We start from the raw sequence: 55,545 nt of genomic DNA on the forward strand, positions 1-55,545 counted from the left end.
CCCGGAGGTCCTGCGCCCCGAACCGGCCCGCCCGGAGCCCGCCCGGCCCGCCGCTCCGGAGGCCCCGCGCCCCGAGCCCGCCCGGGCGGAGGCCCCGCGCAAGAACGCCGACGGCTCGCAGTACGTCCGCCCCTCGCAGCGCGCCGCCGCGCAACCCGCCGCGCAACCGGAACGGACCACTCCGGACCGCCCGACCCCCGAACGGTCCGCACCGCAGCGCCCCACAGCACCTCAGCCCACCCCGGCCGGGTCCTCCCCAGCCCAGGCGCCCGCCCCCGGCGGCCTCGACGCCGCCGCCGTGCGCCGGGTGTGGTCGGAGCTGCTGGCCACCATCCGCAACACCAGCAAGCGCACGGCCGCACTCCTCGCCACCGCCACGGTCCAGACCGTGGAGGGCGACACCCTGGTCATCGCCCACGCCGCCGCGCCCCTGGCCCGCCTGCTGGCCGAGACCAGCAACACCGACGCCATCGCCCAGGCCCTGGTCACCCTGTTCGGCGGCACGTGGAAGGTCCGCTGCATCCACGCCGACCCCAGCTCCGCCCCCGACACCGGCACCGCCGCCCCGCCCAGGGCCCAGGCCAAAGCCACCCCCGAGCGCACCTTCGAACCCCCGCGCCGGGCGTCCCGCCCCGTCGAGCAACTCCCCCCGGAGCCCCCCGCCGAGGACATCCCCCCGCCCCCGGAGCCGGAGGACGAAGAGGAGATGCTGGCCCAGGCCGCGCACAAACCCGACCCGGACGCCCCCCGCCAGGACCCCGAGGCGGCGATGTTGAAACTGCTGGCCGAGAAGCTCGGCGCCCGCCCGGTGGAGGGCTAGGCCCACCCACGAGGTGTGTGGGTGTACCCGACTGGGTGGATGTGCTTGGCCGGGCCTGCGGTTTGCCGGGCGGTCAACCGGCTTGAAGACAGGCCCCAAAGCCGGCCAACCACCCCACCACCCGCGAGCCGGCCAACCAGCCACGCGTAACCCCACCCGCGCAGCCGCCGACCACCCAACAAACCGCCGGCCCGGCTACGAAAAGGCCCGGGTGGGTGGATCTGCTTGGGTGGGGGTAGCGATCATGTGCAAGCCTGCGTGGGCTGTGGGGCATCTCTTCAGCCCCACTCGGTCACACTGGGCGCATGATCGCTGTAGGGGCCCCGCCCGAGCAGATCCACCCACCCGGGCACCACCGACAAAATCCCGGCCCTTGAGCCGACAGCACACGACACAGCCCCGGCGAAGCGGACCCTAAGCGGCCTTGACCGCGCCGGACTCCGCCTCCACCCACGAGATCCCACCAGCCCCGGTGACCACCAACCGCAACGAGTCGGGCGTCCAGCGCACCTCAGTCGGCCCGGGCACGGCGGCGGAGCGCAGGTAGCGACCGGTCTCGGTCTCGTGCAACGAGATCCCGTCCGGCAGCGCCACCGCGAAGCGCCTGCCGTCCGGCGCGAGGTGCGCGGTGGCCGACAGCGGCAGGTCGGGGACCAGCGTGGACCACTCCGGTTCGGCGACGTTCCAGCGGGTCACCGCGGCCGATCCCGGGCCGTACTCGGTGGCGAGGAGGCGCTGGGAGTCGGGCAGCCAGGCCAGGGTGCGGTGGCCCGCGTCCACCGGTTCGGGGGAGATCAGCCGGACGTGGTCGTCCTCGGTGACCGGCATGGTGTCGACCAGGACGAGCTTGCGGGGCATCCGGATGGCGATGTGGCGGCTGTTCGCGCTGACCGCGGCCTCCAGGACCGAACCGCCCCGGTCGTAGACCGCCTGCTCCTCGCCGACCAGGACGTTCCTGATGACCACCGTGTAGAGCAGGCGGTGGCGCCGGTTGGCGCGGTAGACGATCCGGCCGGGGAGCACGCCCAGCAGCTCGGTGTCGTGGTCCGGTGAGCCCAGCAGGGGGGCCATCTTCCCGTTGGCGCGCAGGAGGGACAGGCGCGCGGGCGTTCCGTGCTGGACGACCACCGTGCGCTCTTCCGGGAGGTACCTGGCCAGGGTGAGGTCACCCACCACGGCGAGTTCGCGGCTGTTCCCCTTGGCGTCGGTCTCGACCAGCCGCGACTGGTCTCCTTCGGTTGCCGCGGTGAGCAACCGTCCCCGCTCGTCGACGTCGAGCACCCGCATCCCGGACATGATCCAAGCCTGTCACAGGGTGCTCAGCCGAGGAATCCGAGGATGCCGTTTGCTATCCCTTCGGCGTAGCGCTGCCGCCCGTCCGGGCTCGACAGGGTGGCCGCCTCGGCCGCGTCGCGCATGTTGCCGCACTCCACCAGGGCACTGGGGCGGGTGGCCAGGTTGAGCCCGGCCAGATCGTTCCGAGGGGACAGTCCGGCGGTGCCGGTGTAGGTGGAGGTGGGGAAGCCCGCGCCGACCAGCGCGTCCCGCAGGTCGCCCGCCAGTTCCAGCGACGGCCCGCCCTGCGCGGCGTTGAGCGGCGGGGACGAGTGGGCGATGTGGAAGCCGTGGGCGCCCGCGGCGGTCGAGCCGTCGGCGTGCAGGGACACGACCGCGGCGGCGTCGGCCTCGTTGCCGATGGCGGCGCGGCGGTCGACGCAGGGGCCGACCCCGGTGTCGTCGGGGCGGGTCAGGACGACCCGGACGCCCCGGGCGGTGAGCAGGGCGCGGACGCGCTGGGCGAGGTCCCAGGTGAAGGCGTGCTCCGGGTAGCCGGCGTTGGTGGCCGTCCCCGTGGTGTTGCACGCCTTGACCTGGCCGCGCCCGGCCGGGACCGGCTTGTTGATCTCCTTGGGGTGCGCCGCGTTGCCACCGTTGTGCCCGGGGTCCAGGACGACCACGCGACCGGCGGGCACGACCGGCTCGGTGGTGGTCGTCGGCGCGGCGGGCGGGGTGGTCGTCGTCGGTGTCGGGCTCGGCGGTGGGGTGGTCGTGGTGGGCGGGGTGGAGCCGACCGCGGTCGTCGTGGTCGGCGCCGCGCTGGTCGCCGCGGGGGCCGCGGGGGCGCCGCCGCAGGCCGCGGTGGCCAGGACGACGGAGCAGGTCAGGGCGACGCTTCGCAGCGGGGGTCGACGCAGCACGCCGCCCACCATGCCACGCGGGGGGTCCGCCTAGACTGGGGGCGACCACGATCCCCGACGAGAGGGGCCCCGGTGTTTCCCGGAGGCGGCGCACCCGACATGCAGGCCATGCTCGCGCAGCTCGGCAAGCTCCAGGAGCAGGCCGAGACCACCCAGCGCGAGATCGAGGAGGCCGAGTTCACCGGCACCTCCGGCGGCGGGGCCGTGGTGGCCACGGTCGCCGGGTCCGGCGAGCTGAAGGCCCTCGTGCTCAAGCCCGAGGTGGTCGACCCCGAGGAGGCCGAGCTGCTGGCCGACCTCATCGTCGCCGCGGTCCGCGACGCGTCCGGGCAGGTGCAGGAGCACGCCGACGCCAAGCGCGCCGAGCTGACCAGCGGTCTCGGACTGGGCGGCCTCGGCCTGCCCGGCATGTGAGGGCTGGGTGTACGAGGGCCCGGTACAGGACCTGATCGACGAGCTGGGCAGGTTGCCCGGTGTCGGGCCCAAGAGCGCCCAGCGGATCGCGTTCCACCTGCTCGGCGCCGAACCCGCCGACGTGACCCGGTTGCAGGAGGCCCTGCAGAAGGTCAAGGAGGGCGTGGTCTTCTGCGACGTCTGCGGCAACGTCTCCGAGGAGACCACCTGCCGCATCTGCCGGGACGCCCGGCGCGACCCGTCCGCGGTGTGCGTGGTCGAGGAACCCAAGGACGTCCTGGCCATCGAGCGCACCCGCGAGTTCAAGGGCCGCTATCACGTGCTCGGCGGCGCGCTCGACCCGTTGTCCGGCATCGGGCCCGAGCAGCTGCGCATCCGGCAATTGCTATCGCGGATCGGATCGCAGGAGATCACCGAGGTGATCCTGGCGATGGACCCGAACACCGAGGGCGAGGCCACCGCCACCTACCTGGTGCGGATGCTGCGCGACTTCCCCGGGCTCACCGTGACCCGGCTGGCCTCCGGCCTGCCGATGGGCGGCGACCTGGAGTTCGCCGACGAGCTGACGCTGGGCCGAGCCCTCTCCGGTCGCCGCACGGTGTGAGCCCGGCGCGGTGAGCCCGACCCCGCTGGAGTCGGCCGCGCTGGAGTCGGCCGCGGCGGTGCTGGCCGCCGCGCCCCGGCTGGGCGCGGTGCGGCTGGTGGCCGTCGACGGCCCGTCCGGGTCCGGCAAGACCACCTTTTCGGGGGACCTGGTGGCCGCGCTGCGCGGGCGCGGGGCGCGCGTCGCGCTGGTGCCGACCGACGACTTCGCCACCTGGGACGACCCGGTCGGCTGGTGGCCGCGGCTGGCCCGCGGGGTGCTGGACCGCTTGGCGCAGGGCCTCCCGGGTGCTTACCGCCGAATGGACTGGTCCACCGGCGAACCCCGGTTGGGCGGAACGGCCCACGTCGAACTCCCCGAGGTGCTGGTCGTCGAGGGCGTTTCCTCCGGCAGGCGCTCGGTGGCGCCCCTGCTGTCGCACCTCTTCTGGTGCGAGGTGCCCGATCCCGCGGTCCGGCTGGCGCGCGCGGTGGCTCGCGACGGGCACCCCAGTGAACCCCTGTTCCGCCGGTGGCAGCTCTTCGAGGCGGGGTGGTTCGCTGTGGACGGCACCAGTGACCGTGCGTCCACTCGTGTTCAGAGCTGACCGAACAGCGTATCTACGGTGTCCGCTCAGCGAACAAATTTTCCCTAAAAGTGACTGACAGTGTCAAAACAGTTGCGCAACGGTGATTCTGTGTATGTCAGTTGTTCGGATCGTGACCTCCCGTAGTTAAGAGTTCTCCACCAAAACAGCTATGGTCGGCCACCACACGGCGCGCTCCGGAAGACGGACCGCCGCGGAGACGAGGAGTGCGGGATGGCTTACCAGCGATCCGCGCGAGCCGGTCGGACGACCGCCACACCCGGCGGACCGCGACCGCACGCGCAGGCGCCAGGGCGGTTCACGGCATGACGGCACCGCCCGACGTCTCCGGCTCGGCCGCCGAGGCCGACCCGGAGGCCGCACTCGCGGGCATGCCCGCCAAGGCGATCCAGGGCCGCTCGCTCGGCCAGATCGCCTGGCTGCGGCTCAAGCGCGACAAGGTCGCGGTGGCCGCGGGCGTGTTCGTGGTCCTGCTGGTGCTGATGGCCGTCGCCGGGCTGCTGCTCGACCGGGTCTTCGACGTGGTGCACCCCAACACGTTCCACGAGGACCTGGTCGACACCGAGTTCGGCACGCTCGCCCCCAAGGGCGCCTTCGGCGGCATGAGCGCCGACCACATCTTCGGCGTGGAGCCCAAGAACGGCCGCGACATCGCCGCCCGGGTCTTCTCCGGCGCCTGGATCTCGCTGCTCATCGCGTTCCTGGCCACGCTGCTCTCGGTCTTCATCGGCACCGTCCTCGGCGTCACCGCCGGGTACTTCGGCGGCTGGGTCGACACCCTGATCAGCCGGGCGATGGACGTCTTCCTGGCGTTCCCGCTGCTGGTCTTCGCCATCGCCATGGTCGGCGTGCTGCCGGACGAGCTGTTCGGGCTGCGCGGCGAGGCGCTGCGAATCGCGCTGCTGATCTTCGTGATCGGCTTCTTCAACTGGCCCTACGCGGGCCGGATCGTGCGCGGCCAGACGCTGTCGCTGCGCGAACGCGAGTTCGTCGACGCGGCGCGCAGCCTGGGCGCGCGCGGCCCGTACATCCTCTTCCGGGAACTGCTGCCCAACCTGGTGGCGCCCATCCTCGTCTACGCGACGCTGCTGATCCCGACGAACATCCTGTTCGAATCGGCGCTGTCGTTCCTCGGTGTCGGGATCAACGCCCCCACCGCGACCTGGGGCGGGATGCTGTCGGAAGCCGCGGCGTACTACACGATCCCGCACTTCATGCTCTGGCCCGGTCTGGCGATCTTCGTGACCGTGCTCGCGTTCAACCTGTTCGGCGACGGCCTGCGCGACGCGCTCGACCCGCGTGCCCGATAGGTGATGGCAGTACCGGTGTCCTGGAAGGAAGGGTGCAACAGCACGATGAACAGCAAGCGCTTGGTCACCGCGGTCGCCGCGGGCGCTGCTGTTGCCATGGCACTGTCCGCCTGCGGCGGCAGTACCGGTGGCAACAGCGGTTCGGGGGAGTCCGGCTTCAACGCCGCCCTCGACAAATCCCTCAACCCCTCTGACAAGAAGGGTGGGGTCATCAAGATCGCCAACGCGGGCACCTGGGACTCCCTGGACCCCGGCGAGACCTACTACGGCTACTCGTGGAACTTCTTGCGGCTCTACGGCCGGTCGCTGGTGATGTTCAAGCCCGCCCCCGGCAGCGCGTCCAACGAGCTGGTCCCGGACCTCGCCGAGAAGCTCGGTGAGCCCAGCGACGGCGGCAAGACCTGGACCTACAAGCTGCGCACCGGCATCAAGTACGAGGACGGCACCCCGGTGACCGCCAAGGACGTCGCGTACGCGGTCCTGCGGTCCACCGACAAGGAGACCTTCCCGAACGGCCCCGCCTACTTCGAGGGCTTCCTCAACCTGCCCGAGGGCTACAAGGGTCCGTACAAGACCCCGGACATGGACACCAGTTCGGCCATCACCACGCCGGACGACCAGACCATCGTCTTCCACCTCAAGGCGCCCTTCGGCGGCTTCGACTACATGGCGCAGCTCCCGCAGACCGCCCCGGTGCCCAAGGCCAAGGACACCGGCGCCAAGTACAAGGAGCACGTGGTCTCCACGGGCCCGTACAAGTTCGACAAGAACGAGATCGACAAGAAGTTCAACCTGGTCCGCAACGACCAGTGGGACCCGGCCACCGACCCGAACCGCAAGGCGCTGCCGGACGGCTACGAGGTCGAGATGAACGTCAACGCCGACGACATCGACAACCGGCTGATCAACGGCGACCTGCACATCGACATCGCGGGCACCGGCGTGCAGCCCGCGTCGCTGAGCCGCGTCCTCGGCGACCCGAGCCTCAAGGCGAACGCGGACAACCCGACGATCGCGCGCCTGTGGTACACCTCGATCAACCCGACGGTCGCCCCGCTGGACAACATCGACTGCCGCAAGGCGGTCGAGTACGCCACGGACAAGACCAGCTACCAGACCGCGTACGGCGGCCCGTTCTCCGGCGGCGAGATCGCCACCACCATCATGCCGCCGCTGATCCCCGGCCAGGAGAAGTTCGACCTGTACCCGGCCGGCGCCGACGGCAAGGGCGACGTGAACAAGGCCAAGGAGGCGCTGGCCGCCTGCGGCCAGCCCAACGGCTTCGAGACGAACATCTCCTACCGGGCCGAGCGCCCCAAGGAGAAGGCCGCCGCCGAGTCGCTGCAGCAGTCGCTCGCCCGCGTCGGCATCAAGCTGACCCTCCGCGCCTTCCCGCAGGGCGACTACTTCTCCCAGTTCGCAGGCAACCCGCCGTACGTCAAGGCCAACAACCTCGGCCTGGTCATCAACGGCTGGGGCGCGGACTGGAACGACGGCTTCGGCTTCCTGTCGCAGATCGTCGACAGCCGGGTCATCCGGGAGGGCGGCGGCTCGTCGAACACCTCCGTGCGCATCCCCGAGGTCGACACGATGCTCGACGCGGCCATCGCCGAGACCGACGCGACCAAGCGCGAGGCGATGTGGGGCGACATCGACAAGCGGGTCATGGAAGAGGCCGTGATCCTGCCGGGTGTGTACGCGAAGAGCCTGCTCATCCGCGGCAAGGGCCTGACGAACGTCTTCGTCTCGGAGGCGTTCGGCATGTACGACTACCTGGCCCTCGGCGCCAGCTAGCCCACCGACGGTCGAAGCGACGTTAGGCAGGTGAAGGCAGCAGGCGGTGGGCCCGGGACGACCTCCCGGGCCCACCGCCGGTGCCGGCCACTGTGATCACATACATCATCAGGCGGCTGTTCGCCGCGGTCGTGCTGCTGTTCATCGTCAGCATGATCACGTTCGCCATCTTCTTCGTGATCCCGAAGCTCGGTGGCGGCACCCCGGAAACCCTGGCGTCGCGCTACGTCGGTCGCGCGGCCACCGCCGAGACCGTCCGGCTCACCGCCGAGCGGCTCGGCTTCTACGACCCGATCGCGGTGCAGTACGGCAACTGGCTGAAGGGCATCTTCGTCGGCGCCTACTACGACTACGGCCCGGCCGTGGACTACTGCCCGGCCCCGTGCCTGGGCTACTCGTTCCGCACCAACCAGCCGGTGCTGCCGGACCTGCTCGACCGGCTCCCGGTCACCCTGTCGCTGGCCAGCGGCGCGGCGATCCTGTGGCTGCTCGCGGGCATCTCCGTTGGCACGCTCTCCGCGCTGCGCAAGGGATCGGTTCTCGACCGCATGTCGATGGGCGTCGCCCTCGCCGGTGTCTCGCTGCCGATCTTCTTCACCGGCCTGATCTCGCTGGCCTTCTTCAGCTACCAGCTCGGCTGGACCGCACCAGGCGGGTCCTACACCCCGATCACCGAGAACATCGGCGACTGGGCGTACGCGCTGCTGCTGCCGTGGATCACCCTCGCCTTCCAGTTCTCCGCCCAGTACGCCCGGCTCACCCGGGCCGGGATGCTGGAGACGATGAACGAGGACTTCATCCGCACGGCCCGCGCCAAGGGCCTGGTCGAGCGCAAGGTCGTGGTCAAGCACGGCCTGCGCGGCGCGCTCACCCCGATCCTGACCATCTTCGGCCTGGACATCGGCCTGCTGCTCGGCGGCGCCGTGCTGACCGAGTCGGCGTTCTCGCTCAAGGGACTCGGCCAGTACGCCATCGACGCGATCAAGAACTACGACCTGCCCAAGGTGATGGGGGTGACGATCATGGCCGCGTTCTTCATCGTGCTGGCCAACCTGGTCGTCGACCTCCTCTACGCCGTCGTCGACCCGAGGGTGCGCACCGCATGAGCAGCAGCACGGGAGCAGAGAACCCGTTCCTGGAAGTCCGCAACCTGCGCGTGCACTTCCCCACCGACGACGGCGTGGTCAAGTCCGTCGACGACCTGTCGTTCAGCGTCCACCGCGGCAAGACCCTGGGCATCGTCGGCGAGTCCGGCTCCGGCAAGAGCGTCACCAGCCTGTCGGTGATGGGGCTGCACAAGCGGGGCACCGCGGACATCACCGGCGAGATCCTGCTCGACGGGCAGGACCTGGTGGGCATGGACCCCGACGCCGTGCGCCGGTTGCGCGGCAAGCGAATGGCGATGATCTTCCAGGACCCGCTGTCGGCGATGCACCCGTTCTACACGGTGGGCAGCCAGATCGTCGAGGCGTACCGGGTGCACAACAAGGTCACCAAGCAGGTGGCCCGCAAGCACGCCATCGACCTGCTGGAGCGGGTCGGCATCCCGAACCCGAAGTCGCGGGTGGACGACTACCCGCACCAGTTCTCCGGCGGGATGCGCCAGCGCGCGATGATCGCCATGGCGCTGTCCTGCGACCCCGAGCTGCTCATCGCCGACGAGCCGACCACCGCGCTCGACGTGACCGTGCAGGCGCAGATCCTGGACCTGATCCGGGACCTGCAGGCCGAGTTCAACTCCGCCGTCGTGATCATCACCCACGACCTCGGGGTGGTCGCCGAGCTGGCCGACGACATCATGGTCATGTACGCGGGCCGGGCGGTGGAGTACAGCACCGCCGAGGACATCTTCACCAACCCGCAGCACCCCTACACCTGGGGCCTGCTCGGTTCCATGCCCCGCCTCGACCGCGAGCGCACCGAGCGCCTGCAACCGATCGCGGGCTCCCCGCCCAGCCTGATCAACGTGCCGCGCGGCTGCCCGTTCAACCCCCGGTGCGCCTACGACGCGCTCAACGGCGACCTCAGCACCACCGAGCGCCCGGAGTTCCGCGACGTCGGCGGCGGCCACTTCATCGCCTGCCACCTGTCGGGCGAGGAGCGGACACGCATCTGGGAGAACGAGATCAGGCCGAAGCTGTGAACGAGGACGCTGTGACTTCCCTGACTTCCCTGACTTCTCCTGCCAACGGAACGGCGGTGGACCGGGACGACCTCCTGGTCGCCGAGGACCTGCAGATGCACTTCCCGATCCGCCGCGGCCTGCTGCGCCGCAAGGTCGGCGCGGTGCAGGCCGTGGACGGGCTGACGTTCTCGGTCAAGCGCGGGGAGACCCTGTCGATCGTCGGCGAGTCCGGCTGCGGCAAGACCACCACCGGCCGCCTGCTGACCCGCCTGCTGGAACCCACCGGCGGCAAGGTCACCCTGGAGGGCCGCGACATCACGCACCTGTCCATGTCGGACATGCGCCCGATGCGCCGTGACATCCAGATGATCTTCCAGGACCCGTACTCGTCGCTGAACCCCCGGCACACCGTCGGCACGATCGTCGGCGCCCCGTACCGGTTGCAGAAGGTCGACCCGCCCGGCGGCGTCAAGAAGGCCGTGCAGGACCTCCTGGAGCTGGTGGGCCTCAACCCGGAGCACTACAACCGCTACCCGCACGAGTTCTCCGGCGGCCAGCGCCAGCGCATCGGGATCGCCCGCACCCTGGCGCTGCGGCCGAAGCTGATCGTCGCGGACGAACCGGTGTCGGCGCTGGACGTGTCCATCCAGGCGCAGGTGGTGAACCTGCTGGAGGACCTGCAGGACGAGTTCGACCTGACCTACGTGATGATCGCGCACGACCTGTCGGTGGTGCGGCACGTGTCCGACCGGGTCGCGGTCATGTACCTGGGCCAGATCATGGAGATCGCCGACCGGACCGCGCTCTACGAGCGGCCCATGCACCCGTACACGGTGGCGCTGCTGTCGGCGGTCCCCATCCCGGACACCAACCGCAAGAACAACCGGGAACGCATCCGCCTGCAGGGCGACGTGCCCAGCCCGATCAACCCGCCGTCGGGGTGCCGGTTCCACACCCGGTGCTGGAAGGCGCAGGAGATCTGCAAGACGGTGCAGCCGCCGCTGGCGGAGCTGGCCCCCGGCCACCGGGCCGCCTGCCACTTCCCGGAGAACACCGACGAGCTGACGGTCGACCCGACCGGCGCCGCGGGCTAGCCGACCGCACGCGAAGGCCCCACCCGGTTCCGGGCGGGGCCTTCGTGCACGTCAGGGCCCTTTTTGTCGGTGGTACGCGCTACGCTCGGGGCAGTTGGTCGAGGTGAGGGGGCGCACTGGTGGCTGGCAGGCGGGGGTCCGGTGAGTGGGGCGAGGAACCGTTGGAGATCGCGCGTCTGCGCGAATCGGGGGCGATCGGCGACCCGCGCCCACCCGCGCGGGACGGCGGAGAAGTCGGGGTGCTCGCCGTCCGGTGGGTCTGCGCGGTGGTCCTGCTCGGCCTGGTCCTCACGATCCTGGCCACCGGCAACCTGTGGCTGCTGATCGTCGTCGCCCAGGTCCTGCTCGTGGCGACGTGGACGGCGACCGGCTGGCGCCAGTTCCTCAGCCGGGACCACCACCGGTAGCCGGGTCGGTGTGCTGAGGCGGAGTGGTCAGTTCCCGATCCGCTCCTCCATCAGTGCGATCACGGCGATGAACTCGGTTTCGGTCAGGTGCAACCAGGGCTGGGGCAGCTCGGCGGGGTGCGAGTCGAGTTCGCGCAGCGCTGCCACCGGCCTCGGGTGCAACCTCACCCAAGCCTGTCTCTCCAGTGAGTCGAAGCGCGCCGCGAACACGTGGTCCACCCCGTCGCCCGCCCAGGCGACCAAGCCGTCCAGCATCCGACCGCCACGGCGCCGCGCGTCGATGTTCCCGTCCACGTCGGTGATCGCCCACCCCGGACTGGCCTCCAGCGCCACCCGCAACGGTTGCAGGTTCACGCGCCACCACCCCACAACCGGACGACAAGCTCCCGCGACACCCCTGCCGACAACGCCGAGCCCATGGCCACGCGCAGTGGAGCGACGTAGTGCTCGGCGTGCTCGTTCTCCAGGATGACGACGGTGTAGTCGAGATCCAGGACCACCACCGGTGCGAAGTGGCGGAAGCGGAGCACCTGAACAGGGTGTCGAAACGGTGGTGCGACACCATCCGGGATGATCCGCACCCCACCGAGCCGCGCCAGTCGGACCAAGCGTTTCGTCTGCGAGTCGAGTTCTCCCCCCGACCCGTCCAAGGCGCGATTCGGCACGTAATGCGTCCACACGACGTCCTCCGCGTGTCTGGCCTGCACAGCCTCGGGCGAGACGCGAGCATTGCCCAAGACACGCGGTCCACCGGTCACACCGTAGGTGTCCACCGCGTCCGCCAAGGACCACAGCGCGCGAACGGTGCCGTTGGGATCGGAATCCGACGGAGTTGCGTGGATCAACCAGTCCTTCTTCTCGCTCTCCCGCGCCAAGCCGTAGAGGTACGGACGACGGTCGGGCGGAACATCCAGAACGGCGCACAACCCCCCGATTTCCACCGGGCCCGGGACCCGGCGGCCCGTCATCATGCGGTTCACCATCGCCGGTGACATGTCCATGGCCTCCGCCAAAGCCCGGGTGGTCACACCGTGCCGCACCCGGACCGCGTCCAACTCCGACGACAACAGCAACGACCGGGCGGTCTTCGCCCGGATGTCGTGGCGCGCGCGGCTGAATCCCTCTTGTGTACCCATGATCCCCACTGCTGGCATACCGATCTACCTGTTCTCCGAACCACGGTGCCGGTCACGCACCCGCTCCAGACACCTCCGGGCGTAGGCCCGCAGCCCCGTGTGGTCACTCCAGTCCAGGGCAAGGGGCTTCGGGAGCACGCAGAGCGGTTGTTGCGGACCCTCCACCGGTGGGGCGGGAAACTTCGTCTCGCGGATGACCAGGAAACGCCGTTGCTCCACGCACGTCCCCACGAACACCGCGATCCCGGTATCCCCTTTGGCCAACCGGAACGTGTAACCGCCCTCGAACACGCGCGAACAAGCCCGAGTCCCGATATCACCACTGGAAGTGACCGATATGCCCATGGCGGTGGTCGTCTTCACCGGCTCACCCCCTGATCTCCCTCTACGCTGGGCGCTGGACCCGTCACTCACAGGTACTCTCAGGGTTCGGCACGCGAATGGGAACGACCCAGACGTCTACACACGTCTACGGCGGAGGGAGTTGCAGCGTGAGCGACCTGGGTGCGACACTCCGGGCGGCGCGTGTGGCAGCGGGGCTGAGCCTGGAGGGCATGTCGCGGCTGACCCACTTCAGCAAATCAACCCTCGGACACATCGAAACGGGGCGACGAGCAGTCCAAAGCGAACACGTGATCGCTTATTCGCGGGCTCTCGGGCTTTCAATCGACACCCTTTACGGGAACCCGTTCGATCCTCTGCGTATGGCTCACGAATGGCTTGTCCGGGAAACGCCCGTGCGTGAACACCTCAGATCCGGCCGTCGCATCGGATCGTCTTTGACCGACACATTGGAGAATCGTGTCGTAGAACTCAGACACTTGGATGACTTTGTCGGCGGGCGTGACCTCCTCCCTGTGGTCCAACGGGAATTCGAAGAAATTCAGATGCTCGCCAAAGAAGCCAGTTTCGATGAGGTAAACGGACGCAGGCTGTTGGTGGCTATCGGTGAACTGGCGCAGTTGGCCGGCTGGGTCGCCAGTGATGCCGGTCGGTACTCAGAGGCTCAAGCGACCTATTTGACGGGTGTGGCGGCGGCTCGCGAAGCCGACGACCAGGTTTTGGTCGGCCAACTCTTTTCCAGTCTGGCCTATCAGATGGCCAATGTGGGAGATCCGGCTGATGCCGTGCTTCTCGCGCAAAGTGCCGTGGCTGGCGCTACGAAAGCCGTTCCGGCTGTCAAGACGCTCTTGCGGGAGAGGTTGGCGTGGTCCTACGCGCGTGCCCGTGACAAGACTTCGGCAGTGCGAACCTTGGGGCTGGTGGATGAGGAGTGGGAACGTCGATCCCACAACGATGACGAGCCGGAGTGGGTCTACTGGCTGAACCGACACGAAATCGATGTCATGGCTGGACGATGTCTGATCGAACTGGGTCAACCTTCTGCGGCCAAGCCGCTTCTCCTCGACGCGATCGAGACTTATTCATCCGATCGGGTGCGAGAAAAGGCGCTGTACATGACCTGGTTGGCCGAATCGCAGGCCAATGCGGGAGAGCTCGATGAAGCACGTCTGACGCTGGAGCAAGCCCGCGAAATCTCCGGGAGTGTTCAATCCTCCCGCCTGGAACTGCGGATGAGCCAGGTCGAGCGCTTGGCCAGTTGATCAACGAACGGCGGTCTCGCATCGCCTGCCCCACCGGCCCCCGGGCACTGCCCGGGGGCCGGTCGGCGGATCAGCGGAAGGCGCGGTTCACCGCGGACACGACGGCCCGCAGCGAGGCGGAGACGATCGAGCTGTCCACGGCCACCCCGAACAGGACCCGGTCGCCGATGGCGCACTCGACGTAGGCCGCCGCGCGGGCGTCGTCGCCCGCGGTGAGGGCGTGCTCGGAGTAGTCCAGGACGCGGACGTCGTAGCCGACCGTGGCCAGGGCGTCGACGAAGGCGGCGATGGGGCCGTTGCCGCTGCCGGTGACGTCGTGGGAGTCGCCCTCGACGTCGACCGTCGCGTGGATCTCGTTGGTGCCGTCCTCGTTGCCCGAGATCCGGTGGCGGCGCAGGCGCAGCGGGCTGACGCGGTCCAGGTACTCGGTGGCGAAGACGTCCCACATCTCCTTGGGGCCGACCTCGCCGCCCTCGGAGTCCGTCACCGCCTGGATGACCTGGGAGAACTCGATCTGCAGGCGGCGCGGCAGCTTGAGCTGGTGCTCGGTCTTCATCACGTACGCGACGCCGCCCTTGCCGGACTGCGAGTTGACCCGGATGACCGCCTCGTACGAGCGGCCCACGTCCTTCGGGTCGATCGGCAGGTACGGGACCTCCCACGGGTGGTCCTCGACCGGGGTGCCCGCCGCCTCGGCGTCGGCGCGCAGGGCGTCGAAGCCCTTGTTGATCGCGTCCTGGTGGCTGCCGGAGAACGCGGTGAAGACCAGGTCGCCGCCCCACGGGTGGCGCTCGGCGACCGGCAGCTGGTTGCAGTACTCGACCGTGCGGCGGATCTCGTCGATGTCGGAGAAGTCGATCTGCGGGTCGATGCCCTGGCTGAACAGGTTCATCCCCAGGGTGACCAGGTCGACGTTGCCGGTGCGCTCACCGTTGCCGAACAGGCAGCCTTCGATGCGGTCCGCCCCGGCCAGGTAGCCCAGCTCGGCCGCGGCGACGCCGGTGCCGCGGTCGTTGTGCGGGTGCAGGCTCAGGACCAGCGAGTCCCGGTTGTCCAGGTTCCGGTGCATCCACTCGATGGAGTCGGCGTAGACGTTCGGGGTGGCCATCTCCACGGTGGCGGGCAGGTTGACGACCATCGGGCGGTCCGGGGTCGGCTGCCACACCGCGGCCACCGCGTTGCACACCTCGGCGGCGTAGGACAGCTCGGTGCCGGTGTAGGACTCGGGGGAGTACTCGAAGCGGAAGTCGGTGTCCGGGTACTTCTCGGCGAAGGCCAGCACGCACTCGGCGCCGTCGGTGGCGATCTTCTTGATGCCCGCGCGGTCGGAGCGGAACACGACCTTGCGCTGCAGGATCGACGTCGAGTTGTAGAGGTGCACGATCGCGCTGTGCACGCCCTCCAGCGCCTCGTAGGTGCGCTCGATCAGCTCCGGGCGGGCCTGGGTCAGCACCTGGATGCGCACGTCCGCCGGGATGGCGCCCTCGGTGATGATCTCCCGGACGAAGTCGAAGTCGGTCTGGCTGGCGGCCGGGAAGCCGACCTCGATCTCCTTGTAGCCCATGCGCACCAGCAGGTCGAACATGCGCCGCTTGCGGGCCGGGGACATCGGGTCGATCAGCGCCTGGTTGCCGTCGCGCAGGTCGACCGCGCACCACATCGGGGCGCGCTCGATGCGCTTGGTCGGCCAGGTGCGGTCGGGTACGTCGACCTTCTCGACCAGCTCGGGGAACGGGCGGTAGCGGTGGAAGGGCATCGAGCTGCCGCGCTGCGGGTTCCACGCGGGCTGGGTGTCCGGTGCCGGTCGCGCGGGGGTGCGCAGGCGGCTGGGGGCGTTGCCGATGTTCTCGGGAACACTGCTCATGATGGGGGTCTCCTGCTTACGGGTCGTCGAGCGACCGGCGGAAACGCCGACCTCCGCGACGGGGAGCCGGTCTGGGTCAGACCCCGTCGCGGCGGAGAAGCAGGAGAGCACGCGCCACACCCACACCCTAGCGAGGCACCACCGGTTTCGGGCAACCCACCCGTCCACATGGTGGGCGACCGTCCGCATTGGGCTGATCGGAGCAGTTAGAGACCGGTCAGTTTCGGGAATCTTCCGGACATGGCTACTCGCAGATGGCACGGCACCAGCACCCGTGGGAGCGCCGCCCGCATCGTGTCCGGGATCGGCGCACTGTTCGCGATCATCGAGGTCGTCTACATCCTCCTGATCGTCCTCGGGGCGAACACGGCGAACGCGTTCGTCCGCTTCATGAGCTCCATCGCCGAACCCCTGGCCCTGTTCTTCCCCGGGCTGTTCCCCATCGAGAACTACACCGCCAACGTGATCGTGAACTACGGCTTGGCCGCGGTCTTCTGGCTCGTCGTGGCCGGTCTGCTCGCCCGCGTGCTCCGCTGACCGGTCCGCGCGCCGCGTCGACCGGGTCGCGGCGGGTCGCGGGTCCACGTGCCAGACTGCGCTCATGGCTGAGCGCGCCGAGAAGACCGGTGAGGAGACCCGCCGTCGGGGGCCCGCTGTGGTGCGGGCCAAGGCGGTAGGTCTCCTCGCCGCGATCGCCGGGTGGGTCGGCAGGCTGATCGCGCTCGTGCTCGTGCTGCACGTGGTGCTGGTGATGGGCAACGCCAACCCGGACAACCCCATCGCGAGCTTCGTGCGCGGCCTGGCCGAACCGCTGTCGCTGGCTTTCAAGACGCTGTTCACCCCGGAGGACGCCAAGCTGGGGCTGCTGGTCAACTACGGCCTGGCGGCGGTGTTCTGGCTCGTGGTGACCTCGGTGGTCGTCCGGCTCATCCGCCGCCTCGGCTAGATCGCGTACCCCCACAGCGTGAGCGCGTAGGCGCCGAACCACGAGCCCACGAGGGCGAAGCCGGTCAGCGTCAGCAGGACGGTGGACGTGCGCCGCTTGGCCAACCCGATCGCCACCGGGATCAGCAGGGTGAAGGCGGGCACCATCAGCCGGATCTTCGACGCCATGGTCCCGTTCGAGCCGAACGTCATGATCAGCACCAGCACCCCGTAGACCACCAGCGGCAGCTCCAGCCGCCGCCGGAACGCCACCGCGGCCAGCACCAGCGAGGCCGCCAGCACCAGCAGTTCGACGAAGTCGAGGATCGACCGGCCGTCGGACAACCGGTCCACCACCCAGTTCGCGGTGGCCACGCCCCAGTCGAAGCCCGAGTCCCAGCCGCGCTCCTGCAGGGCGAACCAGCCGTTGAGCTCGCCGGTCCGCACGGCGACGTACCCGAGGTAGCCGAAGAGCCCGAGCGGGGCGATCAACCCGCCCAGCCACGGCCGCCAGCTGTCCTTGCGCGCCACGACGGCCACCAGCACGGCGAGCCCGATCCCGGCCACCAGCGCCGCGCCGGTCGTGCGCACCAGGCCCGCGCAGGCGCAGAGCACCCCGGCGTGGATCCACTGCCGCTGCAGGGTGAACACCAGCGCCCACGCCGCGAACGCGCAGAACAGGGCCTCGGAGTAGACCATCGACAGCGAGATCGCCATCGGTGAGCCCGCGAACAGCGCGACCAGGACCAGCCCGACCCGGCGGGAGCCGCCGCGCACCAGTTCGCCCATCCTGGCCAGCGCGTACGCGCAGGCCACCCCGGACGCGGCGCTGACCACCAGGCCCGCGGTCAGGGTGTCGACGCCGATCGAGGACACCAGGCCCACCAGCTTGGGGTAGCCGGGGAAGAAGGCCAGCGGGGTGGTCTCGTCGCGGTGGCCGAACGAGTCGACCATCATCGTCGGCACCCCGCCGTAGCCGCCGTCGGCGATCGCCAGGAACCACCAGCCGTCCCAGGACTTCAGCGCGTCGCGCAGCTCGACGCCCTTGTTGCCCGCCAGCCAGGACAGCACCAGCACGGCGAACTGCTGGATGCCCAGGTAGATGACGGCGGGCAGGAGCAGGTGGACGGCGCGGTGGAGCTTCCCGACCCGGTCCGCGTCCTCCGGTCCCGATAATCGCGGCGGGGTCCCGACCGCCTCGTCGCGCACGGACTCGCTCAACTCGGTGGCGGACAAGACCGGCCCCTCCCCGGTGGTGGTCGACCCCGACGGCTCGACAATCGAGATAACGACGATACCGGGGTTGGGTGTCGCCCGACCAGATGGTGGATCCACGAAAGATCACCGGGAAATCATCACGCGGCAACAACTCACGCCGTGTCGTACGGCGTTCCCCAGCTCCCGGTGAAGGCCGTTTCTGTCAGCGGGAGCCGAACGCGCGGTGCGGTTTCCCGAGCCCGCCGGTCCTCCGGCAGCAGCTCCGGCGGGCCGAGCACCCCGACCGCGACGACGACCAGCGGGCGCACCGAGTCCGGCAGGCCGAACCCGGCGGCCACCGCAGCCCGGTCGAACCCGGCCACCTGGTGCGCCACCAGCCCCTCGGCCACGGCCTGCAACACCAGGTTCTCCGTCGCCAGCCCGAGCCCGTACTCGGCGTAGGGGACCTCGCCCTTGGCGTTGGCGGTCTCCGCGCAGCCGACCAGCAGCGCGCCCGCGTTGCCCGCCCACGCCCGGTTCCCCCGGTCGAGCAGCGCCAGGACCCGGTCGAAGGTGTCCGTCCCGCGTGGACCGACGAGGTAGCGGGCGGGCTGGGTGTTGCCGTAGGAGGGCGCCCAGCGCGCGGCGGTGAGCATCCTGGTCAGCGCCGCCGCCGGGACCACGCCCGCCGGGTCGAGGGCGCGCGGGCTCCAGCGGTCGCGGATCAGCGGGTGCGGGTCGCAGGGGTGCGGGTCGGACGGCCGCGGGTCAGATGGCATAGCCCCAGGCTGTCAGGGCGTAGGCGCCGAACCAGGAACCGACCAGGGCGAACCCGGCGAGCACCAGCAGCACGGTGGACGTCCGGCGCTTGGCCAGGGCCACCGCCACCGGGATGAGCAGGGTGAACGCCGGGATCATCAGCCGCGCCTTGGAGCCCATCATCCCGTTCGCGCCCAGGTCCATCACCAGCACGCCCACGCCGTAGGCGAACAGCGGCCACTCCAACCGGTGCCGGACCGCCACCCCGACCAGCACCAGCGACAGCGCGATCAGCGCCACCGTGCCGACCTCCAGGATGGAGCGCCCGTCGGCGAGCCGGTTCACGGCGAACCGCCAGGTGGCCGCACCCCAGTCGAAGTGCGAGTCCCAGCCGCGCTCCTGCAGGGCGAACCAGCCGTTCCACTCCCCGGTCCGCACCGCCACCCAGCCGAGGTACCCGAGCAACCCGATCGGGGCGAGCAACCCGCCCACCCACGGCCGCCACCCCTGCTTGCGGCCGACCACCGCGATCAGCGCGGCGAGCCCCACGGCCAGCACCAGCGCCGCCCCGGTCGTGCGGACCAGCCCGGCCAGCGCGCACCACAGGCCCGCGTACACCCAGCGCCGCTGCACCAGGAACACCAGCGACCAGGCGGCGAAGGCGCAGAACAGCGCCTCCGAGTAGGCCATCGACAGCGAGATCGCCATCGGCGACCCGGCGAACAGCGCCACCAGCACCAGCCCGACCCGCCGCGACCCACCGCGCACGAGTTCGCCCAGTCGGGTGAGGGCGTAGGCGCAGGCGATGCCCGCGACCACGCTCACCGCCAGCGCGGAGGCCACCGGCTGGAAGCCCAGCCAGGTCAGCAGCCCGACCACCTTGGGGTAGCCGGGGAAGAACGCCAGCGGCGTCTCCATCGAGTGCCTGCCGTAGGCGTCGACCAGCTTGGTCGGCACCCCGGAGTAGCCGCCCTCGGCGATCGCCAGGAACCAGTCGCCGTCCCAGGAGCGCAGCACGTCGGAGGCGCGGACGCCCTTGTGGTCGGCCAGCCAGGTCAGCATCAGCAGGCTGACCTGCCGGATGCCGAGGTACACCACGGCCGGGAGGACCAGGTGGACGAGCCTGCCCCAGTCCACGCGGCGCGACCCCGGCGCCTCCGGGACCTCGACCGGCTGCTCCGGTGCGCGGTCGGGCGCTGACCTGGTCACGTCGGTCGCGGACACCCCGACCCTCCCCATTCGGTCGCCGTACTCCTCCTGCGCTGCCGCGCCGTAGTGGGCGACGATACCGGGCCGGTCGGGCGGCGCCGCGCCGTTCAGCCCACCCGGTGACGGACCGTGTCGACGGGCAGTGGTGACGGCCACTGGAACACCGGTCTGGGCCGTCCGCGCAGGTACGCTCAGCCGAGACATGCGGCGCGGGCTGTCGGCCGCGTCCGCTCGCGGCTTGAGGAGGTTGCACGCAGTGGCGCTCGTCGTCCAGAAGTACGGCGGATCCTCGCTGGAGAACGCCGACCGGATCAAACGGGTCGCCGAGCGGATCGTCGCCACGCGCAAAGCGGGGAACGACGTCGTGGTGGTCTGCTCCGCGATGGGGGACACGACCGACGAGTTGCTCGACCTCGCCAAACAGGTCAACCCGGTCCCGCCGCAGCGGGAGATGGACATGCTGCTGACCGCGGGGGAGCGCATCTCCAACTCGCTGGTGGCCATGGCCATCGCCGCGCTCGGCGCCGAGGCGCGCTCGTTCTCCGGCTCGCAGGCCGGGGTGATCACCACCTCGGCGCACGGCAAGGCGCGCATCATCGACGTGACGCCCGGCCGGGTCCGAGCCGCGCTCGACGAGGGCTACATCGTGCTGGTGGCCGGGTTCCAGGGCGTCAGCCAGGACACCAAGGACATCACCACCCTGGGCCGCGGCGGGTCGGACACCACCGCGGTCGCGCTCGCCGCCGCGCTCAACGCCGACGTGTGCGAGATCTACACCGACGTGGACGGGGTCTACACCGCCGACCCGCGGATCGTGCCGGACGCCAAGCGCCTCGACCAGGTCACCTACGAGGAGATGCTGGAGATGGCGGCGAGCGGTGCCAAGGTGCTCATGCTGCGCTGCGTCGAGTACGCGCGCCGCTACGGGGTGCCGATCCATGTCCGATCGTCTTACAGCGACAGGCCCGGCACCACGGTGTCCGGGGCAATGGAGGACTTGACCGTGGAACAGGCGATGATCACCGGCGTCGCGCACGACCGGTCCGAGGCGAAGGTGACCGTGGTCGGCGTGCCCGACACCGCGGGCGTGGCCGCGCGGATCTTCCGCACGGTGGCCGACTCCGAGATCGACATCGACATGGTGCTGCAGAACGTGTCCAGCACCGTGTCCGGCAAGACCGACATCACCTTCACCCTCTCCAAGAGCAACGGCCCGACCGCGGTCGAGGCGCTGGAGAAGGTGCGCGAGGAGCTGGGCTTCGCGCAGGTCCTCTACGACGACCACGTGGGCAAGGTGTCGCTGGTCGGCGCCGGGATGCGCTCGCACCCCGGCGTCACCGCCCAGTTCTGCGAGGCGCTGGCCGAGGTCGGGGTGAACATCGAGATCATCAACACCTCGGAGATCCGGATCTCGGTGCTCATCCGCGACACCCAGCTCGACGAGGCGGTCCGCGCCATCCACGAGGCGTTCGACCTCGCGGGCGACGAGGCCGCGATCGTCTACGGCGGGAGTGGTCGCTGATGGCACCGGTCCTGGCCCTCGTGGGCGCCACCGGCGCCGTGGGCACCGTGATGGTCGACATCATGAACAGCAGGCAGAACTGGCCGTGGGGCGAGGTGCGGCTGATCGCCTCACCCCGGTCGGCGGGCAAGAAGATCGTGGTGCGCGGCGAGGAGCTGACCGTGCAGGCGCTGGCGCCGGAGGTCTTCGACGGCGTCGACGTGGCCATGTTCGACGTGCCGGACGAGGTGTCGGCGCGGTGGGCGCCGATCGCCGCCGAGCGCGGCGCGATCGCGGTGGACAACTCCGGGGCGTTCCGGATGGACGACGACGTGCCGCTGGTCGTGCCCGAGGTCAACGCGGACAAGGTGGCCGACCGCCCGCGCGGGATCATCTCGAACCCGAACTGCACCACGCTGTCGATGATGGCGGCGCTGGGCGCGCTGCACCGCGCGTTCGGGCTGCGCCAGTTGGTCGTCGCGTCCTACCAGGCGGCCTCGGGCGCCGGGCAGGAGGGCATCGACCGGCTGCACGCCGAGGTCGCCGCGGTCGCGGGCAAGGGCGTGGGGGAGCGGGCCGGTGACGTGCGCGAGGCGCTGGCCGCCGCCGGTCTGTCCCCTTCGGACTCGCCGTTCCCGGCCCCGCTGGCCTTCAACGTCGTGCCGTGGGCGGGTTCGCTCAAGGAGGACGGCTGGTCCAGCGAGGAGCTCAAGGTCCGCAACGAGGCCCGCAAGATCCTGGGCATCCCCGACCTGGCCGTCTCGGCGACCTGCGTGCGCGTGCCGGTGGTGACGACGCACTCGCTGGCCGTCCACGCCACCTTCGCCGCCCCGGTCACCGTCGCCGAGGCCCACCGCATCCTCGGCGAGCAGCCGACGCTGGTGCTGCAGGACGACCCGGCGGGCGGCGTCTTCCCGACCCCGGCGGACGTGGTCGGCGGCGACCCGACCTACGTCGGCCGGGTGCGCCAGGCGCTGGACTTCCCGAACACGCTGGACTTCTTCGTGTGCGGGGACAACCTGCGCAAGGGCGCGGCGCTGAACACCTACGAGATCGCCGAGGTGCTCGCCGCCCGGGCCTGACCCGCTCTCCCCACGCGCGAGCGGCCTCCCCTCGGGGGCCGCTCGCGCGTGCTTTCCCGGCGACCTCTCGCCCCCCTGGTTACCAATGAGTAACGTGGTGGGTGGGGGCTGAACCAGGAGGTTGGATGTCAACGCTGATGAACCGGGTCCCGCTGCGGGCACAGGCACTCTGCGCCAGGCTGGTGTACGCGCTGCCCAGGCCGCTGCGCCGGGCCATCGCGGGGAAGCCCATCCGGATCGACGGGCAGGAACTGGCCCTCGACGCCCAACTGCTGATCACCCTGCAGCGGCTGGCAGGCGCCGGGATGGTGCACGACACCCCGAAGACGTCGCGCCGGAAGCTGGATGCGTCGCAGGCCCTCGTGGGTGGCCCGCCGATCGAGCCGGTGACCGTGCGCGGCCTGGTGCTCGGCGACGTCCCGGCACGGCTCTACGAACCCGCCGGGGTGGGCGACGACGCACCCCTGCTGGTCTTCTACCACGGCGGCGGCTGGGTCATCGGCTCGCTGGACAGCCACGACAACCCCTGCCGGTTCATCGCGGTCAACGCGCACGTCAAGGTGCTCTCCGTCGACTACCGGCTGGCCCCGGAACACCCCTTCCCGGCCGCGGTCGATGACGCCGTGAGCGCCTTCCGCCACGCGGTGGCCAACGCCGCCGACCTGGGCGTGAACCCGGACCTGATCGCCGTCGGCGGGGACAGCGCGGGCGGCAACCTCGCCGCGGTCGTCTCCCACCAGCAGGTGCTCGCGGGCGGACCGGTCCCGGCGTTCCAACTGCTGTTCTACCCGGGAGCCGACGGCACCACCCGACGCCGCTCGCGCGACCTGTTCGCCGACGGGTTCCTCCTGACCAGCGACGACATGGACTGGTTCATGGACCACTACATGCCGGGCCGCGAGCACCGCGGCGACCCGAGGTTCTCGGTGCTGCTCGCCGAGGACCTCAGCGGGATGCCGCCCGCCTACGTCGCCACCGCCGGGTTCGACCCGCTGCGCGACGAGGGCGAGGCCTTCGCCGACCGGCTCGCCGCCTCGGGCGTGCCGGTGGTCAAGAGCAGGCAGGCCGACCTCATCCACGGCTACATCAACATCCTCGGCGTCGGCACCCGGTTCCGCGAGGCGCTGTCGGAGGCGACCGGCGCGCTGCGCACCGGCCTCGCGCTCAGCGGCCGCAAGGGCGCCGACCTGGACACCTGATCTCCCGCCATGCCCAGTCGGTGCCCCGCTCGACGAGCGGAGCACCGGCCGGGGCGGCGCCGATATCCGGTTGACCCGCCCCGGCGGGCCCGGCGACATTCGACCCATGCAGCAGTACCGCCGGTTGCTCGGCCTCCCCGGCATGCCCGCCCTGATGCTCCTGCTCTTCTTCGCCAGGGTGCCCGGCGCCGCCACCACGATGGTGCTCACGCTGCACGTCGCGGTGGGCCTGGACCGGGGCTACGGGCAGGCGGGGCTGGTCGGCGCCGCGGTCACCGTCGGCATGGCGGTCGGCTCGCCCTACGTCGGCCGGGTCGTCGACCGCTACGGCCTGCGCCCGATGCTCGTCGTGGTGACGCTGGGCGAGACCGCGTTCTGGCTGACCATGCGGTTCCTGCCCTACGAGGCGCTGCTGCCGGTGGCGTTCGTCGGCGGGGTCGTGGCGCTGCCCGCCATGGCCATCGGGCGCCAAGCCATCGCCGCGGTCGCCCCACCGGAACTGCGCCGCACCGGGTACTCGCTGGACTCGGTGTCGACCGAGCTGTCGTTCATGGTGAGCCCCGCGGTCGCCGTCCTGCTCGCCACCCGCTTCTCCACGGCCACCGCCACGACGCTGCTCGGCGTCGCGGTGTTCCTGGCGGGCGGGGCGCTCGCGGTGATGGACCCGAAGGTCAAGGCGGAGACCGGGCCGGGCGCGCCGACCAGGGTGCCGCGCCGGGAGTGGCTGACCCCGCGACTGGTCGGCGTGCTCGCCGTCGCGGGCGGCGCCACGTTCGTGCTGTCCGGCATCGACGTCGCCCTGGTCGCCGCGCTGCGCGACACCGGTCAGCTCGACTGGACCGGGGTGGTGGTCGCCGGGTGCTCGCTGGCCTCGGCCATCGGCGGGCTGGTGCACGGCCTCGTCCGGCGCTCGCTGCCGCAACTGGCCCTGATGGCGCTGCTGAGCGCGTTCACCCTGCCGGTCGGGTTCGTCGCGGGTGGACCGTGGTGGCTGCTGTCGCTGGTGCTGCTGCCCGCCTGCGCCGTGTGCGCCCCGACCGTCGCCGCCACCGGGGAGGGCGTCGCCCGGCTGGCGCCACCCGCCGCCGCGGGCGAGGCCGCCGGGTTGCAGAGTTCGGCGTTCACCCTCGGCGTCGCCCTGGGCGCACCCGCGGTCGGTTTTGTGCTCGACCACGGGAACGCGGTGCTGGGCTTCGCCGCGGCGGGGTTCGGCGGGCTGCTGGTCGCCCTGGCCGCGTGGCTGCTGGCGCGGGTCGGCCACCCCGCGCCGGAGGAGGTCCCGGCGGCCCCCTGAGCGGGAGCCGCCGGGGGGCCGCTACGCCGTGCGGCACCAGTGGGTGAGGTAGGCCGACGCCTCGGCGGCGAGCCAGGCGTCCAGCTTGGGCACGTTCACGCTGCGCGAGAGGCGCAGCTCGCGGCCGCGGCGGGTGTCGAGCACCAGCGGCCGGGCCCCGGGCCGCAGCTCGGGCATGCAGCGGTCGAGCACCCGCAGCGCGGCGTTGGCGGCGTCGCGGGGCAGCGGCGCCTCCTTCAGGTACAGCAGCACCACGTGCTCGTCGCCGTGGCGGTCCTCGAACGCCAGGTGCGGGCTCACCGACAGGTCCAGGCTGCCGAAGCCCAGCAGCGCCGACCCCACCGCAACCGGGGTCGCCCCCCGGCCGCGCCACCAGCGCAGGAAACCGTCGGCGACCTCGGTGAACGCCCGGGCCTGTCCGTTCAGCTCGGCCTTTTCCACGGCCGCGGCGAGCGTGGCCGCCGGGTCGGGGTCGGTGACACAGGCCTGGACGGCCTCGATGACCGGCCGGTAGAAGACGTGCGCGTAGTGCTCCTCGTCGACGGCCCTGGCGTGCTGGTCGGCGACGATCTCGGTGCGGCCCCGCCGCCCGGCGGCGGCGTACTCGACGAACGACGACGTGGCGACAACAACGTTCCCCATGCGGTCCTCCCTGGCGGGTCGTGCTCCCGGGAGAATTCTATCGCGGGGGTATGACACATCTGTTCGACTGAACGGGTACCCCTGGGGGCCTGATCGATTTCCCACCCGGCCGACTCACCTGCGGAGCAGTATTACCACCCATTCGCCCACGGCGTTCCACAATCGATTCCCGGCCCCGACCGACAACGGGGTGTGGCGGGCCGCTGACGGGGGACGACCAACGCCGGGGACACCACCGCACCTCCTCCGACCAGGGCTTTCCGTCTCCCGGTGATGGTGATGGCCTGCGCAGGGCGGGCCTCCGCTGCATCCGGCGTCCTGGTCCGGTTCGATTCGCGCGGTGGCGGCCAAGCCGTCCAGCTCGAAATGGTCCGGGAGCGGCCGCCGCACGAACACCCGCGGCCACACACCGGCCCGCACTCACATTCCGATCATCCCGAGAAAGTGGATCAGGGGCCGATTTCCTCGAATGTGGCGACGACCCCGTCGAGCGCGGGTCCCGCCGCGTCCCGGCGGTCCTCCAGCGTCCAGGCGATGATCTGGTAGTACGCCCCGTCCCCCTCGACGAGGGTCTGCCAGAACAGCGCGTCCACGCCGTCGATCGAGCCGCTCATCTCGTAGCGCACCGCCGCGCGCCCGCCCAACCGCATCGGTGTGCCCTGGTCGACCTTCAGCACGCCCCCGCTCGCCAGCTCGCTCACCGTGGCCTCCTCGAAGTCGGGGAAGTCGGCGTAGTCGGCCTTGTCGAACGGCACGACCATGACGTAGCGCTCCTGGAAAAGCTGCCCCTGGGCCAGTACCGCGCGCTCGTCGCGGTACTCCGCGGCCAGCTCGCGCCACCCCTCCGGCACGGTCATCCGGCTGCGGCCGTCGGAGGCGGTGACCACCTTGGTCAGCGAGTCGTCGGGCGCCCCCCGCCGCTGCGGCGTGCCGCCGGTGGCCACCACCAGCCAGGCGACCGCCCCGAGCAGCACGACGAGCAGCAGCGACAGCCCCACCCACAACCCGGTCGGGCGCTTCGGCGGCGGGCTCACCATGCCCCCGGGGAAGTACTGGCCACCGGCGCCGACCTGCCCGGACCACTGCTCAGCCATGCCCGCCCCCGCCCCCGTACCCCGCGACCCGCCCCTGGCGGCGGGCGACGGCGAGCCTACCGGCCTGGCAGGATCGGGCAGGTGACGAATCATCCAGGCGCCGAGGTCCCGGACCACCTGTTCACCGACGCCGCGGCGGAGGCGCGCTGGCGGGCCCGCTTCCACGCCGCCAGGGTCTCGCTGCCCGACTGGGCCTGGCAGGCGCCCGACCGCACCGTCTACGCCTCCAACGCCAGCGGCGTGTGGGAGATCTACGCCTGGGACCGGGCCACCGACACCCACCGCCAGGTCACCGACCGCCCCAACGGCACCCTGCACGCCACGGTCAGCCCGGACGGCGAGCACATCTGGTGGTTCGACGACACCGACGGCGACGAGTTCGGCTCCTGGGTGCGCGAGCCCTACGGCGGCCGCCCGGCGGGCGCGGCGGCCGAACCGGCCGTCGCGGGCGCCAAGCCCGGCTACCCGGCGGGCCTGGAGCTCGGCGACGAGGTCGTCGCGGTCGGCGTCGCCGACGACGACGGCACCACCGTCTACCTCGCCCGCGGCGGCGCGGAAGCCGAGGTCGTCTACCGCAACGAGAACGACGGCGGCGTCGCAGCCCTGTCCTTCGACGAGACCCTGCTGGCCATCGCCCACTCCGAGCACGGCGACAACCGCCACCCCGCCCTGCGCGTCCTGTCGGTCGCCGACGGCACCGCGGTCGCGGAGAAGTGGGACGGCCCCGGCAAGGGCCTCGACGGCATCGCCTTCAGCCCCGTCGAGGGCGACCAGCGGCTCCTCGTCCTGCACGAGCGCCACGGCCGCGAGGAACTCCTCATCTGGGACGTCGCCACCGACACCGAGACCGAGATCGCCCTCGACCTCCCCGGCGAGGTCACCGCGGGCTGGTACACCGACGGCGCGGCACTGCTCATCGTGCACACCCACGAGGCCCGCAACACGCTGCACCGCTACGAGATCACCACCGGCACCCTGTCCACGTTGGATACCCCGCCCGGTGTCGTCGGCGCCGCCCACACCCGCAAGGACGGCACGGTCGAGTACTCCACGTCGAACGCGGCCCACCCCACCGCCGTCCGGGCCCTCTTCACCGACGGCACCGACCGGGTCCTGCTCACCCCACCCGGCGACCCGGCCCCACCTTCGGCCCCGCTGGTGGACGCGTTCGTCGAGTACGCCAACGGCCGCGTCCACGCCCTCGTCGCCCGCCCCACCGACGCCCCGGACGGCCCCCTCCCCACCGTCTTCAGCCTCCACGGCGGCCCCCACGCCGCCGACGAGGACCGCTTCTCGGCCTACCGGGCCCTGTGGCTCGACGCGGGCTTCGCGGTCGTCCACGTCAACTACCGGGGCTCCACCGGCTACGGCTCAGCCTGGCGCGACGCCATCGAGGGCCGCCCCGGCCTCACGGAACTGGAGGACGTCGCCGCCGTCCACACCTGGGCAGTCGAATCCGGCCTGGCCGACCCGGCCAAGTGCGTGGTCAACGGCGCGTCCTGGGGCGGCTACCTGACCCTCCTGGCCCTGGGCACCCAACCCAAGCTGTGGGCAGCAGGCGTGGCGGGCGTCCCGGTCGCCGACTACCTCGCCGCCTACGAAGACGAGATGGAACCCCTCCGAGCCTTCGACCGAGCCCTCTTCGGCGGCTCCCCCACCGAGGTCCACGACCGCTACGTCGAGTGCTCCCCCCTGACCTACGTCGACCAGGTCCAGGCCCCGGTCCTCGTCCTGGCAGGCGAGAACGACCCCCGCTGCCCCATCCGCCAAATCGACAACTACCTCGACCGCCTCGCCACCCGAGACATCCCCTACGAGATGTACCGCTACGACGCGGGCCACGGCTCCCTGGTGGTAGCCGAAACCATCAAGCAGTCCCTCATCGAAGTCCACTTCGCCCTGAAGTCCCTCAACCTCAGGTAGCACCACACAAGATTGACAGGCCCAAGCGTGCACTGCTTGGGCCTGTCAACTTGCATTGCGAAGTCGTTCCGGTGCTGGTTTCCCGATTCATGCCCAGCGCCCGCCCGGGTGAGGAGCCCGCACCGTGGGGGTCTGGGGGGTCGCCCCCCAGGACGAGGAAAGGGCGATCCCGGTCTGCGCTCTCCGCAGACAGGAACCGCCCAATCGCCCGTCGGGGTGACAGGATTTGAACCTGCGACCTCTTCGTCCCGAACGAAGCGCGCTACCAAGCTGCGCCACACCCCGGTGGAACGAGATAAGCTTACCTGACGCCCGCACCGGGGTTGAAGCGGGCTCCCCTAGTGGCGTCGAGGGCGGGGTTTGCGCTGGTGGTGCGGGGTACGAGGGTCAGCAGGCTGGCCTCGGGCGGGCAGGCGAAGCGGACCGGCGCGTAGGGCGAGGTGCCCAGCCCGGCGGAGACGTGCAGCCAGGTGTGGGCGCCCCAGCGGGAGCTGCCCCGGGCCCGGGAGCGGTCGAGCAGGCAGTTGGTGACGATGGCGCCGTACCCGGGGATGCGCAGCTGCCCGCCGTGGGTGTGGCCCGCCAGGACCAGGTCGTAGCCGTCTTCGGCGAAGCGGTCGAGGACGCGGGGCTCCGGGGAGTGGGTGACGCCGAGGCGGAGGGTGGCCTGGCGGTCGGGCTTGCCCGCGATCTCGTCGTAGCGGTCGCGCTTGAGGTGCGGGTCGTCGACGCCTGCGGCGGCGATGGTGCGGCCGTCGACGGTGAACATGGTGCGGGTGTGGGTGAGGTCGTACCAGCCGTGTTCGAGCATGGCGGCGCGGAGGTCCCGCCAGGGCAGCGGGATGCCGTGGAAGCGCTTGTCGGAGGGGAACAGGTAGCGCGCGGGGTTCTTCGGCTTGGGCGCGTAGTAGTCGTTGCTGCCGAAGACGAACACCCCGGGCCGGTTGAGCAGCGGGCCGAGCGCGCGCACCACGGCCGGGACGGCCTGCTTGTGCGCGAGGTTGTCCCCGGTGTTGACCACCAGGTCCGGGTTGAGCTCGTCCAGTGCGGCGACCCAGCGCTGCTTCGACTTCTGCCCGGGCATCATGTGCAGGTCGGAGATGTGCAGCACGCGCAGCGGCCGCGCGCCCTCGGCGAGGACGGGCAGCGTGGCCTGGCGCAGCGTCCAGTGCGTGCGCTCGAAGCCCGCGGCGTAGGCGAGGGTGGCGGCACCGACCGCGGTGGTGCCGAGTGCGATCCGGCTGAGGTTCCTGACGACGTCACTCACACCCCAAAGGGTACGGTGCGCCGCCGTCGGCGCCGACAACTCGTTTGGCCTGGCCCGTTACGCTCGTCGCATGGCTGAGCTGAAGAACCGGTTGCAGGCGGACCTGACCGCCGCGATGAAGGGCCGGGAGAAGACCAGGGTCGCGACCCTGCGCATGGCACTTGCCGCGATCACCACCGCCGAGGTCGCGGGCGACGAGGCCGTGCAGCTCACCGACGACGAGGTGCTCAAGGTCCTGGCCCGCGAGGTCAAGAAGCGCAAGGAGGCCTCCACGGCCTTCGCGGGCGCGGGCCGCGCCGAGCAGGCCCAACAGGAACTCGACGAGGCCGCCGTCCTCGACGAGTACCTCCCCAAGCAACTCGACGACGCGGAGCTGACCGCCCTGGTCGCCACCGCGGTCGAGGAGGTCACCGCCCAACTCGGCGAGACCCCCGGCCCCCGCCAGATGGGCCAGGTCATGAAGGCCGCGAACGCCAAGGTCGCGGGCCGCGCCGAGGGCGGCCGCGTCGCCGCCGCCGTGAAGGCCCGCCTGACGGGCTGACCACGCACCCACTCGAGGGCGCCCGGGGAAACTTCCCGGGCGCCCTCGCGCTTTCCGGAGAGCCACCCCACCCGCCCCACCGCAACGCCCAATCGCACCACCACATCCCCCGACCGCATCCGCCCCCGGCGAACCGCATCTCGGTGCTCCCCGCCCCATCGCGCCCCCACCAACCTGGCTCATCCCCCACAACGACCTGACTCCGCCCGGCCAGCCGCACCAGCCCACCCGCTCAACGCCACCCGCCCGGGCTCGACCCCGCTCGGCCCGGTTCAGCCTTGCCCGGCTGCCCGCCCGACCCGGCTGCCCGCCCGACCCGGCTGCCCGCCTGACCCAGCCCGCTCAGTGCAGCTCACACGGCTCAGCCCGGTTCGAACGGTCGGCCCGCTCACTCCAGCCTGACCCGGCCTGGCTGGCCAACGCAGCTCGGGTCTGACCCGGCTCGGCTAGCTCAACTCGGCCCGCCTGCCTGCCGAACCCGACCAGCTCAGCTTGGTGTGCCTGGCTTGCCTCGGTCAGTCCGGTTCGGCCTAGCCTCCCGACCCGGCGGCTCGGCTTGGCCCGCCTGACCCGACCCGCTCAGCCCAGCGCGCCCGGCCCCGACTCGGCCAGTCCGACCCTGCCCTGCCCGGCCCGCCTGGCCTGGCCGCCGTGCCTGGCCTGGCCTGGCCCGGGTGCGCCCAGCGCGGCCTCGGCCCACCCAGTCCCAGCCTGGTTCGGCCCAGTCCGGCTCGGTCAGCACGGCCCAGCCTGGGCTGCTCAGCCCGATCAGCTCGGCCCGGTCCAGCCGGCACGACGTGCCCGGCTTGCCTCGATCAGCCCGGGCCCGGCCTGCCTGACCGGCTTGGCTCGGCCGCCTTGGTCCAGCCAAGTCCGCCCGGCTGCTCGGCTGGCCCGGCTCAGCCTGGTCCGGTTCGGGTTATCCGCTTGGCTCGGCCAGCTCGGGCCGGTTTTGGTTTTTTCGGGCTGGTTTGTCTGGCTCGGCTCGGCGTGGCTCTGCCTGCCTTGTGGGGCTCGGTTCGGCCTGGCCTCATTCGGTCAGCGCGCTTGGCGCAGTCCGGCTCGGCCTGCCTGGTGCGGCTTCGGCCGGTGTGTCCTTGCTTGGTGCGTGCGGCTTGGCTTGAGGCGGTTTGCCTGGGAATGGCCGTGGGCCCCGCACCCACCGGGGTGCGGGGCCCACGTACTGCTCGGACCTAGGGAGCGGGTGCCCCGTTGCCGGGGTTGCCCGTGTTGCCGGGGTCGCCGCCGCCTTGGCCCGGGTCGCCGTTGGCGGGTGGGGGAGTGCCTGCTCCGCCGCCGGGGTCGGTGCCGGGGGGTGGGGCGGTGGGGTTCGATGGGGCTTCGGAGGTCTGCGGTGGGGGGACGTAGCCGGTGCTGACCTGGATGGTGATGGTTTCCCCGGTCAGCGCGGCGCCGCGGGGGGACTGGCTGACGACGGTGCCCTTGGCGGCGGCGTCGGGGCGTTCCTTGGCGACGACCTGGTAGCCGGCCTGCTGCAGGATCTGGGTGGCCTCGTCCTTGCTCTTGCCGATGACGTCCGGCACCCGGATCTCCGGGCCGCCGTCGAGGTAGCGCGGGTCGGTCGGGGGCAGTGGGAGGGCGGGCTGGCCCTCCAGGAGCGGGGTCATCGTCTGGAACCAGGTGCGGGCGGGCACCTTGCCGCCGTAGATGTTGCCGCCGGTGCCGCAGAGGCGGGGCGGGTCGGTGTCGCAGATGCCCTGGGGTTTGGGGCTGTCGTTGAAGGTCAGGACCGCCGCGGCGTACTGCGGGGTGGCGCCGAGGAAGCCCGCCGACTTGTACTCCTGGGTGGTGCCGGTCTTGCCCATCATCGGGCGCGCCCACTTCGACGCCTGGGCCGCAGCGCGGGAGGTGCCTTCGATGTCGTCCTTGCTCAAGCCGGTGACCAGGGTGTTCGCCAGCGGTTCGGCGACCGCCTGCTCGCACGGCGCCTCGTTGACCTCGATCTTCTTCCCGTTGCGGTCGCGCACCTCCAGCAGCGGGGTCGGCGGGCACCACACGCCGCCGCTCATCAGGGTCGCGCCGACGTTGGCCAGTTCCAGGGTGCTCACCGGGCCGGGGCCGAGGGTGAACGACGCCTTGCCCGCGTTGTTGCCCATCGGCTTGAAGAAGTCGGACTGGCTGAACCGGTACTCGGGGGCGGAGGCCGCCGGGTCCGGGTCCACGCCGCCCATGCTGGAAGCCATCGTGGTGCGCAGGCCGAGCCTGCTGGCCATGTCCACGATGGGGGCCATGCCGACCCGCTCCTCGAGGATGACGAACCCGGTGTTCGGGGAGGTCGCCAGGGCGGTCTGCAACGTCATCTTGGACGGCGGGTTGCCCGTGTTGGAGACGCAGTACTTCTTCGTGCCGTCCACGCCGCCCGGCGGGCACTTCGAGCCGCCACCGCTGAACACGTTGGAGGTGTAGGAGGCGGGCACGTCGATGATGTTGTTGATGCCGCCCCCCTTCTCCAGGTAGGCGGCGGAGGTGAAGATCTTGTAGATCGAGCCCGCGCCGAACTTGTTCGCCACCCGGCTGGGCAGGCCGTAGGTCGTCTGCCCGTTGTTGGCGTCGAGGCCGTAGTCGCGGTTGGCCACCAGCGCGACGACCTGGTGGCGCTCCTTGCCCGGCTGGATGATCGCCATGGTGTTGGCGATGCCCGGCTGGGTCTTGGGCACCTCGTTCATCGCCGCCTGCTTGGCCAACTGGGTGGCGCGGGCGTCGAAGCTGGTCTTGATGGTGTAGCCGCCGGTCTTGATCTGGTCCTCGGAGAAGCCGAGGCGCTCGAGGTACTCGAAGACGTACTGGCAGAAGAAGCCGTACTCCGGGCCCGCGCCGACGCAGTTCGCGGCGGGCTTGCGGGGGGTGGGCAGGGTGCCGAGCGGCTCCTTCTTCGCCGCCTCGGCCACCTCCGGGGTGACCTTCTGGTTCTCCAGCATCTTGTCGATCACGACGTTGCGCCGCTGCAGCGTCTCCGCGGGCTTGCGCCACGGGTTGTAGAGCACGGGGTTGTTCACCGCGCCCGCGAGCAGCGCCGCCTGGGCGACGGTCAGCTTGTCCGCGGTGGTGCCGAAGTAGGCGCTGGCCGCCGCCCCGACGCCGTAGACCTCGTAGGCGAACTCCACGACGTTGAGGTAGCCGGCGAGGATGTCCTCCTTGCTCATCTTCTGCTCGAGCTGGATGGCGATCCGCGCCTCGCGCAGCTTGCGCGCGATGGTCTGCTCCTGGGCCTTGGACTGCTCGGTCTTGTTGTCCCGGTTGACCACGTTGATCAGGTAGTTCTTGACGTACTGCTGGGTCAGCGTGGACGCGCCCTGGGTGTCGCCGCCGCTCTGGTTGGAGATGGCGGCGCGGATGGTGCCCTTCCAGTCCACCCCGTGGTGCTCGTAGAACCGGCGGTCCTCCACCGAGACCAGCGCGGCCTTCATGGTGGGGGAGATCTGCTCGGACGAGACCGGGATGCGGTACTGGTCGTAGAGCGAGGCGATCGGGTTGCCCGCGCTGTCGGTGATCGTGGTGATCAGCGGCGGCGGGGTCGCGACCAGGTCGGCCGAGACGCTGTCGATGGTGTCGCTGGCCCGGTTCGACGCCACCCCCACGGCCCCGACCAGCGGAAACAGCATGCCCGCGACGAGCACCCCCGCCAGCAGGCACAGTCCGAGCATCTTCAGCAGGCTGTCTCCCACACGCACGCGATCCAGGGTACGCGTCACCCGGTCGGTCCACCCGGAGCCGCCCGCTAAAGCATTGACATTCTGTAACGGCTGGGTCTCTGGAGGTTCTCGATGGAACCGTCACGCACTAGAGTCCGTCAACGTCTCACGACAGCGCTGATCAGCCTCGCCGCTCCCGCGGCAGGCAGATCGGCACCCGATACCGGGGGGTATCGGTCCAGGGTCGCTGACGACGACAGGGGTGGGGGACACATGTATCTCGAGAACCAGCAGCAGGCGGACTGGCGGGTGCGCGCGACGTGCCGCGACGAGGACCCGGACGGGCTGTTCGTCCGCGGCGCCGAGCAGCGCAAGGCGAAGCTCGTCTGCATCGCGTGCCCGGTGCGCACCGAGTGCCTGGCCGAAGCACTGGACAACCGGATCGAGTTCGGTGTCTGGGGCGGGATGACCGAGCGCGAGCGACGCGCCCTGCTGCGCAGGCGCCCCGACGTCGACAACTGGCGCGAACTGCTCGACGACGCCCGCCGCAGGCACAGCTTCGACGACGAGGAAGTCCGCGTCGGCTGAGGTCGGTCACCCGGCCTCGACCCGCCCGCACCGGGCGGGTCAGGCCCCGGTCAGCCGCTCACCGATGCGGCGCAGCCCGTTGATGTCGTGCACGTCCGCGGCCATCGCGGGCACGTGCACCAGCGGCACCCCGGGGTGCGCCTTGGTGAACCGGTTGACCAGCCTGCGCTCCCGCTGCGCCTGCGCGACCCGGTCGGCGTGCAGCCGCAGGACCGCCGCGGCCAGCGGGGCCTCCTCGGCCGCGTCCAGGTTGTCCGCCGCGGTGAGCGCCTTGGCCGCGGGCAGCTTGGCCAGCACCGGGTGGGTCCGGTTGACGACCAGCCCGGACAGCGGCATGGACTCCGCCTCCAGCCGCTCGACGAAGTAGCTGGCCTCGCGCAGCGCGTCCGGTTCCGGCGCGGCCACCACCACGAACGCGGTGCCGGTGGAGCGCAGCAACTCGTAGGTCTTGCGCGCCCGCTCGCGGAACCCGCCGAACATGCCGTCGAAGGCCTGCACGAACGCCGACGCGTCGGCGAGCAGCTGCCCGCCGACGATGGTCGACACGGCCTTGGCGAACAGCCCGAACCCGGCGCTGACCACCTTGCGGATGCCCCACCCACCGGCCTTCACCGGCCCGGTGAGCAGCTTGATCATCCGCCCGTCGAGGGCGGTGGAGAGCCGCTGCGGAGCGTCCAGGAAGTCCAGTGCCGACCGCGACGGCGGGGTGTCGACGATGATCAGGTCCCAGGTGCCCTCGGCGGCGAGCTGGCCGAGCTTCTCCATCGCCATGTACTCCTGGGTGCCGGAGAACGACGAGGAGATGGTCTTGTAGAACGGGTTCGACAGCACCTCCTCGGCGCGCTTCTCACCCGCGTGCGCCAGCACCATGTCGTCGAACGTGCGGCGCATGTCCAGCATCATCGCGCTCAGCTCGCCGGTCGGGGCGAAGCCGTCGACCGACACCTGCTTCGGGGTGTTGCCCAGCTCCTCCAGGCCCAGCGCCTGTGCCAGCCTGCGCGCCGGGTCGATGGTCAGCACCACCGTCTTGCGGCCCCGCTCGGCCGCGCGCACCGCGATCGACGCGGCGGTCGTGGTCTTGCCCACACCGCCGGACCCGCAGCACACGATGACGCGCGTCCCCGGGTCGTCGATCAGCGTGTCGACGTTGAGCCCGCTCATCGCACCCCCTGCTCGACCAGGGCCTCGGCCAGCTCGTAGAGCGCCCCGGTGTCCACCCCGTCGACCAGTTCGGCCAGCTCCACCGCGGGCAGGTCGACCTCCGCGAGCCGTTCCCTGGCCCGCTGCTCGGCCTGCACCCGCACCGCGTGCTCCACCGTCTCCTCGACCAGGCCGTCGAGGTCGTCGGCCGACAGCGCCAACCCGGCCGAGGTCAGCCCCTCGCGCACCCGGCCCGCGTCGACCCGGCCGTCGGCGGCGGCGGTCACCGAGTGCGCGGGCAGCCGCGGCGGGCGCACCCGGTTCAGGATGATCGCGCCGGGCCGCAGGTCCGCCCCGTCGAGCTCGCCGACCGCCTCCATCGTCTCGCGCACCGGCATCTCCTCCAGCAGCGTCACCAGGTGCACCGCGGTGTCGCCGGAGTGCAGCAGCCGGACCACGCCGTCGCTCTGCCCCTTGATCGGCCCGACCTTGGCCAGGTCGGCCATGGCCTTGGTCACGTCGAGGAACTTGACGATCCGGCCGGTCGGCGGGGCGTCGACGACCACCGCGTCGTAGGCGTGCCGACCGGACTCGTCGGTGCGCGTCACGCACTCCTTGATCTTGCCGGTGAGCAGCACGTCGCGCAGGCCCGGCGCCAGCGTGGTGGCGAACTCGATCGCCCCCATCTTGCGCAGCGTGCGACCCGCGAAGCCCAGGTTGTAGAACATCGACAGGTACTCCAGCAGCGCCGCCTCGACGTCGACGTGCAGCGCGCGCACCTCCCCGCCACCGGGGGCCGAGGCCACCTTCTCCTCGGTGTAGGGCAGCGGCTGGGTGTCGAAGAGCTGGGCGATGCCCTGCCTGCCCTCCACCTCGACCAGCAGGACGCGCCTGCCGCCGGTGGCCAGGGCCAGCGCGAGGGCGCCCGCGACGGTGCTCTTGCCGGTGCCGCCCTTGCCGGTCACCACGTGCAGTCGGGCGCGGGCGATCTGCTCGGTCCAGCCGACGACGGGGGTGGTCACCGTTTCAGCCTAAATGCCCGGACGCCCCCACCGCTGTCCGACCGTCCTAACCGACCAGCAACAGCACCGACACCGCGGCGCCGACGACCAGGACCGCGCCCCAGGCCACCGGTTGCGGGAGGACGGTGAGCGCCAGCAGGCACAGCAGCGCCAGCAGGGTCACCGACACCGCCCCGGCCAGCGCCACGCTGCTGCCCCGGCCGGTCCGGTCGCGCACCTTGGCCATCGCCACCAGCACCAACACCAGCCCCGCCGCGACGAGCAGGGCGGTCGCGAACAGTCGCCACGACTCCATGAACGCCACCGTACCGAGACGTGACACCAACGTGATCTAGGCTGCGGGCATGACGAAGTGGGAGTACGCGACCGTGCCACTGCTGATCCACGCGACCAAGCAGATCCTGGACAACTGGGGCCAGGACGGCTGGGAGCTGGTCACGGTCCTGCCCGGCCCCACCGGTGAGCAACTGGTCGCGTACTTCAAGCGGCCCAAGGGGGCGTGATGTCCTGGCGCGCGAAGCTCGCCGAACTGGGCATCGAACTGCCCCCGGTGGCCCCGCCCGCGGGTTCCTACGTCCCGGCGGTGCGCACCGGCTCGCTGGTGTTCACCGCGGGCCAGATCCCCCTGGTCGACGGAGCGGTCGCGGCGACCGGCAAGGTCGGCGGCGAGGTCAGTCCCGAGGAAGCCCAGCGGCTGGCCCGGATCTGCGCACTCAACGCCCTGGCCGCGGTTGACGACCTGGTGGGCATCGACGAGGTGGTCCGGGTGGTCAGGATCGTCGGCTTCGTCGCCTCCGCGGAGGGCTTCACCGGCCAGCCCGCGGTCGTCAACGGTGCCTCCGACCTGTTCACCGAGGTGTTCGGCGAGCAGGGCAGGCACGCCCGGTCGGCGGTCGGCGTGGCCGAGCTGCCGCTCGGTGTCCCGGTCGAGGTCGAACTGGTGGTGGAGGTCCGATGAGCACGGCAACCCAGACCGCCGAGTGCCACGAGCTGCTGCTGCGGCTCGCGGGCAGGCTCGGCGACCGGCAGCTCTGGCGCTGCCGCGACTGGCTCGCCTCGGGCGCGGTCGACGCGGTGGCCAGGGTGCTGCCGCTGACCCTGCTGCGCGAGCGGGTGGCGATCACACCGGAGGAATCGCGCCTGGTCGGAGCGGTGCTGCTGCCCGCAGGGGCCGACGCGGAGCGGCTCAACGCCATCCCGTGGGTGGACGAAATCTCCGAAACCGACTACACCTTTTCCGCGGAGTCCCCTGATCGGGTGAGCGCGGGTGACTCCGACGCGGTTGTGCTCGGAGCGATCCTCCGCGGCAGGCCCGAGGTCGTGGAGGCGCGCTCGACCTGGCGCCGCGACCGGACCTCCGGTTCCACCGCCCGGGTGGTCCTGGTCACCACGACCGGTGACGCCGCCCACCTGACCGGGGAGCTGCAGCGGGTGCTGCGGGCCCTGGGTACCGCGGAACCGGTGGTGGAGGTGCTGCCGAGGGCCTTCGAGCCCACGGGGTACCACCGGGCGGCGTTGGCGGCCTCCGAGCCGCTGGTCGCCGAAGGACACCTGGTTCCGAGCTAGTCGCCTGGACTGATGTGGGAGGGGTTCGATCGTGACGCAGATCGCCAGTGGCAAGGGTGCCGCCTGGCCGGGGGTTGCCCTGCCGGTCCGGGTGCACGACCTGCTGCTCGGACTCGCGGGCAGGCTCGACGACGACGCGCTCGCCGACGCCAGGGAACTGCTGGCCTCGGCCGAGGTGGACCGGTCGCTGGACCTGGTCGCGGGCTGCCTGGCGGCGGGACCGGTCGCGGTCAGCCGGGCTGAGCACGACGAACTGCAGGAGCTCTTCCTCGCCGCGCACGCCGACCCGGCCGTCGTCGAGCGGCTGACCATCGCCGAGCCGGACCTGGTCACCCGGCACCGCTTCGCCACCGGTTCGGTGGCGGGCGTCAGCCCCGAGGACGGCGTCGCCGAGGCGGCCAACCGGGTCCTCGACGTGCTGCCCGACATCCGCGCGGTGTGGGCGGTCTGGCGGCTCACCCCCGCCGGACCGGCCACCGGCCCGGTGCCGCACCGGGTGGTGCTCGTGGGGGTCGGCCCGCAGGGCTCCGCGCCCGCCACGGCCTACCGGGTGGAGCACGCCCTGCGCCGCGCGGGCATCACCGCCTCGGTCGAGGTGCTGCGCGACGGCGCCGAGCCGACCGACTACCACCGGACGGCGATGCGCTACGCCAACGAGGTCGGCACCGCCCGCACCAACGTGGTCGCCGCCCCGGCCGCGTCGGAGCAGGCGCCCCGGGTGGAGCGCCGCGAACCCGAGCTGACCGCGCCGACCCTCCCGTCGCCGCCGTCGATCACCCCGCCGAAGATCTCCTCGGCACCGGACCCGGAGCCCACCCCGTGGAACTCCGAGGAGCCCAAGGGCGAGGCGAAGTCTGCCGCGGCGGCCACGGACGAGTCGCTCAACGACCAGGAACTCGACCTGCTGCGCCAGCTCCAGGAGGAGCTGGCCCGCCGCGAGCAGACCGACCCGGCCCAGCCCGCCGCCTGGCAGGGCGACCTGGGCACCAGCACCCCGTTCGACTGGTCCGAGGCGAACAGCTCGACCATGGTCAACGGGATCCCGTTGCAGCCGCCGGACAACCGCTGACCCGGCACCGCCCCGTCAACGACCCTCGACGACCCGCAGCACGGCGTCGAGGGTCTGTTGCACCCGCACCCCCCGGTGCACGTCGAGCGGGTGCTCGGTCCGCCCGTCGCGCACCAGGGCGGTGAAGTCGTCCAGCAGCGCCGAGTAGCACTCCGGGGCGGGCGTCGCCCGTCCCGGCAGCTCCAGGTACCCGGCGTCGCCGTAGACCGCCACGTCGGTGACGGTCGGGCGCATCGGCAGCCGCATCGACAGGCTGGCGGTGCTGCTCGCCCCACCCTCGTGCCGCAGCACCAGGTGCCACAGGTCGGGTCCGGTGCGGTGCGCCGACAGCACCTCGACGACCGGTCCGAGCGCCGCGTCGAGGAGGTCGAGCAGGTGCGGCCCGACGTCGGCCAGGGCACCGCCGTCCTGCCGCCAGGCCGACTCCGAGTACGCCCCGCCCAGCAGCGCGCCGGACAGCCAGCGCGCACTGGCACCGGCCCACGAGCCGCCCGCTCGCACCTGCTCCAGCCACGCCTTGGTCTCCGGCGCGAACCGCCGGATGAACACGACCAGTGACGCCACCCCGGCCGCGTCCACCGCGTGCGCGACCGCCTTGGCCGATTGCAGGGAATCGGCCACCGGCTTCTCCATCAGGACGTGCCTGCCCGCCTCGGCCGCGCGGATCGCCAGCTCGCCCTGCACCGCGGGCGGAACCGCGAACGCCACCGCGTCCACCCCGCTGATCAGCTCGTCCACGTCCCCGACCGCGGCGGCGCCCAGTGCGCCCGCCAGCTCGGCTGCCGCCTCCGGCCGCCTCGCCCACACCCCCGCCAGCTCGGTGCCGGGGTGCGCGGCGAGCCCCGGCCCGTGCACGGCCCGGGCCCACGGGCCCGCCCCCACCAGTCCCACTCGCAGCACGTCGTCGCTCATACCGGCCATCCTCCGTGACCGCTGTCCACGAGCGACACCCGGCCATGACCTGGTTCGCACCAGGGGGTGCGTGGCGGTCCGGCCGGGTTAGGGTCGAGGGGTGCCGGAACTGCCCGAGGAACTCGTCCTGCCCGCCGGTCTCGTACCGGACGAGGCGCCGGACCCGCCCGCCGCGCCCAGGGACGCCGCGACCGTGATGCTGGTGCGGGACACCGACGGGCCGATCGAGGTGTTCCTGCTGCGCCGGGTCGTGGGGATGGCCTTCGCGGGCGGGATGACGGTGTTCCCCGGCGGTGGTGTGGACGAGCGGGACCTGGACGCCTCCGTGGCCTGGCACGGGCCCGACGCCGCGTGGTGGGCCGAGCGGTTCGGGTGTTCGGAATCACTGGCGCGGGCCCTGGTGTGCGCGGCGGTGCGGGAGACGTTCGAGGAGTCGGGGGTGCTGCTCGCCGGCCCCGACGCCGGGAGCGTCGTCTCGGACACGACGCCGTACCACGCGGCCCGGCAGGAGTTGGTCGACAAGGAGTACTCGTTCGCCTCGTTCCTGGCGGCGCACGGCCTGGTGCTGCGGGCGGACCTGTTGCGGCCGTGGGCGAACTGGGTGACCCCGGCCGAGGAACCGCGGCGGTACGACACCCGGTTCTTCCTCGCCGCGATGCCGGAGGGGCAACTCGCCGACGGCGCCACGACCGAGGCCGACGACGCCGGGTGGCAGCGGCCCGCGGAGGCGATCGAGGACTGGAAGCGCGGGGCGCGCGGGTTGATGCCGCCCACCTGGATGGCGTTGGCCGAGCTGGATTCCTGCGCCGGTGTCGCCGCGGCGATGGCGACCCCGCGGACCGTCGAGAAGATCATCCCGAAGGTGGTCCGGGACGGCACCGCCCTGCGGGTCGTCCTCCCCGGGGACACCGGGTACGGGGACGCGGCGAACCACCTCGATGCGCGCCGGGACGACAGGCTGGAGCCGCGGTGAGCCACCCGGCGTACGGGGTCCGGCGGTCGGTCACGCCGTTCGCTTCCGTCGTGCTGGAGGACAACCCCGGACCGATGACCCTGGACGGGACCAACACCTGGCTGCTGCGCGCGCCGGGCGCCCCCGGGTGCGTCGTGGTCGACCCGGGTGAGGAGGACGTCCCCCACCTGGAGCGCGTGCTCGCCGCCGCCGATCCGGTCGAGGCGATCCTGATCACGCACCACCACGGTGACCACGTGGGCGGTGCGGAGTGGTTGGCGCGGCGGGCCGACGCGCCGGTGCGGGCCTTCGACCCCGCACTGTGCCGGGGTGCGGGGCCGTTGCGGGACGGCGAGGTGTTGGCGCACGCGGGGTTGTCCTTCGAGGTGCTGCACACGCCCGGGCACACCGGCGACTCGGTGTGCTTCGCGCTGGAGCACGACGGGGTGTCGGCGGTGCTGACGGGGGACACGGTGCTGGGGCGCGGCACCACCGTGATCATCCCGCCGGACGGGAAGTTGGGCGAGTACCTGGACTCGTTGCGGGAGTTGGCCGGGCGCAACGGGTGGGTCCTGCCGGGGCACGGGCCGGAGTTGGCGGACCTCGCCGCGGTCGCCGGGCAGTACCTGGCGCACCGGGAGGGGCGGTTGGAGCAGATCCGGGCCGCCCTGGGGGTTCTGGGTGCGGGGGCTTCGGCTCGGGAGGTGGTGGAGGTCGTCTACGCCGATGTCGACCGGGGGCTGTGGGGTGCTGCCGAGCTGTCGGTCATGGCTCAACTGGAGTACCTGCGGGGGTAGTTCCCAGGCCCGTTTGTGGCTGCTCGGTTCGAGCGCCCGGCGCCCATGCGGGCCTGGTGGGGCGGATCTCTGTGGAGTTGTCAAGCAACACGGGGACTCGGGGTGAGGGCGGTCAGGGCTGGGGCGGGCGGATGGGGACGAGGATGTACTTGATGTTCACCTCCCCCGGGTCCACGGCGGTGAGGACGGTGGCCCGCATCCCGGGCTGGATGGCCAGGTGGACCTCGCCGCCGGTGAAGGGGCGTAAGGCGTCCACGAGGTAGCGGGCCTGGTAGCTGGGGCTGGTGCGGCCGTCGTGGGTGGTGGCCTTGAGGGTTTCCTCCGCCTCGCCCGACTGCTGGTTGGCGCTGCGGAGGCGGAGGTGGGAATCACCCACTTCCAGGTGCACCACCCCTCGGGTGTCGGCGTAGAGGGAGGTTCGGCGGACGGCGGCGAGGAGGGCGTCGGCGTCCACTTCCACCCTGGTGTCCACCTTGGACAACACCACGTTGCTCTCGTTGACGAAGGTGCCGTCGAGGACGGCCGTGGTCGCCGTCGAGCGGCGCCAGGACAGCGAGAACGTGTTGTGGGCCGACCGGAGGGTCACCTCGTGCTCGCCCGCCACCTGCTTCCCCACCTCCGCGAGCAGGGTGGCGGGGACCAGGGCGTCGACTGGGTCTCCCTGGGCGGTCCAGGGGATGGTGGCGATGGCCATCCGGTAGCGGTCGGTCGCGCGGAGGACCAGCCGGTCGCCCTCGCTCTGCACGCGGACACCCGTGAAGATGGGCAGGGCGTCGTCGCGCGAGGCGGTTCCGGCCACTGTGGACAGTGCGGTGGCCAGGTGGGTGCCGGAGACGGTTCCGTCGGCGGTGTCCTGCCGCGGTGGGGTTCCCGGGTGCAGGTCGACGTCCAGCAGGGGGAGGGCGAAGCGCGCGCCCTCGGTGCGGATGGCGAGCCGGGCCCCCTCGACCACCAGGCGGATCTGCGGGGCGGTGAGGGCGCGCAGGGTCTCCGCCAGAGGTTTGGCCGGGACGAGTGCCCGGCCCTCCGCGTGCACGAGGGCCGGGCACTCGACCCTGGCGGAGCGTTCGCGGTCGCTCGCCTCCAGGACCACGCCCTCCGCGGTGGCGGTGAGGACCACCCCGCCGAGGACGGGGTCCAGCAGTTTGCCGGGGACCAGGCGGACCAGGTCGGCCGCCGCGGCGGCGAGGTGGTCTGTGGTGACGGTGAGATCCATGGCGCTGAAGGTAGCGACGGCCACCGACAAGCGCGAAAAGTTGTCCACAGGCCCCTCGCGGCCCGCTGCCCGACCGGATCAGGTGAGGGCGGGAACGCGCTCCTCCGCCCGGTCGGCGGCGTCCTGGACGGTCGAGCGGCGCAGGTAGACGACCACGGCGAACAGCAGGCCGACCACGCACGCGGCGACGTAGGCCGCCCACACCCCGACGTGCTCCACCAACTGGCCGGACACCGACTGGCCGAAGGCGAGGCCCAGGGTGACCGCGGTGATCACCCAGCCGAACGCCTCGGTGGCGCTGCTCTGCGGGGCCACCAGCTCGATCGCCGCCGAGTGGGCGGTCGCCTGCGGGGTGACCAGCATCCCCGCGACCAGCAGGACGACGGCCAGGCTGACCAGGGAGGTGGGGATGGCCAGCAGTGCGACCAGGACCGAGAAGCCCGCCAGCAGCGCGGGCAGCCGCAGGCTCATCGGGCGCGGCCACGGGCGGACGCCGTAGAACACGCCGAACGCGACCGAGCTGATCGACCACAGGCCCAGCAGCAGCCCGCCCGCCGGGGCGTTGCCGGTGGCGGTGGCGGCGGCCGGGACGGCGACCTCCACGAAGCCGATGGTGACGCCGAAGCCCATCGCGGCCAGGGCCACCGTGCGCAGGCCCGGGCTGGCGAGCGCGCCGAGCAGGCCGCCCCTGGCCGCGTTCGGGGCGGGGCGGACGCGGCGGATGGTCGGGGTCAGTGCGAAGCCGTAGGCGCCGACGACCATGCAGGCCGCGCCCGCGACCACGCCGGTGCCCGCCCACGGGGCGGCGATCAGCACGCCGGACAGGGCCGGGCCGAGGATGAAGAAGACCTCCATGCTGATGGCCTCGTAGGCGAGGGCGGCGTCGCGCACCGGGCCCGCGGGCACCAGCCGGGTCCACATGGCCCGCGAGGCCGCGCCGATCATCGGTTCGGTGATGCCCACGCCGAAGCCGAAGGCGACCAGGACCGGGGTGGACGCGCCGTTCTCCACCGCGAGCACCGAGGCGGTGACCACGAGGGCGAACAGGGTGGCGGTGACGAGCAGCGGCAGGGTCGGGCCGACCCGGTCCATGATCCGGCCCTGCGCCACCGAGCCGATCGCCACGCCGACCAGCGCCGCCGCCGAGACCAGGCCCGCGCTGGCGAACGACCCGGTGGCGTCCTGGACGTAGAACAGCATGGCCAGGCCGATCATGGCCACCGGCAGGCGCCCGAGCAGGGAGGTCAGCACGGGGCCGCGGGCACCCGGGGCGGTCAGGGCAGCGCGGTAGTCGGACAGGCCGGTGGAATGGGACATGCGTACCAGTATGCACACTCTGGTACGGCCGTACCAATAATTTTCCGGTGGTCTCGGACACCGTCGGTATGTGAGGTCTCGATCCTGTAACGGTATGTCGGGTTTCGGGAGGAACCGGGCAACCGAACCCGCAGAAGGTGAGTCCTTGAGGGTGAAAACCCTTGAGCAGGGGGTGGGGGTCCGTGCGACGCTTGCCCGACACGAACTCCCTCCGGTGAAGAGGTTCGGGGCCTGGGCCGGAGGGCGGGGAGCGTGGGCTGTCGGGGGATGGTCCGCGCACAGCGAAGGGCCGGTGCGCCGCGTCGGGGGCGGCGCCCGGCCCTTCGTCACGTCCGGAGACGGGAAAGGGGCCGCGGTCGGTGACCGCGGCCCCTTTCCGTGCTCATGCGCTCAACGCGCGCGTCGGGCGAGCCGCTCCGGGTCGAGGATCAGCACGCTCTTGCCCTCGAGCCGCAGCCAACCGCGGTGCGCGAAGTCGGCCAGCGCCTTGTTCACGGTCTCGCGGGAGGCGCCCACGTACTGCGCGATCTCCTCCTGCGTCAGGTCGTGGGTGACCCGCAGCAGGCCCGCCTCCTGGCTGCCGAAGCGCTGCGCGAGCTGCAGCAGCGCCTTGGCGACCCGGCCGGGCACGTCCGTGAAGATCAGGTCGGCCAGCATCCCGTTCGTCCGGCGCAGCCTCCTGGCGATCACCCGCAGCAGTTGCTCGGCGATCTCCGGTCGGTTGGCGATCCACTGCCGCAGCGCCGGTCGGTCCATCGTCACCGCGCGGACCTCGGTGACCGTCGTCGCGGTCGAGGTGCGCGGACCCGGGTCGAAGATCGACAACTCGCCGAACATGTCCGACGGGCCGAAGATCCCCAGTAGGTTCTCCCTGCCGTCGGGCGACTTGCGGCCGAGCTTCACCTTGCCGGACTGGATGATGTACAGCCGGTCACCGGGCTCGCCCTCCGCGAAGATCACATGCCCACGGGGGAACTCCACCGACTCGAGTGTCTGTGCGAGCGCTTCGGCCGCGGCCGGCTCGACCCCTTGGAAGATGCCCGCGCGGGCCAGGGTCTCATCCACCTCGGTCCTCCTGTTTCCACCCGGCGGCCACGAGGCTGCGCCGCCGATCACTAACAGACAGTGTAGGGGGTGACCCCAGTTCCTCTGGAAGCCGCGCCGACCGTCCGGTAACAAACCTCCGGCGCAGGTCACCGCCCCAACCGCTCGACCTTAGCGCCCTACCCCCGACCCCGGCGACCGCGCAGCTTCGCGGCCCGGCCGCCGAGCCTGCGCAGCCGGAACAACTCCAGGGCCCGGCCGATGCCGTGGCCGTAGAGCGCGCGCACCTCGTCCGGGCGGGCCTGCTCCAGGAATTCCTCCACGTCGGTCTCCTGGACGGCGACGTGGCGCAGGCGGGCCTCGACCCGCTCCATGAACAGGGCGAAGAACATGATCACCAGCGGTACCGCGAACACGAACCAGACAGCCATGGGTCGTAGATCCTCAGGTCGTCGTCCATCCGGAACCCGGGGCTCCCCGGTCCGGTCAAGGGGGTGGTCGTCTCAGAAGACGTCCGGTGCACATCTCGGGTTGTCCGACGGCCCGTAGGCTATCGAGGTGCCTCCCACCACCCGACGACCGCCCCGCGCAGCAGCTCCGGTGGACGGCGGACCGGGGATCTCCCTCACCCGCCGTGCCCGCCGGATGGTGCGCGCGCTGGCCGAGGGCTACCCGGACGCCCACTGCGAACTCGACTTCACCAACCCGCTGGAGCTGGCGGTGGCGACCATCCTGTCCGCCCAGTGCACGGACAAGAAGGTCAACGAGACCACCCCGGCCCTGTTCGCGCGGTACCGCACCGCCGCCGACTACGCGGGCGCCGAGCGCACCGAACTCGAAGAGATGATCCGGGCCACGGGCTTCTACCGGAACAAGACCAGCTCCCTGATGGGCCTCGGCGCCGCGCTCGTGGAGAAGTTCGACGGCGAGGTGCCTGCCACGCTCGACGAGCTGGTCACGCTCCCCGGCATCGGCCGCAAGACCGCCAACGTCATCCTCGGCAACGCCTTCGACGTCCCCGGCATCACCGTCGACACCCACTTCGGCAGGCTGGTCCGCCGGTGGGGGTGGACGGAGGAGGAGGACCCGGTCAAGGTCGAGCACGCGATCGGCCCGCTGATCCCGCGCAAGGACTGGACGATGGCCTCGCACTGGATCATCTTCCACGGCAGGCGGGTCTGCCACGCCCGCAAGCCCGCCTGCGGCGCCTGCTTCCTGGCCCCGGAGTGCCCGTCGTTCGGCGAGGGGCCCACCGAGCCGGACAAGGCCGCCAAGCTGGTCAAGGGCGTGGAGGCCGAGCACCTGCTGGCGCTGGCCGAGCGGGTCCGCGAGGGCTACCGGCCGGGGAAGTCGACCGGGTGAGCACCCGGTTGCGGTGGGTGCTGGTCGCGGTGGTCCTGCTGGTCGCCGGGGCGGTCGCGGTGTGGCCGAGGAGCGACGACCCGGCCCCGGCGTCCGCTCCCGCACCGGACCTGACCGGACCCAGGAAGGCCGCCGCCCTCGCCCCCTGCACCGCGACCGGGCCCGGTCCGGAGGTGTTGCGGTCGGTGACCGCGACCTGCCTGGCCACCGGGGAGCCGGTCGGCGCGGGCAACGCGCTCGGGGGCCGGGACGTCCTGGTCAACGTGTGGGCCACCTGGTGCCAGCCGTGCCGCGAGGAGCTGCCGGTGCTGGCCGAGTACGCCACCGCGGCGGACGCGGTCGACGTGGTCGGCCTGGCCGTGCAGAGCCCGGAGGCCGACGCGCTGTCCCTGCTGACCACCCTCGGCGTGCGCCTCCCGAACCTGTTCGACGGCGGCGGTGCGGTCGCGAAGGCGCTCAAGGTGCCCGACGCCCTGCCCGCCTCCTATCTCATCTCCGCCGACGGCGCGGTCACCTTCGTGACCCAGCCCCGGGTGTTCCGGACGGTGGACGACGTGCGCGCCGCGGTGGCGCGCCTGCGCGGAGGGACCCGATGACGCACGGACCGCTGGTGGACCCGGCCACGCTGCCCGAGTGGATCAGACCGCTCGTCGCGGCGACCGCCGACCTGGACGCGGACCTGTGGCGCCGGTTCTCCGAGCCCACCGGCCGGGTCCGCGACGCCGCGGTCCTGATCCTGCTCGGCGAGGACCCCGAACACGGTCCCGACCTGCTGTTCCAGCTTCGCGCCGACACCGGGGGCAGCCACTCCGGGCAGGTCGCCTTCCCCGGTGGCTCGGCCGAGCCCGAGGACGGCGGCCCGGTGGCGACGGCGCTGCGCGAGGCCGTCGAGGAGACCGGGCTGGACCCGTCCGGCGTGGTCCCGGTGGCGCTGCTGCCGCCGCTGTTCGTGCCGGTGTCGGGCTTCCACGTGACCCCGGTGCTGGGCTGGTGGCGGACGCCGAGCCCGGTCGGTCCGGTCGACCCGGCGGAGTCGCAGGCGGTGGCCAGGGTGCCGGTCGCGCACCTGGTCGACCCGGCGAACCGGTTCCGGGTCGGTCACCCGTCCGGGTTCACCGGGCCCGCGTTCGCCGCGCCGGGGATGCTGGTCTGGGGCTTCACGGCGGGGCTGCTGACCATGGTGCTGGCCACCGCGGGGTGGGAGCGGCCGTGGGACACCTCGGACGTGCGCGACCTCGACGCGGCGTGGCGCTCGGTCGGGTCCGCGGGCTCGGTCGGGTCCGCGGACGTCGGCGCGGAGGTCTGAGCGTGAACTGGGTGGACGTGCTCGTCGTCGCGCTGGCGGTGCTGGCGGCCGTCTCGGGGGCGCGGCAGGGGGTGATCACGGCGCTGCCCGCGTTCGTCGGGGTGCTGCTCGGCGCGGTCGCCGGGATCAAGGTCGCCCCGCTGGTGGTGTCCCGGATCGACTCCACGCCGACCAGGGTGGCGTTCGCGGTGGCGATCTTCGTGCTGCTGGTGGCCCTGGGTGAGACGTTCGGCGTGTGGATCGGGCGGACCATCCGCCAGAAGATCAATTCGCCGAGGCTGGCCGGGGTGGACAGCGCGCTGGGCGCGGTCGTGCAGGGCGCCGTCGTGTTCGTGGTGGCCTGGCTGATCGCGCTGCCGCTGACCTCGGTGGGCGGCCTGCCCGGTCTGGTCTCGGCGATCAACAACTCGACGATCCTGGGCGGGGTCGACACGGTGATGCCGCAGGCCGCGCGCGGTCTGCCCGACGAGCTGCGCGAGCTGCTCGACGTCTCCGGCTTCCCGGCCGCGGTCGACCCGTTCAACCGCACCCCGAACAAGGAGGTCGACCCGCCGGACCCGGCGCTGCAGGCCAGTGAGGTCGTGCGACGGGTCGAGGGCAGCGTGCTGAAGATCAACGCCCGGGCGCCGTCGTGCGAGCGGGCGCTGGAGGGCAGCGGCTTCGTGGTTTCGCCGCAGCGGGTGATGACCAACGCGCACGTCGTCGCGGGCACCGACGAGGTGACCGTGGAGTCCGGCGGCCGGTCGCTGCGGGCGCGGGTGGTGCTCTACGACCCGGAGACCGACGTCGCGGTGCTGTCGGTGCCCGGGTTGACCGCCGAACCGCTGCCGTTCGCCCCGGGCGACGCGGTGGGCGGTCAGGAGGGGATCGTGCTGGGCTACCCGCTCGACGGCCCGTACACCGCCGCGCCCGCCCGGATCCGGGACCGGATCCCGCTGCGCGGCCCGGACATCTACGACGCGGCCACGGTCAACCGGGACGTCTTCACGCTGCGGGCCAAGGTGCTCAGCGGCAACTCCGGTGGTCCGCTGGTCGACACCAAGGGGCAGGTCATCGGGTTGGTGTTCGGCGCGGCCGTCGACAACTCCGAGACCGGGTTCGCGCTGACCGCGGCCGAGGTGCGCGACGAGCTGGGCCGGGCGCCGTCGCTGACCCAGCCGGTCGGCACCGGGCGCTGCGCTTCCTGACCGGGGGCGGGCCCGGGGGTTCCGGGCCCGCTCCCGGTCACGGGTGGAGGCGGTTGAGGTCGCGGGGGAACAGGGTCGTCTCCCGGACGTTGCGCAGGCCGAGCAAGCGGGCCGCCCAGCGCTCCAGCCCGATGGCGAAACCACCGTGCGGCGGCATCCCGTGGGCGAAGGCGTCCAGGTAGCCCCGGTAGGGCTCCGGGTCCTGCCCGCGCGCGGAGAGCGCGGTCAGGTAGTCGGAGTACCGGTGCAGCCGCTGACCCCCTGTCACCAGCTCCACACCCCGGAAGAGCAGGTCGAAGCTGTTGGAGTACTCGGGCCGTTCAGGGTCGGGGTGTGTGTAGAAGGGCCTCTTGGCCATCGGGTACCCGGTGACGTAGAGGAAGTCCGAGCCGTGGGTGCGTGAAGCCCAGTCGGACAGCCACCGCTCGTGCGCGGGCGCGAGGTCGGGTTCGCCGCGCGGGTCCTCGCCGGTGTGCCGGGCCAGCAGCTCCTGCGCCTCGGTGAAGTGGACCACCGGGATCTCCGCCGGGACCCCGGGCAGCTCCACCCCCAGCAGACCCAGCGCGTCGGCCGCCCGGTCGGCCACGGCGGCCAGCATGCCCGCCACGGTGTCGCGCAGCACGGCCATGACGTCGCGGTGGTCGGCGACGAACCCCAGCTCGGCGTCGAGGCTGGTGTACTGCGCCAGGTGCCGGGTGGTGTCGTGCGGCTCGGCCCGGAACACCGGTCCGACCTCGTAGACCCGTTCGAACACGCCCACCAGGACCTGCTTGAACAGTTGCGGTGACTGCGCCAGGAAGGCCCGCCCGCCGAAGTAGTCGAGGCCGAAGACGTTCGCGCCGGACTCGGTCGCCGACCCGACGATCTTGGGGGTGTGCACCTCGGTGAAGCCCGCGCCGTCCAGCGCCGAGCGGAACCCGGCGGTGCTCGCCGAGGTCACCGCGAACCGGGCCCGCAGCCTCGGGTGGCGCAGCGCGACGGCCGCGTTGTCGAGGACCACCGGCAGCGTCGCGCCGAGCACCGGGCGGTAGAGGTCGAACGGCGGCGCGGTCGCGTGCTCGGACAGCGCCGCGACCACCGCGTCGGTGATCTCGACGCCGCCGGGGGCCTGCGGGTTGGCCGTCGCCAGCCCGCTCACCCGCACCACCGTCTCCTCGGGCGGGAGGTCGGCCGCGGCGGGCAGCACGACCTGGGCCAGCCCGGTGCGGTCGCGCAGCACCAGGAAGGACACCGATTTCAGGGCTCGTCGCCGGTGGACCCAACCGGCAACCGACACGGGTCGGCCGACCCGCGTCGGCAGCTCGGCGGCCAGGGTACGAGAGATCATCACCACTCCTCGTGGACATGGGGTGATCCCTTGGGAGTGCGGGCGAGAAGGGAACTCGCGGTGCCACCGCACTTTCACCGCCGCACGGGGCGACAGCCTCGCGGGCCCGGTCACGGGGGCGAACCGGCGGGGCATGGGGCGGGCCACCGACTGCGGCCGCCGTTCCTCCCCGCACTCGGGAGGGTCTTCACCGGGGGCGCGGGGTCGCCTTCTCAGCTACCGGCGGCTCTCTGGGCCCGCGTGGTCCCCGGTTACTCGTCTCCGTCTACGCGTTGCGCAGCAGAGTAGGCGCGGGGAGGGGCCCGGCGCTCGTCAATTTCCCGCCGTCAATTTCCCGCCGTCAATTTCCCGCCGTCAGTTTCCGCGGAGGAACATCGTCAGCAGGGCGTTGGTGGTCTCCGGGTCTTCCTCGTGCGGGAAGTGCCCGGTCCCCGGGATGTCGTGGCGGATGTGCGTGCGCACCCACGGCGCGGAGGCCTCCCGGGAACGCGGGAGCACGCACGGGTCCTCGGCGCCGTAGAGCTGCTGGGCGGGGACGTCGACGATCCGGGAGAGGGCCTCGGTGAAGCGCCGCCCCTCGCTGCGCAGCTGGGACCGGGCCGCCCAGCGGTAGTACTCCAGCGAGCAGTGGGCCGTGCCCTGCACGAGCATCGCGTCGCGGCAGCGGCTGACCGACTCGACGAAGTCCGGGGTGCGCTGCCAGTCCGGGCCCGCCCAGCGGCGGATGAGGGTCTCGACCACCGCGGCGCGGTCGCGGGTCAGCCAGCGCTCGGGGAACACCGGCACCTGCGCGCGGAACACGTGGCCCAGCGCGCGGGCCTGGTTGCGCGACCTGCGGCGCAGCGCGGTGCGGCGGATCTGCCCGCGCAGGGCCAGCGGGTGCGGGGCGGAGACGGTGCTGATGGAGCGGACGACCCGCGGGTGCAGGGTGCCGACGGTCCAGGCGAGCAGACCGCCCCAGCCGTGGCCGACCAGGTGCGCGCGGGTCTCCCCGAGCGCCCCGACCAGCCCGGCCACGTCGCCCGCCAGCGTCCAGGCGTCGTAGCCGCGCGGCGGTTTGTCCGAGTCGCCGTAGCCGCGCAGGTCGACCGCCACGGCGCGGAACCCGGCGTCGCCCAGGGCAGTGAGCTGGTGCCGCCAGGTCCACCAGAACTCGGCGAACCCGTGCAGCAGCAGGACCAGCGGACCCTCACCGGTCTCCGCGACGTGCACGCGGATGCCGTTGGCGTAGACGTCGCGGTGCGCCCACGGCCCGTCGACGCGGACGGTCGACGGATCCGGTGCGGCCGACACTGGGCGCGTCAGTCGGAGCGCTCGCCGCGCCGCGACAGCACGGCGGCGTTGTCCCTCATGGTGTCGATCGTGCGCTTCGGCGCCCGGATCGCCTTGACCTTGCGGTAGCCGAGGAACCCGAACAGGCCCGCGAACAGCAGCATCGCGGCGAACACGATGCCGAACGCCGCCGAGCGCACCAGGCCGATGTCGGCCAGCAGCTCCGCGAGGGCGAAGAACAGGAAGAACGAGCTGTAGAGCAGGATCACCAGGGCGATGATGAAGAAGATCGACCCGCGCAGACCCTTCTTGATCTCGCCGGTGACCTCCGACTTCGCCAGCTCGACCTCGGCTCTCACCAACGTCGACAGGTGGGTGGTCGCGTCCTTGACCAACGTCCCGATGGACTGGTCGGACGCGGCCGCCAGGGCCAGGTCGTCGGCGAGGGGGATCGAGGGGACGGGCGGCAATCCCGAGCCGTCGCGGTCCCCGCCTGCGTTTCCGTGCGCGCTGGTCACCTGCGACATGGTGCCATGCCGACCCCCGGCTTACCGGGCGGGCGGGCTCCCGCGTGTTTCTTGTGCCGGGTGATCAACCCGGCCGGTGCGCCTTGCTCCCGCGGATCAGCGGTGCGGCGGCCACCGCCGAGACCGGCGGCACACCGGGCGCGGGGGTGCCGGGGACCTGCCGGTTCCGCCCGGCCCGGCCGACCCGCCGCGGGACCGGTGCCCGAAGATTGGCGGGTGGACACCGAACGGCCGATGGGCCTGTGGCACGCGCTGGCGCTGATGTTCCGGGTGCCGCGGCGCGGCCGCGGGTTCTGGTACAGCTTCGCGATCGACCTGATCTGGCCGCTGCTGGCGCTCTCGGCCCGGCTCCGCTTCCGCGGCACCCTGCCCCGGACCGGCCCCGTGCTGCTGGCCTCGAACCACCTCTCCTACGCCGACCCGGTCACCGTGACCGCGTACGCGCTGACCCGCGGGCGCATCCCGCGCTACCTGGCCCGCGCGGACCTCTGGCAGATGCCGGTCGTCGGGAGGGTGCTCGACGGCGGTGGGCACATCCCCGTCGAGCGCGGCACGGTCCGCGCGCGGGACGCCTACCGCAACGCGGTGGACGCCGCCCGGCGCGGCGAGTGCGTGATCTTCTTCCCGGAGGCGGGCTTCTCCGACAACGCCGACAACTGGCCGTCGGAGCGGGTGAAGAACGGGGTCGCCAGGGTGGCGCTGGAGACCGGGGTACCCGTGGTGCCGGTGGTCAACTGGGGCACCCACGACCTGCTGCCGTCCACGGCGTGGTTCCCCCGGCTGCTCCCGCGCAGGACCGTCGACATCGTCGCGGGCGAGCCGGTGGACCTCTCCGACCTGACGTCCGTCGACCGCGAGACCCTCGACGAGGCCACCAAGCGGATCATGCACGCGATCACCGAGCTGCTCGCCGACCTGCGCGGCGAGCAGCCCCCGGGCGACAGCAGGCCCTCCGGCGCCGCCTAGCCGACGGTGACGCCGAAGGCCAGGCCGACGCCGTAGGTCACGGCCATCGCCAGGCAGCCCACGGCGACGTTGCGGGCGACCGCGGGCCGCTTCCGGGCGCCGCCGAGCCGCGCGGAGACGGCGCCGGTCACCACCAGGCCGAGCACCACGGCCGCGGCGCAGGCCCAGACCCGGGCGCCCACCGGGGGCAGCGTGATGGCCAGCAGCGGCAGCAGCGCGCCGACCGAGAACGACAGCAGCGACACCCACGCGGCGGTCCACGGGTTGGTCAGGTCGTCCGGGTCGATCTGGAGTTCGGCCTCGGCGTGCGCGCGCAGGGCGTCCTTCTCCGACAGCTCGTGCGCCACCTGCCGGGCCAATTCGGGGGACAGCCCCTTGTCCTGGTAGATGTCGGCGAGTTCGCGTTCCTCGGCTTCCGGCATCGTCGCCAGTTCCCGCTCCTCCTTGCGCAGGGCGGCCTTTTCCGTGTCGAGCTGGGTGCTCACCGAGACGTATTCCCCGCCCGCCATGGAAAGGGCGCCCGCGACCAGCCCGGCCAATCCGGCGAGCAGAATCGTGGTCCGGTCCGCGGTGGCCCCGGCCACGCCGACGACCAGACCCGCGGTGGACACGATGCCGTCGTTGGCGCCGAGAACCCCGGCGCGGAGCCAGTTCAGCCTGCTGTTGAGCCCGTCGGCGTGCGGCTCGACGCCGTGTCCGGGGGCCTGCTCGTCCATCTGCGTCACGGTCGAATCGTGGCACACCGGGAATGGTCCGGCCGGGTAAGTTCGACCACGTCAGGATAGGCAAAGCTGAATTGGCGGAGCCTGTCCTGAAAATGCGAGTGGCCCCCGAACGGGTGTTCCGGGGGCCACTCGCACTCGGTCAGTCCTCGGAACTCGCGCTGCTCTTGAGGCCCGACGAGATCAGGTCCATCACGGTGCTGTCGGCCAGCGTCGTGGTGTCGCCCACCTCGCGGTTCTCGGCCACGTCGCGCAGCAACCGCCGCATGATCTTGCCGCTGCGGGTCTTCGGCAGCTCGTTGACCACCAGGATCTGCCGCGGCTTGGCGATCGGGCCGATCTCCGCCGCCACGTGGTCGCGCAGCGTCTTCACTGTGGAGGCGTCGGCGGTCGCGCTGCCGCGCAGGATGACGAACGCCACGATGCCCTGGCCGGTGGTCGCGTCGGTGGCGCCGACGACCGCGGCCTCGGCGACCGTCGGGTGCGACACCAGCGCGGACTCCACCTCGGTGGTGGAGATGCGGTGGCCGGACACGTTCATCACGTCGTCCACCCGGCCCAGCAGCCACACGTCGCCGTCGGCGTCGTACTTCGCGCCGTCGCCCGCGAAGTAGAAGCCCTGCTCGGCGTAGCGCGACCAGTAGGTGTCGCGGAAGCGCTCCTCGTCACCCCAGATGCCGCGCAGCATCGACGGCCACGGCTGGTCCAGCACCAGGTAGCCGCCCGAGCCGTGCGGCACCTCCGCGCCCGCCTCGTCGACGACCTTCGCGCTGATGCCCGGCAGCGGCCGCTGCGCCGACCCCGGCTTGGTGGCCGTGACACCGGGCAGCGGGCTGATCATGATGGCGCCGGTCTCGGTCTGCCACCAGGTGTCGACGATCGGCGTCGACCCGGCGCCGATGGTCTCCCGGTACCAGATCCACGCCTCCGGGTTGATCGGCTCGCCCACCGACCCGAGCACGCGCAGCGACGTCAGGTCGTACCGGCCCGGGATCTCCGCGCCCCACTTCAT

The 55,545-nt window shown here is 71.8% G+C and carries 55 protein-coding genes, 1 tRNA gene and 1 pseudogene (1 of these 57 only partly in view); 31 read left to right on the plus strand and 26 right to left on the minus strand.

Annotated features, from left to right (window positions below):
* Positions 1-820 (plus strand): annotated as a pseudogene (locus L6E12_RS02560) (DNA polymerase III subunit gamma/tau); the annotation flags it as partial.
* Between the two features lie 414 nt (positions 821-1,234).
* Here L6E12_RS02560 and L6E12_RS02565 read toward each other — a convergent pair.
* Positions 1,235-2,116, minus strand: coding sequence for a hypothetical protein (locus L6E12_RS02565; protein WP_236226245.1), 882 nt, complete (start codon positions 2,114-2,116; stop codon positions 1,235-1,237).
* 23 nt (positions 2,117-2,139) lie between these two features.
* On the minus strand, positions 2,140-3,015 hold the full coding sequence (locus L6E12_RS02570) for an N-acetylmuramoyl-L-alanine amidase (protein WP_240012275.1): 876 nt from the start codon (positions 3,013-3,015) through the stop codon (positions 2,140-2,142).
* Positions 3,016-3,117: 102 nt separating this feature from the next.
* On the opposite strand from L6E12_RS02570, the gene L6E12_RS02575 reads away from it, so the two are divergent.
* The 9 genes from L6E12_RS02575 (at position 3,118) to L6E12_RS02615 (ending at position 11,352) form a co-directional block, all read left to right on the plus strand.
* Positions 3,118-3,432 (plus strand): YbaB/EbfC family nucleoid-associated protein, encoded by a 315-nt coding sequence (locus L6E12_RS02575; RefSeq protein WP_035280003.1) that lies wholly within the window; start codon positions 3,118-3,120, stop codon positions 3,430-3,432.
* 7 nt (positions 3,433-3,439) lie between these two features.
* Positions 3,440-4,036 carry a recombination mediator RecR gene (gene recR, locus L6E12_RS02580; protein WP_110079256.1) on the plus strand — a complete coding sequence of 199 codons (597 nt, stop codon included), beginning with the start codon at positions 3,440-3,442 and terminating at the stop codon, positions 4,034-4,036.
* A gap of 10 nt (positions 4,037-4,046) precedes the next feature.
* Positions 4,047-4,622: a uridine kinase gene (locus L6E12_RS02585; RefSeq protein ID WP_374201827.1), complete on the plus strand. Its 576-nt coding sequence runs from the start codon at positions 4,047-4,049 to the stop codon at positions 4,620-4,622.
* Between the two features lie 305 nt (positions 4,623-4,927).
* Positions 4,928-5,932: an ABC transporter permease gene (locus L6E12_RS02590; RefSeq protein WP_236226247.1), complete on the plus strand. Its 1,005-nt coding sequence runs from the start codon at positions 4,928-4,930 to the stop codon at positions 5,930-5,932.
* A gap of 45 nt (positions 5,933-5,977) precedes the next feature.
* Positions 5,978-7,726, plus strand: coding sequence for an ABC transporter substrate-binding protein (locus L6E12_RS02595; RefSeq protein ID WP_236226248.1), 1,749 nt, complete (start codon positions 5,978-5,980; stop codon positions 7,724-7,726).
* Positions 7,727-7,818: 92 nt separating this feature from the next.
* The gene (locus tag L6E12_RS35250) at positions 7,819-8,832 is read left to right on the plus strand and encodes an ABC transporter permease (protein WP_236226249.1); all 1,014 of its coding nucleotides are present in this window, start codon (positions 7,819-7,821) and stop codon (positions 8,830-8,832) included.
* Positions 8,829-9,869, plus strand: coding sequence for an ABC transporter ATP-binding protein (locus L6E12_RS02605; RefSeq protein ID WP_236226250.1), 1,041 nt, complete (start codon positions 8,829-8,831; stop codon positions 9,867-9,869). The genes L6E12_RS35250 and L6E12_RS02605 overlap by 4 nt, the downstream gene beginning before the upstream one ends.
* 95 nt (positions 9,870-9,964) lie before the next feature.
* Positions 9,965-10,945 (plus strand): dipeptide ABC transporter ATP-binding protein, encoded by a 981-nt coding sequence (locus L6E12_RS02610; RefSeq protein WP_236226306.1) that lies wholly within the window; start codon positions 9,965-9,967, stop codon positions 10,943-10,945.
* Positions 10,946-11,106: 161 nt separating this feature from the next.
* The gene (locus L6E12_RS02615) at positions 11,107-11,352 is read left to right on the plus strand and encodes a hypothetical protein (RefSeq protein ID WP_236226251.1); all 246 of its coding nucleotides are present in this window, start codon (positions 11,107-11,109) and stop codon (positions 11,350-11,352) included.
* Between the two features lie 27 nt (positions 11,353-11,379).
* On the opposite strand, the gene L6E12_RS02620 is transcribed toward L6E12_RS02615, so the two are convergent.
* Both L6E12_RS02620 and L6E12_RS02625 read right to left on the minus strand, forming a co-directional pair.
* The gene (locus L6E12_RS02620) at positions 11,380-11,706 is read right to left on the minus strand and encodes a hypothetical protein (RefSeq protein ID WP_236226252.1); all 327 of its coding nucleotides are present in this window, start codon (positions 11,704-11,706) and stop codon (positions 11,380-11,382) included.
* Positions 11,703-12,488, minus strand: a complete 786-nt coding sequence (locus L6E12_RS02625; RefSeq protein ID WP_236226253.1) for a helix-turn-helix transcriptional regulator — start codon at positions 12,486-12,488, stop codon at positions 11,703-11,705. Before L6E12_RS02625 ends, L6E12_RS02620 begins: the two co-directional genes overlap by 4 nt.
* A 491-nt stretch (positions 12,489-12,979) precedes the next feature.
* Between L6E12_RS02625 and L6E12_RS02630 the strand changes: the two genes are divergently transcribed.
* Positions 12,980-14,092 (plus strand): helix-turn-helix transcriptional regulator, encoded by a 1,113-nt coding sequence (locus L6E12_RS02630; protein ID WP_236226254.1) that lies wholly within the window; start codon positions 12,980-12,982, stop codon positions 14,090-14,092.
* Positions 14,093-14,162: 70 nt separating this feature from the next.
* Here L6E12_RS02630 and leuA read toward each other — a convergent pair whose 3' ends face one another.
* Positions 14,163-15,956 (minus strand): 2-isopropylmalate synthase, encoded by a 1,794-nt coding sequence (gene leuA, locus L6E12_RS02635; protein ID WP_236226255.1) that lies wholly within the window; start codon positions 15,954-15,956, stop codon positions 14,163-14,165.
* A 240-nt stretch (positions 15,957-16,196) separates the two neighbouring features.
* Between leuA and L6E12_RS02640 the strand changes: the two genes are divergently transcribed.
* Positions 16,197-16,493 carry a hypothetical protein gene (locus L6E12_RS02640; protein WP_236226256.1) on the plus strand — a complete coding sequence of 99 codons (297 nt, stop codon included), beginning with the start codon at positions 16,197-16,199 and terminating at the stop codon, positions 16,491-16,493.
* Between the two features lie 64 nt (positions 16,494-16,557).
* The gene (locus tag L6E12_RS02645; protein ID WP_236226257.1) at positions 16,558-16,902 is read left to right on the plus strand and encodes a YggT family protein; all 345 of its coding nucleotides are present in this window, start codon (positions 16,558-16,560) and stop codon (positions 16,900-16,902) included.
* Here L6E12_RS02645 and L6E12_RS02650 read toward each other — a convergent pair.
* The 3 genes from L6E12_RS02650 to L6E12_RS02660 form a co-directional block, all read right to left on the minus strand.
* Entirely contained in the window at positions 16,899-18,116 is a 1,218-nt protein-coding gene (locus tag L6E12_RS02650) for a glycosyltransferase family 39 protein (protein WP_236226258.1), read from the minus strand. The genes L6E12_RS02645 and L6E12_RS02650 overlap by 4 nt on opposite strands.
* A 134-nt stretch (positions 18,117-18,250) precedes the next feature.
* On the minus strand, positions 18,251-18,856 hold the full coding sequence (locus L6E12_RS02655; protein WP_236226259.1) for a nitroreductase family protein: 606 nt from the start codon (positions 18,854-18,856) through the stop codon (positions 18,251-18,253).
* On the minus strand, positions 18,846-20,060 hold the full coding sequence (locus L6E12_RS02660) for a hypothetical protein (protein WP_236226260.1): 1,215 nt from the start codon (positions 20,058-20,060) through the stop codon (positions 18,846-18,848). The genes L6E12_RS02655 and L6E12_RS02660 overlap by 11 nt, the downstream gene beginning before the upstream one ends.
* A gap of 241 nt (positions 20,061-20,301) precedes the next feature.
* Between L6E12_RS02660 and L6E12_RS02665 the strand changes: the two genes are divergently transcribed.
* From L6E12_RS02665 to L6E12_RS02680, 4 genes are all read left to right on the plus strand, one after another.
* Positions 20,302-21,567 (plus strand): aspartate kinase, encoded by a 1,266-nt coding sequence (locus L6E12_RS02665; protein WP_236226261.1) that lies wholly within the window; start codon positions 20,302-20,304, stop codon positions 21,565-21,567.
* Entirely contained in the window at positions 21,567-22,628 is a 1,062-nt protein-coding gene (locus L6E12_RS02670; RefSeq protein ID WP_236226262.1) for an aspartate-semialdehyde dehydrogenase, read from the plus strand. The genes L6E12_RS02665 and L6E12_RS02670 overlap by 1 nt, the downstream gene beginning before the upstream one ends.
* 125 nt (positions 22,629-22,753) lie before the next feature.
* Complete coding sequence (locus tag L6E12_RS02675; RefSeq protein WP_236226263.1) at positions 22,754-23,827, plus strand: alpha/beta hydrolase; 1,074 nt, start codon at positions 22,754-22,756, stop codon at positions 23,825-23,827.
* A 106-nt stretch (positions 23,828-23,933) separates the two neighbouring features.
* Positions 23,934-25,121 carry an MFS transporter gene (locus tag L6E12_RS02680; RefSeq protein WP_236226264.1) on the plus strand — a complete coding sequence of 396 codons (1,188 nt, stop codon included), beginning with the start codon at positions 23,934-23,936 and terminating at the stop codon, positions 25,119-25,121.
* Between the two features lie 21 nt (positions 25,122-25,142).
* Here L6E12_RS02680 and L6E12_RS02685 read toward each other — a convergent pair whose 3' ends face one another.
* Together L6E12_RS02685 and L6E12_RS02690 are read right to left on the minus strand one after the other, a co-directional pair.
* Positions 25,143-25,763, minus strand: a complete 621-nt coding sequence (locus L6E12_RS02685; protein WP_236226265.1) for a hypothetical protein — start codon at positions 25,761-25,763, stop codon at positions 25,143-25,145.
* Between the two features lie 449 nt (positions 25,764-26,212).
* Positions 26,213-26,857, minus strand: coding sequence for a hypothetical protein (locus L6E12_RS02690; protein ID WP_236226266.1), 645 nt, complete (start codon positions 26,855-26,857; stop codon positions 26,213-26,215).
* Between the two features lie 81 nt (positions 26,858-26,938).
* Here L6E12_RS02690 and L6E12_RS02695 point away from each other — a divergent pair, with 81 nt between their 5' ends.
* Positions 26,939-28,780, plus strand: a complete 1,842-nt coding sequence (locus tag L6E12_RS02695; protein WP_236226267.1) for a prolyl oligopeptidase family serine peptidase — start codon at positions 26,939-26,941, stop codon at positions 28,778-28,780.
* A 211-nt stretch (positions 28,781-28,991) separates the two neighbouring features.
* On the opposite strand, the gene L6E12_RS02700 is transcribed toward L6E12_RS02695, so the two are convergent.
* Together L6E12_RS02700 and L6E12_RS02705 are read right to left on the minus strand one after the other, a co-directional pair.
* Positions 28,992-29,065, minus strand: a tRNA-Pro gene (locus L6E12_RS02700).
* A 16-nt stretch (positions 29,066-29,081) separates the two neighbouring features.
* Entirely contained in the window at positions 29,082-30,047 is a 966-nt protein-coding gene (locus L6E12_RS02705; protein ID WP_236226268.1) for a metallophosphoesterase, read from the minus strand.
* A gap of 70 nt (positions 30,048-30,117) precedes the next feature.
* On the opposite strand from L6E12_RS02705, the gene L6E12_RS02710 reads away from it, so the two are divergent.
* On the plus strand, positions 30,118-30,588 hold the full coding sequence (locus L6E12_RS02710) for a GatB/YqeY domain-containing protein (protein WP_236226269.1): 471 nt from the start codon (positions 30,118-30,120) through the stop codon (positions 30,586-30,588).
* Positions 30,589-31,781: 1,193 nt separating this feature from the next.
* On the opposite strand, the gene L6E12_RS02715 is transcribed toward L6E12_RS02710, so the two are convergent.
* On the minus strand, positions 31,782-34,280 hold the full coding sequence (locus L6E12_RS02715) for a transglycosylase domain-containing protein (RefSeq protein ID WP_236226270.1): 2,499 nt from the start codon (positions 34,278-34,280) through the stop codon (positions 31,782-31,784).
* A gap of 234 nt (positions 34,281-34,514) precedes the next feature.
* Between L6E12_RS02715 and L6E12_RS02720 the strand changes: the two genes are divergently transcribed.
* On the plus strand, positions 34,515-34,829 hold the full coding sequence (locus L6E12_RS02720) for a WhiB family transcriptional regulator (RefSeq protein WP_035287197.1): 315 nt from the start codon (positions 34,515-34,517) through the stop codon (positions 34,827-34,829).
* A gap of 39 nt (positions 34,830-34,868) precedes the next feature.
* Here L6E12_RS02720 and L6E12_RS02725 read toward each other — a convergent pair whose 3' ends face one another.
* Genes L6E12_RS02725 through L6E12_RS02735 form a run of 3 tightly spaced genes read right to left on the minus strand, consistent with a single transcriptional unit; the run spans position 34,869 to position 37,286 of the window.
* Positions 34,869-35,990, minus strand: coding sequence for an ArsA family ATPase (locus L6E12_RS02725; RefSeq protein ID WP_236226271.1), 1,122 nt, complete (start codon positions 35,988-35,990; stop codon positions 34,869-34,871).
* Positions 35,987-36,991 carry an ArsA-related P-loop ATPase gene (locus tag L6E12_RS02730; RefSeq protein WP_236226272.1) on the minus strand — a complete coding sequence of 335 codons (1,005 nt, stop codon included), beginning with the start codon at positions 36,989-36,991 and terminating at the stop codon, positions 35,987-35,989. The genes L6E12_RS02725 and L6E12_RS02730 overlap by 4 nt, the downstream gene beginning before the upstream one ends.
* A gap of 46 nt (positions 36,992-37,037) precedes the next feature.
* A complete protein-coding gene (locus L6E12_RS02735; protein WP_236226273.1) occupies positions 37,038-37,286 on the minus strand; it encodes a hypothetical protein in 249 nt (82 codons plus the stop codon).
* A gap of 49 nt (positions 37,287-37,335) precedes the next feature.
* On the opposite strand from L6E12_RS02735, the gene L6E12_RS02740 reads away from it, so the two are divergent.
* The 4 genes from L6E12_RS02740 to L6E12_RS02755 are packed head-to-tail and all read left to right on the plus strand — an operon-like array spanning position 37,336 to position 39,626.
* Positions 37,336-37,494 (plus strand): DUF4177 domain-containing protein, encoded by a 159-nt coding sequence (locus tag L6E12_RS02740; protein WP_110079240.1) that lies wholly within the window; start codon positions 37,336-37,338, stop codon positions 37,492-37,494.
* On the plus strand, positions 37,494-37,949 hold the full coding sequence (locus L6E12_RS02745; protein WP_236226274.1) for a RidA family protein: 456 nt from the start codon (positions 37,494-37,496) through the stop codon (positions 37,947-37,949). Before L6E12_RS02740 ends, L6E12_RS02745 begins: the two co-directional genes overlap by 1 nt.
* Positions 37,946-38,557 carry a hypothetical protein gene (locus L6E12_RS02750; RefSeq protein WP_236226275.1) on the plus strand — a complete coding sequence of 204 codons (612 nt, stop codon included), beginning with the start codon at positions 37,946-37,948 and terminating at the stop codon, positions 38,555-38,557. Before L6E12_RS02745 ends, L6E12_RS02750 begins: the two co-directional genes overlap by 4 nt.
* A 31-nt stretch (positions 38,558-38,588) precedes the next feature.
* Entirely contained in the window at positions 38,589-39,626 is a 1,038-nt protein-coding gene (locus L6E12_RS02755) for a hypothetical protein (RefSeq protein ID WP_236226276.1), read from the plus strand.
* Positions 39,627-39,641: 15 nt separating this feature from the next.
* Here L6E12_RS02755 and L6E12_RS02760 read toward each other — a convergent pair whose 3' ends face one another.
* Positions 39,642-40,538, minus strand: a complete 897-nt coding sequence (locus L6E12_RS02760; protein ID WP_236226277.1) for a Gfo/Idh/MocA family protein — start codon at positions 40,536-40,538, stop codon at positions 39,642-39,644.
* A gap of 109 nt (positions 40,539-40,647) precedes the next feature.
* On the opposite strand from L6E12_RS02760, the gene L6E12_RS02765 reads away from it, so the two are divergent.
* Both L6E12_RS02765 and L6E12_RS02770 read left to right on the plus strand, forming a co-directional pair.
* Entirely contained in the window at positions 40,648-41,511 is an 864-nt protein-coding gene (locus L6E12_RS02765) for an NUDIX hydrolase (RefSeq protein WP_374201828.1), read from the plus strand.
* Entirely contained in the window at positions 41,508-42,287 is a 780-nt protein-coding gene (locus L6E12_RS02770) for an MBL fold metallo-hydrolase (RefSeq protein WP_236226278.1), read from the plus strand. The genes L6E12_RS02765 and L6E12_RS02770 overlap by 4 nt, the downstream gene beginning before the upstream one ends.
* Before the next feature lie 112 nt (positions 42,288-42,399).
* On the opposite strand, the gene dnaN is transcribed toward L6E12_RS02770, so the two are convergent.
* The 4 genes from dnaN to L6E12_RS02790 form a co-directional block, all read right to left on the minus strand.
* Positions 42,400-43,503, minus strand: a complete 1,104-nt coding sequence (dnaN, locus tag L6E12_RS02775; protein ID WP_236226279.1) for a DNA polymerase III subunit beta — start codon at positions 43,501-43,503, stop codon at positions 42,400-42,402.
* Between the two features lie 78 nt (positions 43,504-43,581).
* Positions 43,582-44,820, minus strand: coding sequence for an MFS transporter (locus L6E12_RS02780; RefSeq protein ID WP_236226280.1), 1,239 nt, complete (start codon positions 44,818-44,820; stop codon positions 43,582-43,584).
* Between the two features lie 390 nt (positions 44,821-45,210).
* Entirely contained in the window at positions 45,211-45,885 is a 675-nt protein-coding gene (locus tag L6E12_RS02785) for a Crp/Fnr family transcriptional regulator (protein ID WP_035287224.1), read from the minus strand.
* Between the two features lie 158 nt (positions 45,886-46,043).
* Positions 46,044-46,295: a hypothetical protein gene (locus L6E12_RS02790; protein ID WP_035287227.1), complete on the minus strand. Its 252-nt coding sequence runs from the start codon at positions 46,293-46,295 to the stop codon at positions 46,044-46,046.
* Between the two features lie 214 nt (positions 46,296-46,509).
* Here L6E12_RS02790 and nth point away from each other — a divergent pair, with 214 nt between their 5' ends.
* Genes nth through L6E12_RS02810 form a run of 4 tightly spaced genes read left to right on the plus strand, consistent with a single transcriptional unit; the run spans position 46,510 to position 49,719 of the window.
* Positions 46,510-47,226, plus strand: a complete 717-nt coding sequence (gene nth, locus L6E12_RS02795; RefSeq protein ID WP_236226308.1) for an endonuclease III — start codon at positions 46,510-46,512, stop codon at positions 47,224-47,226.
* On the plus strand, positions 47,223-47,822 hold the full coding sequence (locus tag L6E12_RS02800) for a TlpA disulfide reductase family protein (protein ID WP_236226281.1): 600 nt from the start codon (positions 47,223-47,225) through the stop codon (positions 47,820-47,822). Before nth ends, L6E12_RS02800 begins: the two co-directional genes overlap by 4 nt.
* Positions 47,819-48,532: a CoA pyrophosphatase gene (locus L6E12_RS02805; RefSeq protein ID WP_236226282.1), complete on the plus strand. Its 714-nt coding sequence runs from the start codon at positions 47,819-47,821 to the stop codon at positions 48,530-48,532. Before L6E12_RS02800 ends, L6E12_RS02805 begins: the two co-directional genes overlap by 4 nt.
* 2 nt (positions 48,533-48,534) lie before the next feature.
* Positions 48,535-49,719, plus strand: a complete 1,185-nt coding sequence (locus L6E12_RS02810; protein ID WP_236226283.1) for a MarP family serine protease — start codon at positions 48,535-48,537, stop codon at positions 49,717-49,719.
* Positions 49,720-49,756: 37 nt separating this feature from the next.
* On the opposite strand, the gene aspS is transcribed toward L6E12_RS02810, so the two are convergent.
* The 3 genes from aspS to L6E12_RS02825 all read right to left on the minus strand — a co-directional run bounded on the left by aspS (position 49,757) and on the right by L6E12_RS02825 (position 52,845).
* A complete protein-coding gene (gene aspS, locus L6E12_RS02815) occupies positions 49,757-51,046 on the minus strand; it encodes an aspartate--tRNA(Asn) ligase (RefSeq protein WP_236226284.1) in 1,290 nt (429 codons plus the stop codon).
* A 354-nt stretch (positions 51,047-51,400) separates the two neighbouring features.
* Positions 51,401-52,339, minus strand: coding sequence for an alpha/beta fold hydrolase (locus L6E12_RS02820; protein ID WP_236226285.1), 939 nt, complete (start codon positions 52,337-52,339; stop codon positions 51,401-51,403).
* Between the two features lie 8 nt (positions 52,340-52,347).
* Positions 52,348-52,845, minus strand: a complete 498-nt coding sequence (locus L6E12_RS02825) for a phage holin family protein (protein WP_236226286.1) — start codon at positions 52,843-52,845, stop codon at positions 52,348-52,350.
* 234 nt (positions 52,846-53,079) lie between these two features.
* Here L6E12_RS02825 and L6E12_RS02830 point away from each other — a divergent pair, with 234 nt between their 5' ends.
* Complete coding sequence (locus L6E12_RS02830; protein ID WP_236226309.1) at positions 53,080-53,811, plus strand: 1-acyl-sn-glycerol-3-phosphate acyltransferase; 732 nt, start codon at positions 53,080-53,082, stop codon at positions 53,809-53,811.
* Here L6E12_RS02830 and L6E12_RS02835 read toward each other — a convergent pair.
* Together L6E12_RS02835 and acs are read right to left on the minus strand one after the other, a co-directional pair.
* A complete protein-coding gene (locus tag L6E12_RS02835; RefSeq protein WP_236226310.1) occupies positions 53,808-54,527 on the minus strand; it encodes a VIT family protein in 720 nt (239 codons plus the stop codon). The genes L6E12_RS02830 and L6E12_RS02835 overlap by 4 nt on opposite strands.
* A gap of 148 nt (positions 54,528-54,675) precedes the next feature.
* A protein-coding gene (acs, locus tag L6E12_RS02840) for an acetate--CoA ligase (RefSeq protein ID WP_236226287.1) crosses the window boundary here: on the minus strand, positions 54,676-55,545 show its 3' end. Its footprint extends 1,110 nt past the window's final position; the window shows 870 of its 1,980 coding nt (coding positions 1,111-1,980); its start codon lies off the right edge, out of view; the stop codon is at positions 54,676-54,678.

This window comes from Actinokineospora sp. PR83 (assembly GCF_021056305.1).
Classification (GTDB): Bacteria; Actinomycetota; Actinomycetes; order Mycobacteriales; family Pseudonocardiaceae; genus Actinokineospora; species Actinokineospora spheciospongiae.

Bases quoted from the DNA above. Each gene is read 5' to 3' on its own strand.
- L6E12_RS02750 (WP_236226275.1), top strand. From the start codon at position 37,946: ATGAGCACGGCAACCCAGACCGCCGAGTGCCACGAGCTGCTGCTGCGG.
- L6E12_RS02610 (WP_236226306.1), top strand. From the start codon at position 9,965: ATGCACTTCCCGATCCGCCGCGGCCTGCTGCGCCGCAAGGTCGGCGCG.
- L6E12_RS02680 (WP_236226264.1), top strand. From the start codon at position 23,934: ATGCAGCAGTACCGCCGGTTGCTCGGCCTCCCCGGCATGCCCGCCCTG.
- aspS (WP_236226284.1), bottom strand. From the start codon at position 51,046: ATGATCTCTCGTACCCTGGCCGCCGAGCTGCCGACGCGGGTCGGCCGA.
- L6E12_RS02735 (WP_236226273.1), bottom strand. From the start codon at position 37,286: ATGGAGTCGTGGCGACTGTTCGCGACCGCCCTGCTCGTCGCGGCGGGG.
- leuA (WP_236226255.1), bottom strand. From the start codon at position 15,956: ATGAGCAGTGTTCCCGAGAACATCGGCAACGCCCCCAGCCGCCTGCGC.
- L6E12_RS02780 (WP_236226280.1), bottom strand. From the start codon at position 44,820: ATGTCCCATTCCACCGGCCTGTCCGACTACCGCGCTGCCCTGACCGCC.
- L6E12_RS02625 (WP_236226253.1), bottom strand. From the start codon at position 12,488: ATGGGTACACAAGAGGGATTCAGCCGCGCGCGCCACGACATCCGGGCG.
- L6E12_RS02745 (WP_236226274.1), top strand. From the start codon at position 37,494: ATGTCCTGGCGCGCGAAGCTCGCCGAACTGGGCATCGAACTGCCCCCG.
- L6E12_RS02830 (WP_236226309.1), top strand. From the start codon at position 53,080: ATGGGCCTGTGGCACGCGCTGGCGCTGATGTTCCGGGTGCCGCGGCGC.
- L6E12_RS02565 (WP_236226245.1), bottom strand. From the start codon at position 2,116: ATGTCCGGGATGCGGGTGCTCGACGTCGACGAGCGGGGACGGTTGCTC.
- L6E12_RS02725 (WP_236226271.1), bottom strand. From the start codon at position 35,990: ATGAGCGGGCTCAACGTCGACACGCTGATCGACGACCCGGGGACGCGC.
- L6E12_RS02675 (WP_236226263.1), top strand. From the start codon at position 22,754: ATGTCAACGCTGATGAACCGGGTCCCGCTGCGGGCACAGGCACTCTGC.
- L6E12_RS02835 (WP_236226310.1), bottom strand. From the start codon at position 54,527: ATGGACGAGCAGGCCCCCGGACACGGCGTCGAGCCGCACGCCGACGGG.
- L6E12_RS02710 (WP_236226269.1), top strand. From the start codon at position 30,118: ATGGCTGAGCTGAAGAACCGGTTGCAGGCGGACCTGACCGCCGCGATG.
- L6E12_RS02670 (WP_236226262.1), top strand. From the start codon at position 21,567: ATGGCACCGGTCCTGGCCCTCGTGGGCGCCACCGGCGCCGTGGGCACC.
- L6E12_RS02690 (WP_236226266.1), bottom strand. From the start codon at position 26,857: ATGGCTGAGCAGTGGTCCGGGCAGGTCGGCGCCGGTGGCCAGTACTTC.
- L6E12_RS02790 (WP_035287227.1), bottom strand. From the start codon at position 46,295: ATGGCTGTCTGGTTCGTGTTCGCGGTACCGCTGGTGATCATGTTCTTC.
- L6E12_RS02720 (WP_035287197.1), top strand. From the start codon at position 34,515: ATGTATCTCGAGAACCAGCAGCAGGCGGACTGGCGGGTGCGCGCGACG.
- L6E12_RS02640 (WP_236226256.1), top strand. From the start codon at position 16,197: ATGGCTACTCGCAGATGGCACGGCACCAGCACCCGTGGGAGCGCCGCC.
- L6E12_RS02590 (WP_236226247.1), top strand. From the start codon at position 4,928: ATGACGGCACCGCCCGACGTCTCCGGCTCGGCCGCCGAGGCCGACCCG.
- nth (WP_236226308.1), top strand. From the start codon at position 46,510: ATGGTGCGCGCGCTGGCCGAGGGCTACCCGGACGCCCACTGCGAACTC.
- L6E12_RS02595 (WP_236226248.1), top strand. From the start codon at position 5,978: ATGAACAGCAAGCGCTTGGTCACCGCGGTCGCCGCGGGCGCTGCTGTT.
- L6E12_RS02825 (WP_236226286.1), bottom strand. From the start codon at position 52,845: ATGTCGCAGGTGACCAGCGCGCACGGAAACGCAGGCGGGGACCGCGAC.
- L6E12_RS02575 (WP_035280003.1), top strand. From the start codon at position 3,118: ATGCAGGCCATGCTCGCGCAGCTCGGCAAGCTCCAGGAGCAGGCCGAG.
- L6E12_RS02605 (WP_236226250.1), top strand. From the start codon at position 8,829: ATGAGCAGCAGCACGGGAGCAGAGAACCCGTTCCTGGAAGTCCGCAAC.
- L6E12_RS02645 (WP_236226257.1), top strand. From the start codon at position 16,558: ATGGCTGAGCGCGCCGAGAAGACCGGTGAGGAGACCCGCCGTCGGGGG.
- L6E12_RS02740 (WP_110079240.1), top strand. From the start codon at position 37,336: ATGACGAAGTGGGAGTACGCGACCGTGCCACTGCTGATCCACGCGACC.
- L6E12_RS02655 (WP_236226259.1), bottom strand. From the start codon at position 18,856: ATGCCATCTGACCCGCGGCCGTCCGACCCGCACCCCTGCGACCCGCAC.
- L6E12_RS02805 (WP_236226282.1), top strand. From the start codon at position 47,819: ATGACGCACGGACCGCTGGTGGACCCGGCCACGCTGCCCGAGTGGATC.
- L6E12_RS02685 (WP_236226265.1), bottom strand. From the start codon at position 25,763: ATGGGGAACGTTGTTGTCGCCACGTCGTCGTTCGTCGAGTACGCCGCC.
- L6E12_RS02760 (WP_236226277.1), bottom strand. From the start codon at position 40,538: ATGAGCGACGACGTGCTGCGAGTGGGACTGGTGGGGGCGGGCCCGTGG.
- dnaN (WP_236226279.1), bottom strand. From the start codon at position 43,503: ATGGATCTCACCGTCACCACAGACCACCTCGCCGCCGCGGCGGCCGAC.